The following is a 52,374-nucleotide window of genomic DNA, read 5'->3' as shown; positions in this document are numbered from 1 at the left end:
CCACCGCCCCCGCTACCGCGACCGCCACCGACCCCGCCGCTCCGACCGCGACCGCGACCGCCGCGACCGCCGGCGGGGGAGCGGGCGGTGAGGCGGCGGGCGGTGAGGCGGCCGAGGAGCTGGCCCGGCTGCTGGGCGCGGCCCGGCGGCCGGTGTTCATCGCGGGGCGCGGTGCCAGGCACGCGCGCGGCGAACTGGAGGAACTGGCCGGCCGGGCAGGCGCGCTGCTCGCGACCTCCGCGGTGGCCAAGGGCCTGTTCCGCGGCAGCCCCTGGGACCTCGACGTGAGCGGCGGTTTCGCCACCCCGCTCGCCGCCGAGCTGATCAGGGGCGCCGACCTCGTCGTCGGATGGGGATGCGCGCTCAACATGTGGACCACCGGCCACGGCGCACTCATCTCGCCGGAAGCGAAGGTGGTGAAGGTCGATCTCGACCCGGATGTCTTCACGGCGTACGCGCACACCGACCTCGGCGTGGCCGGGGACGTGGCCGCCGTGGCGAGGTCGGTGACCGCCCGCGTCGGTGAGGCCGCCGGTTACCGCTCGGCCGAGATCGGGCAGCGCATCCGGGCCGAGGGGCGGTGGCGGGACGTCCCGTACGACGACGAGAGCGGGGGCGGGCGGATCGACCCGAGGACGCTCACCATCGGGCTGGACGACCTGCTGCCGCACGAGCGGATCGTCGCCCCCGATTCCGGAAATTTCATGGGATATCCCTCGATGCTGATGGACGTCCCTGACGAGTTCGGATTCTGCTTCACGCAGGCGTTCCAGTCGATCGGGCTGGGCCTCGCGACCGCGATCGGCGCCGCCGTGGCGCGGCCCGACCGGCTGCCGGTGGCGGCGCTCGGCGACGGCGGCGCGCTCATGGGCCTCGCCGACCTCGAGACCGTCGTCCGGCTCGGCCTGCCCATGGTGATCGTGGTCTACGACGACGAGGCGTACGGCGCCGAGGTCCACCACTTCGGCCCTCACGGCCACCCGCTCGGCACCGTCACCTTCCCGCCTGTCGACTTCGCCGCCATCGCCAGAGGGCACGGGCTCGACGCCGTCACGGTCACCGAGCCGGCCGGCCTGGCGGGTGTGGCCGCCTGGCTCGACGGTCCACGGGAACGGCCGCTGCTGGTGCACGCCAAGGTCACCCGCGAGCACGCCTCCTGGTGGCTCGAAGGCGCCTTCAGGTCCCACTGACCCCCACCCCGCGCGTCGGGGTGCGGGTCAGAGCTTGCGGAACGTACGGGACTCCTCGGCCGAGGCGAGCACGTCGGCCAGGGGCGCGTCCGCGCCGGCCGCCACCGCCGCCGCGATCGTGCCCTCCACGAACGGCACGTCCGCCACCACGACCCGCCCGTCCTCCTCCAGCAGGCGGGCGGTCAGCACCGAGCTGCCCAGGTCGGGGATGAGCACCACGCCGTCGCCCTGGTCGACGGCGCGTACGGCCTCCTCGACGAGGTCCACGCTCGTGCCGAGACCGCCGTCCTCCCTGCCGCCGGCGGCCGCCAGGGGCACCTGCGCGCCCGCGATCCCCTTGGCCAGCGCCACGGCCTCCGCCGCCAGCCCGGCACTGTGCGAGACCAGCACCAGCCCCACCATCACGCCCCCTTCTCGGCGCCGCCCGCCCACGACCACCGGGACGCGGCGCCTTCCGGGCCGCCGGTCCTGGCCGGGCCCGTGGAGCCGGTCATGGCGCGACAGCGGCCAGGGCCGCCATGAACAGCGCCGACGACGCCGCCCCAGGATCCTCGTGACCGATGCTCCGCTCACCCAGGTAGCTGGCACGGCCCTTGCGCGCCTGCATCGGGATCGTGGCCTCGGCCCCTTCCGCGGCCGCCCGAGCCGCCTGCTCGAACGCCTCCCGCACTCCCGCCCCGTCGCGTACGGCGAGTGCCAGGGCACGCGAGGCCGGCGCCAGCGCGTCCACCATGGTCTTGTCGCCCGGCGCGGCCTTGCCCAGCCGCTCGACCGCCACGACGCCCTCCTCGAACGCCGCCGAGAACCCGGCCAGCGTCACCGGCGACTCCAGCACCTTGCCCATCTGCCGGAACACCGACCCGTACAGCGGCCCGGAAGCGCCGCCGACGCGGCGGATCAGCGCCGTGCCCGCCGAGGTCAGCACCTGCACCGGCGACTCGGGCGGCCATTCGGTGAGCGCCTTGCGTACTTCGCTGAGCCCGCGGTCGAGGTTGGTGCCGTGGTCGGCGTCGCCGATCGCCGCGTCGAGCCGGGTGAGGCGCTCGCGGTCGCGGTGCACGAGCCGGGCGGCCTCCTCGAACCAGGCCACGAACATGTCGGTGTCCATCGGTTCCGCGCGGTGCCCTGCCCTGCCCCGGCCGGCGGGGGAGCCCGCGCTCCCTCCCTTCAACGGGTCACCATCGCAGGCCGGGCGTATCGACGGGGGCGTCCCACAGGCGGGTCAGCGTGTCGTCGAGGCGGCAGACGGTGACGGAGAAGCCCTGCATGTCGAGGCTCGTCACGTAGTTGCCGACCAGCGACCGCGACACCCGCGCCCCCTTGCCCTCGACGTACGCCGCCACCTCCGCGAACACGACGTACAGCTCCATGAGGGGCGTGCCCCCCATGCCGTTCACCATGACGAGCAGATCACCCCGCAGCGGCAGGTCGCCGTGGACCGCGTCCATGGCGGTGGCAGCCAGCTCGCGCGCCGGCGCCATCGGCACCCTGGCCCTGCCGGGCTCGCCGTGGATGCCGATGCCGAGCTCGACGTCCGTCTCCGGCAGGTCGAACGTCGGCTTGCCCGCGTGCGGCGTCGTGCACGAGGTCAGCGCGATGCCGAACGACCTGCTGCGCTCGTCCACCTCGCGCGCCACGGCGGCCACGTCGGCCAGCGGCGCGCCCTCCTCGGCCAGCGCCCCGGCGATCTTCTCGACGAACAGGGTCGCGCCGGTGCCCCGGCGGCCCGCGGTGTAGAGGGAGTCCTGTACGGCCACGTCGTCGTCGACCAGCACGCTCGCCACCTCGACGTCCTCGGCCAGCTCGGCGGCCATCTCGAAGTTGAGCACGTCGCCGGTGTAGTTCTTGACGATGTGCAGCACGCCGGCGCCGCCGTCCACGGCCTTGGTCGCCTCGATGATCTGGTCGGGCACCGGCGAGGTGAAGATCTCGCCCGGGCAGGCCGCGTCGAGCATGCCGTACCCGACGAACCCGGCGTGCAGCGGCTCGTGTCCCGAGCCGCCGCCCGACACCAGGCCGACCTTGCCCTGGCGGGGGCCGTCGGCCCGGTAGACGACCTGGTCGCGGATCCGCAGTGTGGGATGGGCGGCGGCCATGCCCTTCAGCGCGTCCTCAACGACGGAGTCTGCCGCGTTCAACAGCTTCTTCATGGTGTGTACATCTGCCCGTTTTCACGACCTCGCAAGCCTCGGCCCGCCGTCGGCCGGGTCCGGGCCCCGACTACCGTGATGCCCGCCCGAACAGCTACCTTCTGCTCATGGCTGAGATCGTGTACCCGCCGGTGATCGCCGCCGCGCGGACCCTCTTTCGCGTGCTCGACATCCGGTTCCACATGGAAGGCACCGAGCACGTGCCGCGGACGGGTGGAGCGGTGCTGGTGAGCAACCACATCAGCTACCTCGACTTCATCTTCGCCGGGTTCGCCGCGCTGCCGTCGAAGCGGCTGGTGCGCTTCATGGCCAAGCAGGACGTCTTCGACCACCGGATCTCCGGCCCGCTGATGCGGGGCATGCACCACATCCCGGTCGACCGGGGGGCGGGCGCGGGCTCGTACGCGACGGCGCTGCGGACGCTCAAGGCCGGCGAGGTCGTGGGCGTCTTCGCGGAGGCCACTATCAGCCGGTCGTTCACCGTCAAAGAGATCAAGAACGGCGCGATCCGGATGGCCCAGGCGACCAACGTCCCGGTGATCCCTGTGGCGCTGTGGGGCAGCCAGCGGTTGTGGACCAAGGGCCGGCCGAAGAAGCTCCTGCAGCGGCACGTGCCGCTCACCATCCTGGTGGGCGAGCCGATGCACCCCAAGCGCGGCGAGAACGTCAACGACCACGTGACCGACCTGCACACGCGGTTGTCGGAGCTGGTCGACCGGGCGCAGCGCACCTATCCGGACGTGCCGCAGGGCGTGTGGTGGCAGCCGGCCCATCTCGGCGGCACCGCGCCGACCCCCGAGGAGGCGGCGGCCATGGACGCGGCCGAGGCGCAGGCCCGCGCCAAGCAGGACTGACCGCCGACGCGCATGACCCCCGCCCGATGCTCGGTGCGGGGGTGTCAGATGGCCGCCTGGTAGGCGCTCGCGCGCATCCCCGCCAATAAACCCGCCGTCTGCTCCGGGGTGTAGCGCCGCACGGGATCGTGGTGGAGCAGCCCCTCGATCAGCGGGCGCATCACGCCCGCCCGGCGCGGCGGCGGATAGGGCCCGCTGCGGGCCATACCGAGCACGGTCGCGGCGTCCTGTCCCGGGTAGGGAGGCTGGCCCTCGACGGCGCTGTAGAGGGTCGCGCCGAAGGACCACATGTCGGCCTCCTTGCTGGCCGGCCCTCCGTGCAGCCGCTCGGGCGCCATGAACGCGGGCGTGCCGCGCAGCCTCCGCGACGTCGTCATGCGGATGTCGCCCTCGGCGGTCGCTATGCCGAAATCGGTCAGCACCACCCGGTCACCGGTCAGCATCACGTTGGCCGGCTTGACGTCGCGGTGCAGCACGCCGGCCTGGTGGGCGGTGCGCAACGCGGCGAGCAGGTGCTGGCCGATGGCCGCCACCGACTGGGCGGGCAGCGTGCCCACCTGGGAGAGCAACTGGTGCAACGACAACCCGTCGAGATATTCCATCACGATCCAGAGCTTGCCGCCCTCCTCGATCAGGTCGTGCACCGTGACGATGTTGGGGTGCGTCAGCCCGGCAGCCATCCTGGCCTCACGCAGCACCCGGCGACGCACCATCTCGGCCTCGCCGGCCAAGGTCAGCTCCTTAAGCGCCACCGTACGGTGGAGGAGCTGATCGAACGCGCGCCAGACGACGCCCATACCCCCACGACCGGCCTCCTCGTTCAGGAGGTACCGTCCGCCGATCTCCCGCATACCATCCCCTCAAGCTCGGGGATAATCATGTCACCTCAGCACAGGACTTAGGGTGCCTAACGTGATCTGGATATGTCGGAATGTGCGGCTGCGCTGGTCACAGGCCCAGAAATTCGATCCGACACAGCGCGCCACACCACCCCGACCGCCGCCGGACATACGCAGGCGGCGCCCACCAGGACCGCCCCCACGCCCGCGAGCTCGGCCACGACGCCGCCCAGCGCCGCCCCGGCGGGCATCCCGCCCATGCCGACGAGCCGGTATGCCGAATTGACCCGTCCGAGCAGCTCCGCCGGGATCAGCCTTTGCCGGGTCGAGATCACCAGGACGTTGCCCGCCGCGCCCACCAGGCCCCACAGGACGGTGGTCGGGTAGAGCGCCCAGGGGGAGGGGACGAGCACGGGCACGAGCAGCATCAGGCTGCTGATCAGCCATGCGCCCACGAGCGTCCTGACCTCCCCGAACAGCCCCGCCGCGCGCCCCGACAGCAGCCCTCCGAAGGTCGCGCCCACGGCGAACGCCGTCGTCATCAGGCCGTATTCGCCCGGTTCCAGCCCCATCATCGAGCCGTCGCCGACCGCCCACAGGACGAACACCCCGAAGTAGCCGGCGTTGGCGAGGTTGAGCAGCTCCGCCGAGATCGTCAGGCTCCGCAGGATCCTGTGGGCCCACAGATAGCGCAGCGCCTCGCCGATGTCCTGCCGTAACGGCTGCTTTGCCTGCGTGGGGAGCGCCAGGTAGACGCCCCGCATGCCGAGCAGGAGCAGGCCCGCGGCGGCGTAGAGCAGGGCGGGGGCGCCGAAGAGAGCGGCGGGCACCACCGTGACGAGCCCGGCGCGTCACCGGACACGCCGGCCGAGCCGCCGTCCCCCCATGACGGGACGACGGCGCCCGCGCGCCGGTCAGGCGAGGAGCCCGAGCGCGCGCTCGGCCACCCCCTCCGGCGCCGTCTTCGGCGACCCGCTCGTGAAGGGAGGCTGCGGGTCATACTCGATCGCCAGCTGCACGCTCTGCGCGGTCAGCTCGTCCGTGGCCTGCGCCAGCAGCGACAGCGCCATGTCGATGCCCGCGGAAACCCCGGCCGCGGTCACGATCTTGCCTTCCGTGACCACCCGCTCGGTGACCGGCTGGGCGCCGGACTGCTTGAGCAAGTCGAGCAGGGCCCAGTGGGTGGTCGCCTTCACCCCCTCCAGCAGCCCTGCCGCGCCCAGGAGGAGCGAGCCGCTGCACACCGAGGTCGTCCACGTGGTGTGCTCGTGCGCCTGCCGGATCCAGCCGGTCAGCGCGGTGTCGCCCATGACGTCAAGCGTGCCGAGGCCGCCGGGCACGACGATCACGTCGGGCCGGGGCATGCCGGCGTAGGAGGCCGTGGCGGCCAGCGTGAGCGTCCCCTGGTCGTCGGTGACGGGGCCGGCCTCCTCGGCGACGAACGTGACCGTCCACCCCGGCGCGAAGGCCAGCACGGTGTAGGGGCCCACGGCGTCCAGCGCGGTGTAGCGGGGGTAGAGCGGGATGGCCACCTGCATGGTCAACTCTCCTTAGACTGGAATCGGCGACGGTGGTCGCCGGGTGAGATCCGCCAGTGGCGGCGAAAGACGCGGTAGAGCGTCTCCGGCGTCCCGAGCCCCGACTCCCTGGCGACCGTGGCCAGCGGGTGACCGGTGACCTCCAGCAGCCGCCTGGCGGCGTCGGCCCGGCTGCGTTCGACGTACCGGCCGGGCGAAAGGCCCGTCTGCTCGGTGAAGACCCGTGAGAAGTGGCGCTCGCTCATGCCGGCGCGCGCGGCGAGTGCGGCCACGCTGAGGTCGGCCGCGGGGTTGGCGTCGATGTAGGCCTGCAGCTCCCTGATCGGCTCGCTGCGCGGCGTCATGGCCCGCATCGGCGTGCTGAACTGGCTCTGCCCGCCCGGCCGGTGAAGGTAGACCACGAGCCCGCGGGCGACATTGCGGGCGAGTTCGTGGCCGTGGTCCCTGGCCAGCAGCGCCAGCGCGAGGTCCACCCCCGACAGGACGCCCGCGGAGGTCCAGACGTGGCCGTCCTCGATGTAGAGCGGGTCGGGGTCCACCGCGACGCGCCCGTAATCGGCCGCGAGCGCGTCCGCGACGAGCCAGTGCGTGGTGGCCCGCCGGTGGTCCAGCAGCCCGGCCTCGGCCAGGACGAACGCGCCGTTGCAGACGGAGGCGACCCGCCGCGCGGAGCCCGCCAGCCGGGCGACCTCCGCGACCAGCTCGCTCTGCGCGATCTGCTCCCGTACGGACCATCCGCCCGCCACCAGCAGCGTGTCGACCGGCCCCTCGACCTCGCCGAGCGGCGTGGCCATGACGGTGACCCCGTTGCCCGCCGGTACGGCGCCCCCGCCCACGGCCGCCACCTCGACGTGGTAGCCGCCGTGCGTGACCAGGGCCGCGGTGCCGAACACGTCGGCCGGCCCGGCCATGTCGAGCAACTGGAAGCCGGGGAAGACGACCACCAGGACACGTCGCTGCATGCCTTCATGCTGGTGGCGCGCGGTAATGGCGTCAACGACACATCTCTTGCAAATCACGCCATCCGGTAGGCCGAACGCCCCCGGCACACGCGGTGTCCGGGGGGCGTTCGGGAGGCGGTCAGCCCATGTGCGGGTAACGGTGGTCGGTCGGCGGGACGAAGGTCTCCTTGATCACACGGGTGTTCACCCAGCGGATCAGGTTGAAGATCGAGCCCGCCTTGTCGTTGGTGCCCGAGGCGCGGGCGCCGCCGAACGGCTGCTGGCCGACGATGGAGCCGGTCGGCTTGTCGTTGATGTAGAAGTTGCCCGCCGCGAAGCGCAGCCGGTCGGTGGCCGCCTTGATGACGTAGCGGTCCTGCGCGATGACCGCCCCGGTCAGCGCGTACGGGGCGATGCCCTCCATCTGGTCGAGCACCGTGTCGAAGTCGCCGTCGTCGTAGACGTGCACGCCGAGGATCGGCCCGAAGTACTCCTTGACGAACATCTCGTCGGCCGGGTCGGCGCACTCCATGACGGTCGGCTTCACGAAGTAGCCGACCGAGTCGTCGTACGAGCCGGTGAGCACGTCGATGGTCGAGGACGACCGCGCCCGGTCGATGGCCTCCTTGTGCTTGGCGAAGGCCCGCTCGTCGATGACCGCACCCATGAACGTCGACAGGTCGCCCGCCACGTCGCCCACGGTCAGCGACTCGGCCACGGAGACGAAGTCGTCGCGCATCCGGTTCCAGACCGAGCGCGGCACGTACGCCCGCGAGGCGGCCGAGCACTTCTGCCCCTGATACTCGAAGGCGCCCCTGATCAGCGCCGTCGACAGCACCTCGGGGTCGGCCGACGGGTGGGCGAGCACGAAGTCCTTGCCGCCGGTCTCGCCGACGATGCGCGGATAGCCGCGGTAGGAGGCGATGTTGGCCCCGACCGTGCGCCACAGGTGCTGGAACGTCCCGGTCGAGCCGGTGAAGTGGATGCCGGCCAGCGCCGGGTGCGCGAGCGCCACCTCGGAGACGGCCTGCCCGTTGCCGGTGACCAGGTTGATCACGCCCGGCGGGAGCCCGGCGGCCTCCAGCACCCGCATGGTGAAGTGCGCGGCGAGCTGCTGCGTGGGCGACGGCTTCCAGACGACGACGTTGCCCATCAGCGCGGCCGAGGTCGGCAGGTTCCCGGCGATGGCGGTGAAGTTGAACGGGGTGATCGCCAGCACGAACCCTTCGAGCGGGCGGTATTCCATCCGGTTCCACACGCCGGGCGACGAGTTCGGCTGCTGGGCGTAGAGCTGACGCGCGTAGTGCACGTTGAACCGCAGGAAGTCGATCAGCTCGCAGGCGGCGTCGATCTCGGCCTGCTGCACCGACTTCGACTGGCCCAGGACGGTCGCCCCGTTGATGGTGGCCCGCCACGGCCCCGCCAGCAGGTCGGCGGCCTTCAGGAAGATCGCGGCGCGCTCGTCGAACGGCAGCGCCTGCCAGGCGGGCGCCGCCCGCAGCGCGCTGTCGACGGCGTCCCGCACGTCCTGGACCGTAGCGTCGTTGGTACGGCCCAGGACGTGGGCGTGGTTGTGCGGCTGCACCACGTCGATGGGGGCACCGCCGCCGAGGCGCTGCTCGCCTCCGATGGTCATGGTCAGGTCGGTCTGCGACCCGGCCAGTTCCTTGATGCGGTCCTCCAGCGTGGTCCGCTCGGCGCTGCCGGGCGCGTAGCCGTACACCCGCTCGTTGGCGGGTTCCGGCACGTTGCTGATGGCATCCATTTACTTACCCCCAAGGGCACGAAGGAAGAAGGCGACGTTGGCCGGGCGTTCCGCCAGACGGCGCATGAAGTAGCCGTACCAGTCGTCGCCGTAGGGGACGTAGACGCGGACCGTGTGGCCGGCCCCCGCCAGGGCCTCCTGCAGGTCGGTCCTGATTCCGTAGAGCATCTGGAACTCGTGGTCGCCGATCGTCCGCCCGAACCGGTCGGCAAGCAGCTCCGTGATCGCGATCATGCGATCGTCGTGCGTCGCCACCATGGGGTAACCCTTCCCCGCCATGAGGACGCGCAGGCATCGTACGTACGCTTTGTCCACGGCGGTCCGCCCCTGGTGGGCGACGGACGCGGGCTCACGGTAGGCGCCCTTGACCAGGCGTACCCGAAAGCCCTCCGAGGACAGGTCGCGGCAGTCCTGTTCGCTGCGGAACAGGTAGGCCTGGATCGCCACGCCCGTCGAAGGATGGTCCTCGCGCAGCTTGCGCAGGACAGCCAGGGTCGAGTCGACGGTGGTGTGGTCCTCCATGTCGAGCGTCACGGCGGAGCCGGCGACCGCGGCGGCGGCGCAGATCGCGCGGGCGTGCTCCAGCGCCATGGCCTCGTCGATCCGCTGGCCGAGCGCCGACAACTTCACCGACACCTCGCCCCTGGCGCCGAGCTCCAGTGGCCTGATCGCGCGCAGCAGCGCGAGGTAGGCGTCCGTGGTGGCGGCCGCCGCCCGCGCGTCGCGCGTCTCCTCGCCGAGATGGTCGACGGTCACGGCGAGCCCGGTGTCGCGCAGGCGTTCGACCGTGTCCCGGGCCTCCTCGACGCTCTCTCCGGCGACGAACCTGTCGACCACCTTCCTGGTGAGCGGGAAGCCCGACACGGCGCGGCGCACGACCCGGCTCCCGGAGGCGGCGAGCAGTAGTTGACCCAGCATGTGTCCAGTCTAAAAACCCAGCTCAAAGGGGGCCATCGACGCGCGTAACGCCGGATGTGGCAGGCTGTCATACACATGCACAACTCGGCCGACCTGCAAGAGATCGTCGACGAGATCGCCGCCCGGCTGGGGGCGTCCGCGACGCTGGAGGACCGCTCGTTCCGGCTGCTGGCCTACGGCGCGCAGCACGGCGCCATCGACACGGTCCGCCAGGAGTCGATCCTGCGCAGGCGCGCGACGGGCGAAGTACGCGACTACTTCGAGCGCTACGGCATCGCCAGGGCCGAGGGCCCGGTCCGGATCCCCGCCGACGCCGAGCTGCACGTCCTGGCCAGGGTCTGCTGGCCGCTGCGCCACCAGGACATCACCTACGGCTACCTGTGGCTGCTCGACTCGGGCGAACTGGACGACACGACCCTGCACGCCGTCGCGCCGCTCGTCGCCAGGGCGGCCGCCGCCCTCGCCCAGGAGGCCAGGAGCCGGCAGGACCTCGGGCGCGGGCTGCGCGGCCTGCTCTCGCCCGACCCCGAGGAGCGCGCCGCGGCCGCCATCGAGGTTCCCGGCCCGGTCGCGGCCGTCGCCGTACGCGAGTCGCACGAACGCGTGGCCGCCCTCTGGACGCTGCCGCGCGGCGTGCTCGCCCGAGCCGGCTCACCGGTCGCCCTGCTCGCCCCCGCGCACCTCGCGGCCGAGGTCGCCCAGACCCTCCAGAGCGCGTACGGCACCGCGGCCGGCATCGGCGGCACGCGGGGCGACCCCGCCGACGCCTGGCTGAGCTGGCGCGAGGCCCGCCACGCCCTGCGCATCGCCGAGCACTTCCCCCGCCACGCGCCGCTCGCCCGGTGGGAGGACCTCGGGGTGCACCGCCTGCTGGCCCGCCTAGGCCCGTCCGACCTGCGCGAGCTGGCGGCCGAGACCGCGGCGCTCGAAGGCGAGCTGGCCCACACGGTCGAGGTCTATCTCGACCGCGGCGGCCACGCCCAGAAGAGCGCCGCCGAGCTCGGCATCCACCGTCAGACGCTCTACTACCGGCTGGGCAAGGCCGAGCGCCTCATCCACAAGGACCTGTCGGACGGCGACGACCGCCTGGCCGTGCACCTCGGTCTCAAGGCCGCCAGGCTGCGCGGTCAGGACGCCCGGTAGACCTTCACCCAGTCGACGTACATCGACACGGTGCGCGGCGTGGAGGAGTCGCGGCAGCGGGGCTCGCACACCACGTCGTTCTGCAGGGCCAGGCCCATGCGGCGGCCGCTGGGCACGTGCGGGCCGCGGTAGTCCCAGTACTTCTCGCCGTCCAGCCAGACCGTCAGCCGGCCGGGCAGCCAGTCGACCGCCACCGTGTGCCACTTGGTGAAGTCGGCCTTGAGCGTCTTGCGCGCCCGGCTGCGCCCGTCGTGCACGAAGATGCCGCCGCCCTGCCGCTTCGGGTCGACGATCTCGGCGAAGTCGACCTCGGCGTAGCCGTTCCCCTCGCTCTGCCGCGTCGGCCACAGCAGCGCCACCGGCGTGTACCCGGCGCCCGCCTCGGCCTTGAACCTGACCTCCCACCGGCCGTACTCCTGTGCGTGCCGGGTGGCCACGCCGCCCGACAGGTCCTTGCCGCCGTACATGCCGCCTTTGAGGCGCAGCACGCCGTCCGAGACGGACGCGGCCCGGCCGGTGCGGGGGTTCCGCTCGGCCTGGGGGGAGTGGTAGATCATCCACTTCTTGGTGTTGATCGACGAGCCGTTGAAGTTCTCCACGAGGACCGGGTCGCCCCAGCGCGTCGTCTGTGCCTGCGCGGTCTGGGGGAGGGCGGCGACGCATGCCAGCGCCGCGGCCGCCAAGATCGGACTGCGTATGGACATGCGCTCCATCGAAGCAAAGATCTCACTCCGATAACACCCCTTCCGTCACATCAGTCAGTTTCGTCACATGACTGCGCGAGTCGGGACGCTCCGAACATGGTGCCGGCAGGCGGCTCACGCCGCCTGCCGGAGCATCGGATGGGGCCGGGGGAACGTCAGGCGCAGGCCGCCTCGTAGACGCGTACCAGCTCCTGGCTGACCCGCTCCCAGGAGTAGCGCGAGCGCGCCCGGTCGGCGCCCGCGTAGCCGAGCGCGGTCCGCAACGTCGGGTCCCACAGCAGCTCGCGCGCCAGGCGCGCGGTACGCGCCGGCTGGTCCGGCGGCACCAGCAGGCCGGTGACGCCGTCCACGATGGAGTCCAGGTGGGCGCCGACGGCCGAGGCGATCACCGGTACGCCGCAGGCCATCGCCTCCAGGGCGACGATCCCCGTGACGGCTTCGCGCGGCACCGACACCACGGCGTCCGCGCTGCGCATCAGCTTCGGTACGGAGGTCCGCTTCACCTGGCCGAGCAGGGTCACCCGGTCGCCCACGCCGAGCTGCTCGGCCAGGGTCCGCAGGCTCCGCGCGTCCTGGTCGTCGTCCAGCTCGTCGGGGTCGGGGCCGCCGGCGATGACCAGTTCGACGTCGCCGAGACCCTGCAGCGCCCGCACGATGGTGTGCGCGCCGCGCTCGATCGACAGAGGGCCGACGTGCAGGAGGCGCTTGCGCGAGCCCTTCGTGGCGGTCGCGCCGCGGCGCTGGAAACGTTCGGTGTCGACGCCGTAGGGGACGATGGCGATGTTGTGGCGTGGCACCCCGAGGCGGATCAGCGCCGACTCCTCGTCGCCCGAGCCCGCGATGACCGCGTTGGCCCGGCGGCCCAGCGCCCGCTCCAGCTTCTGGTGCGCGGTGTCGACCGTGTGGAACGTCTGTGTGACCGGCACGTCGAGCCCCTTGGCGCCCGCCACGGCGGCCAGGCCGCTGGTCCACGAATGGGCGTGGATGATGTCGGGCCTGTCCTGGCGCCAGCGCTTCATCAGATGCGCGCCGACGTCGTTGAGGTAGGGAACCACGTCGTTGGCGGAAAGACCACGGGCCGGGCCCACGTCGATGTGCTCCAGCGTGACCCCCGGGGCCACCCGCGTCCTGGGCTTGCCCTCGGCGTCGTCACGTCGGGAATAGATCGTGACGTGATGTTCGCGCCCCAGCTCACGTGCGACCGACAGGATGCGGTGGCGCTGGTTTCCGTTGGACGAAGCGACGATCGCGATATTCATGGCACACCCCAGCGTGAAAAAGCTTCAAAGGTGTGCCTGCGTCTTAGGCACGTCGTTCTGAATCTGACCATACCCAGGTTTCGCGAGAACGCAAACCCCTACAGATCAGACACCTCGGAGCGCGAACACCACGATTTCGTCCCACACCTGGCCCTCGGAGAACGCGTGCCGGTCCGCCTCCACCGCCTTGACCACGGTGGACGGCGACTGGCCCGCGCAGCGGCCGAGCACGTCGGCCAGCCGCTCGTCGCCGTACGGCTCACCCCGGGCGTTCCTGGAGGAGACCAGGCCCTCCGAATAGAGCACCAGCGTCTCCCCGACAGGCACCGTCAACGTCTCGACCTGCGTCTCCGCCTCGCCCGCGATGCCCAGCGGCACACCGCCGCCCGCGACGAAGCGTACGGTGCCGTCGTTGCGCACCCGCGCCGCCGGATGGTGCCCCGCCGACGACAACCGGATCGTACGGCCCTGCACGAACCCCGCCACGGCCATCACGAACATGCCGGACCCCTGGGCGACCAGGGCCTCGTTGACCTTCCGCATCACCAGATCGGGGTCGGACTCCCACACGCTCAGCACCCGCAGGCCGCCCCGCACCATGGCGGTGACCGACGCGGCCTCCTCGCCCTTGCCGGCCGCGCCGCCCAGCGCGAACCCCCACCCGCCGGAGACCGGGAACACGTCGTAGAACTCCGCGCCCACCGACGACCCCGGGTGGTAGACGGCCGCCGCCTCATAGCCGGGGATGTCGGGCAGGTTGCGCGGCGCGACGCTGGCCGACAGCGCGTCGGCCGCACGCGAACGGCTCTGGAAGCTGCTCTGCGCGCGTACGGCCAGGCCCAGCTGCAGCCCCACCTCCTGCATGACGGCCAGGTCGGCCAGCGCGAACGGCTGCCTGCCGTTCGTACGCACCAGCGTCAGCACGCCGTCGCCGCTGCCGATCGGCACGCTCAGCAGCGAGCTCGCTCCCATCGCCGTCAGCACCGGGCCGTCGGCGCAGAAGCCGAGCAGCGTCTCGTCCTCCACCATCTCGTGCACCACGCCCGAGCCCCGGTCGAGAACCTGCAGCACCACCTGGCCGGTCGCCGGATCGGCCGCCTCCACCTGGCGGGCCAGCTCACCGAGCGGCTGGTCCTTCGGCGCCATCACGGCCGAACGGCGCGGCACCCCGTCGCGCACCACGTCCGCGATCACCCAGTCGGCCCACTCGGCCGCCAGCAGCCGCGTCGCCCGCGGCAGCGCGACCGGACGCCGCAGCGCCTCCTCGTCGAGCAGCAACGTGGCCATCTTGACCAGCAGATCCTGCCGCCTGGCCGCCGCCAGCAGCAGCGCGCCGTCGGACTGCTCGGGCCTGCGCGCACCCGGCTCCGGCACCTGCACCTCGATCGGCAGCGCGATCGCCGCCACCATCTGCTGCGGCTCGCCCGGCATGGTCAGCCTGATCATCGCCAGCTGCACGGTGTGGGTGCGCCCCTGGTGCGCCAGCCGCGTCTCGAACGCCGACGGCTGCCCGGTCTGCAGCGCCGACGTCAGGTGCGACCGGAACGCCGCCCGGCGCGACACGTCCACCAGCAGCGGGAACGACCGGCCCACCAGATAGCCGTCGGGGCTGCCGAGCATCCGCGAGGTCTCCGGGTTGATCCGCCGCACCACGCCGCCACCGTCGAGCACGATGACGGGCACGGGGAAGGCCCGGAAGACCTGGCGCAGCAGCTTCAGCTCGCGCTGCGCCCCGCCGTCCCTCTTCGCGCCCGCCCGCTTCGGGGACTTGCGCAACTGCTCCCTGGCCTCGGCCAGCAGCTCGGCCGCGGTGTCGAGCTCCGCGAGCGCGGCGTCCAGCGTGGGCGCGAGATCCGAGGGATAGGCGGCCCTCGCCGCACGCAGCGATGAGACGCGCCCTGCCAGGGCGTCCAGCGCGTGTTCGAAGTCCGGCGTGGTCATGGTCTGACGCTACGCCACTCGGGATAATGCTAGCCATAAGGGGTAGAGGCTTGTTGCTATGGAATCCACCGCGATGCTCACCCCCGGACTCGCCCGTGACCTGGCGGCATTGGGCCGCCTAGGGGAGGACACCTCCACGGAGAGCGTGCTGCGCGGCCTGACGACCGCGCTCACCGCAGGAGTGCCCGGCTGCTCCGGAGCCTCCGCCGAGCACTGGCGCGACAACCGCGTCCTCGTCTCCGGCTCCCACAGCGAGCTCATCATGCTCGTCGAGGGCGAGCACGAACTGGGAGAGGGGCCGTCCACCGAAGCCAGGCAGAACGGCGGGCGGGCCACCGTCACCGACGTGCTCACCGAGACCCGCTGGCCCCGCTACGACGCCCTGGCCGCCCGCTGGGGCGTGCGCTCCGTGCTGGCCGTGCCCATCGACGTGGCGCCCGCCGTGCTGGTCGTCGGCCTCTACTCGGTGCGCCCCGGCGCCTTCTCGCCCCGGGGCGCCCACTCGCTCTCCGACATGCTCACCAAGCAGCTCGGGGTGGCCATGGCCAACCTGTCGGACTTCGACGAGGTGCGTACGGACGCCGCCCAGCTGCAGGAGGCCCTCGCCGGCCGGTCGGTGATCGACCAGGCCAAGGGCATCATCATGCAGACCAGCGGATGCACGGCGGAGGCCGCCTTCGAGGAGCTGCGCAGGATCTCCCAGCACCACCAGGTCAAGGTGGCCGACCTCGCGAGACTCCTGGTCGAGGAGCACCAGCGCAAGTCGAAAGGCTGAGTTTTACCCGATGGCGGCCAGGGCGTCGTCGAGCGAGTCGTAGATCGGCAGGCGCTGGGCGAGCCCGGTGATCCACATCACCCTCGACTTGGAGTATTCCACCCCGATCAGCGCGAACTTCGCGCCGGAGGTCAGACTCGTCTGCCAGTGGTGCACGATCAGGCCGAGGGCACGCGAGTCCATGAACGTCACTCCGGCCAGGTCGAGGATCAGGTCGGCGCCCGCCAACGACAGGTAGTCGGCGAACTGCTCACGCGTCGTGGCGTCCAGCACACCGTCGACCCGCACCACGGTGACCGAGTCGACGATCGACGACGTCAGGCTCAGGGCCGCCACAGGCCCGTCGCCGTTTTCCGGCATTGTCACGGAGCAACCCTACTGTCACCACACCAGGGAGGAATACTTCCGGTGGCTCGGGGGACACTTCTGGCGAGGTCCAGCAGAGGGCTTCCGTCTCGAGAGTTGAGCGAGGCGTGCCTCTGCCTGGGCTTTTCTGGCTCGGGGAAGGCCCGCCTGCGAGCCAGAGGAGCAGCCATGGCTGTGCAGGAGTACATCCTCGAGGAGATGAGCGCGGAAGAGCTCCTGGCCGAGATGGTCAAGGAGAGCACCTCCGGCAGCCACCGCGAGCGGCTGCGCGAACGCATCGTCGAAATGCACCGTCCGCTCGCCATGGAGATCGCCAGGCGATACCGCTACCGGGGCGAACCGCTGGAGGACCTTCTCCAAGCCGCATATGTTGGCCTGATGAAAGCCGTCAACGGATTCGACCCCAGCCTCGGACACGCGTTCAGGGGCTACGCGGTCGTGACGATGACCGGTGAGGTCAAACGACACTTCCGCGACCGCACCTGGGCCATCCGGGTGCCCCGCCTCTACCAGGAACGACGCTCCGAGCTCAACAGGCTCGTCGCCGACCTCAGCCAGGACCTCGGCAGATCGCCCACCGTGGCGGAGCTGGCAGCGAAGATGAACATCACCGAAGAGGACGTCCTGCTCACGCTCGACGCCTCCGCCGCCTACAGCACCCTGTCGCTCGACGCCCCGCTCGGCACCGACGACGACGCGGCCTCGCTCGGCGACGTCATCCCCGAGGACGACGACACGCTGAGCACCATGGTCGACAGGGAGGCCGTCAAACCGCTCATCGACGCCCTGCCCTCCCGGGAGAAGCACATCCTGCTGCTGCGTTTCTTCGGCAACATGACGCAGGCCGAGATCGCCGCCGAGTTCGGGATCTCCCAGATGCACGTGTCGCGCATCCTGCGCAAAGTCCTCGATCAGCTACGCGCCGAACTCGTCGGCTGAACAGGCGGTCGCCGGGTGAACGAGGACGTGGAGCCCCAGCCGGGCCACACGGGCCCGCCTCCCGGCGTGCCCGTGAAACGACTACATTTCCAGCTGCCGGACCTGCCGAGGGTCCGGCAGTACGCCGAGGACGAGGCCCGCGAGGCGGGCATGGCCGAGGACGCCGTCGCCGACTTCGTCATCGCGATCAACGAGGTCGCCACCAACGCCGTCACCCACGGCGGCGACCATGCCGTCCTGCGCATGTGGCCGGCAGGCGGCGACCTGGTCGTCGAGATCCACGACAACGGCACCTGGAAACCCGGTCCACTGCCGGGGGCGGTGGGCGGCATGGGGCTCTGGGTGGCCCGCCTGCTCGCCTCGGAGCTGACCGTGCACACCGGCGGCCCCGGCAGCACCGTCGTCATGCGCTTCCCCGGCAAGGCCTGATCCGTCGAAGCGCCCCGCGTACCGGGACGGCACGCGGAGAACGGCGACGCGCGCCGCCGCACTTTCCCGGCGGCGCGCGGACAGCGCGTGGTCAACGCCTGGCGCGGGCACGCCAGCCGCCGTAGCTGCGTACACTCGCCGTGCCGATGCCCGCCTGGTGCAGAGCCAGCAGGGTCAGCCCCAGCAGGACGAACGTCATACCGGAGACCCCGCCGGGGATGTCCACCCCGAGCAGGTCGAGCAGTAAGCCCAGCCCGAAGACGATCGCCGCGACTATCGCGAGCATGTCAGATCACCTCATCCCCTGGCTGTGGCCCTGGACATGGCCCTGGACATGGCCCTGGACATGGCCCTGGACGTCGCCCTGGAAGTGGCCCGGGTCGTGCGTCTCGGGACGGCCCTGACCGGGGGCGCCGGACAGGGCGAGCAGGTGCTCCAGGACGTTGCGGTAGTCGCGCAGCGCGAGCCGCAGCAGCTCGGTGTCCTGCGCGCCGGCGTCCTTCCAGCCGTCCCGCAGGGTGTCCGTGCGGCTCGTGAGGCTGCTGGTGAACGCCTCCACCACCTCGCCGAGCAGACCGTCGGCGCGCCGTACGGCCTCGCCGGGGTCGTCGACGAACGCCGCCTGCAGGTCGCGCCAGCGAGCCTGCACCTGAGCGGGGTCCTGGTCGAACAGGACGACGCCCTGGGGGGCCGCGTGGGCGGGAACCTCGTCGGGCACGGCCTGGGCGTGCAGCGGGTCGGGCGCCGGCTCGGGCGGCAGGTCGCCGCCGGTCGTCGCGTACGGGTCCCGGTAAGCGGCGTCCTCATCCGGCTCGGGCGTCGTGACGGCGCCGGGGACAGCGGTGCCGTACTCCTCGTCGGTGCGCCGGCCGATGCCCGCAGCGTCGTCACCGGCGACGGGTCCGGGAGGGACGTGCTCGCCGGGCCGGGCCTGCGCGGCCTCCCGCTCGGCGTCACGGTCGTCGCCACGGACACCGTCAGCGCGTTGCGACGGAACCTTCAGCTCATCGCGGCTGTTCTTCATCACTCTCACCGTCCTCGCGTGGTCTCGTGCAGCAGCTCCTCGAACAGGGCCCGGTAGTGAACCATGGCCTGCCGGAGCTCCTCGGTGGAGGCCGCCTTCTTCGCCGCCCGCCCGCTGATCTCGTGAGCCGACCTGTAGTGGTCGAGCGTCGTGGCATGCCCCACCGACAGGTCGGACAGCCGCTGCTCGAAGTTCTCGGTCGGATAACCTCGCTCCGCCATGACCGCGGTGACCAGCTGGTCCGCCTCGGTCACCGCGAAGCCGGGCGCGTCCACGAAACGCTCCTGCACCTCGGTCCAGCGGTTGGCGTACGTCTCCCGCGACTCCTCCGGCAGGGGACGGATGTCGAGCTCGGAATGGCGCTGCTCGCGCCCGAGCAGCTCCTGCTCGGCGTCACGGCGGTTGTCGTGTTCCGCGACTGTGCGCTCGTACTCGGGGCCGAAACGATCACGGAGGTGGTTACGGCGCTTCTGCCGCTGCACGACGTAGGCAAGTGCGGCGAGCGCCACCACCACGATGATGGCGACGGCCACCCAGGTGAAGGTGGTCATGATGTTCGCCTCCGGTCTCTTTGTCGAGACCAGCGACTGCCCTGGACAGGCGTGGCGAAACTTTTGCCCTCAGCTGGTCTCCAGCGCCTTGCGCGCCGCGGCCAGCACTGTTGCGACATGTGAGCCCGCTGGGGGAGCCGGGACCTCGCTGAACCCCTCACCAGGGTCGTACCGCACGTCCAGCCCCTCCTCCACCAGCCGCTGAGCCCACCGCAGCGCCGTGTTCAGCCGGTCGGACGCCGGCGGCTTCCCCTGCGCGGCGGCCGACAGATTACGCAGATTGGTGGCGGGTCCCGACTGGGCGTGCGCACGGGCCAGCTTCCACGGGAGGGCGGCGCTGTGGTCGAGCATCGGCTTGGCCAGCCCGGCGGCCCGCTTGGCCTGCAACACCCCGGAAACGCTGACCCCGAAGTGAGCGGCCAGCTCCTGCACGCTCCTCCCTTCGGTGACCAGCCTGGCCAGCTCGTCCCGATCGATGGTCGGCTTGCGCCCCACCCGGCCTCCCTCGCTCCCGCTCTCCGTGTACGCGTGCACCTTCGATGTGCGCTAAGGTTATGACGTCCCGCCCCGCAGGGGGCGGCCGACACAACCGGGACGTAGCGCAGCTTGGTAGCGCACTTGACTGGGGGTCAAGGGGTCGCAGGTTCAAATCCTGTCGTCCCGACCAGATCGACGCTGGTCGAGCAGGGTGTCATCCACCAGGATGGCACCCTTTCGCATTGCGGATGTGCTTGCGGTAGACGACTTCGGTGACCGCCGTCCCGCTGTGGCCGAGCAGGCGGGCAGGACTGTCAGGAGGCAAAGGCGTCTCCGAGACCGTCAGCGCACACCCACGGGCATTCGTCACGCTGACCGCGCCCTCCTTCGACCCGTCCACTCGCACCGCAACGGCCACCGCTACGCGGTGCGTCGACGGCGTACGAGGTGGCAGGCAGGGGACAGACAGGACCGCAACGTGGTCACCGTGGCGGGAGAAGAGGCATGGCAGGCGGCATGCCTTCCTCTGCTCCAGGTTCGACCAGGCGGACGCAGGCTGGGCAGGCCCGCGCGGCAGTGGGCAGGAAAGGCAGGCACCACCCCAACGTCGGCAACGGGCGCACCGTCTCCCCGCACAGGCTTACCTTGTGCTTGGCCTGCACCGCATGCTGTACAACTGCTTCTTGCTGACCGGACAGGCCGAGGCGGTGGCCCTCAGATCGTGTGATGGGTCGTACCTCGTCATCGTGGATCAGCAGGTCATCCCAGTGGATTGGCCAGCGCTTCACCCCTCCGGGCATCTCGTGCGCATCTCCGTCCAGCGCGAGCAAGGCCAGAGTGCCGTTACGCAGCACCGCTTTCACGGTTCCGTGGCGTCTGAGGAGGATGGAAGCCCACGCTCGTGTTGATGCCGGGCTGTGGAGCATCCCCGTGATCTCGGCGCGACAGCCGACCCTGGTGGAGGGGCTGCTCACAGTGCCTGCTCTCCTGCTTCCTGCTCCTTCAGCTGCTCGGCGAGCTGGGCGATGTCGTCCGCGTCGATCGTCTGGGACAGGCCGTGATCCAGCTCGCGCTGAGATAGACGACGACCGTTCCGGGTGGCCCAGATGCGGCCGGCAGAACTACGCCAAATGCACCAACCGGGAAATGCCGCTTGGAGGTCTTCGAGAATTACGGGGGTTGACATGGGATCAGCCTGCTTACCTGCGCGTGACAATCCCACCGCGTTACCAAGACGTCCAGGACGTTATGGCGTTACGCTCCAGACGTCCCTGACGTCCTCCAGCGCGAGGTGTACCGTGGCCAACGTCCTCCTACGCAGAGCCATGCTGAACGCCCAGGTTACGAACCAGAACTTGGCCGACCGATGTGGTGTGGACGTCAAGACGGTGGAACGCTGGCTGCAAGACGAAACGCGCGTTCCGCACATGCGACACCAATGGGCCGCCGCAGAGGCACTAGGAGTTGAGATCGCAGTGCTATGGCCAGAAGCAATCCGCAATACGGTGAAAACCGGGCCAGACAAGGAAGTCTTGACCGTTTATCCCTATCGCTCTGCATGTCCGAAATCGATCTGGCGCAATCTCATCAATTCGGCGCGCAACGAAATCGTATTCGCCGGTTACACGAACTACTTCCTGTGGCTGGAACACCCCAACCTCGCGAAGGTGCTCAAACGGAAGGCCCAGCAGGGCTGCAAGATCCGATTCCTCGTCGGCGATCCGGAGAGCGAGGTCACCCGGCGACGTGAGGAGGTGGAGAACGTTCCGCTGACCGTCTCCACACGCATCCGTATCACGTTGTCGGAGGCTGAGCAGCTACGAGACGTTCCCGGAGTCGAAGCCCGGTTCGGTGACGAGCACATCGCCATGAGCGTGTTCCGGTTCGACTCGGAAATGCTCGTCACGCCCCACTTGGCCAAGCTGGTCGGGCACGACTCGCCTATGCTGCACTTGCGGCGGTATCAGGATGACGGCCTGTTCGACCGGTTCGCCTACCATGCCTCTGAGCTGTGGAGCAACGGCCGAGATGTGTGGCAGCAGGCCCAGTCCACGGGCCAGATTCTGGGTGACTGACTGAGCGACAACCGGCCCGGACGACCATGGATCTGAGGGGTTCGTACGGGACGGTCATACCAGCTGGGGGCGGGTATCGATCGTGATCCTTCCCCCATCTGTGATGTGCTTAAGGGTCAAGGAGTCGCAGGGGCAAATATTGCCGTCCCGCCGTCAGGGCAAAGCCCGTTATCTGCAGTCATCGGCGACATGCTCGCGGGTCCACAGATCACCGTTCGTCTGCTTCGACGCGCGCACGGCACGCTCGGCCGGGATTCGGATTCGGGGGCACCGGGGCTGAGCACCAGGGAGACCGAGATCGCGTGCCTGGTCGCGCAGGGTCGGACCAACGCCAACATCGCCACCAAGGTGAAGGTCCGCAATGGGGTGGCAATCACGGCCTGGGCCTGGGAGCACGGATCGCGCAGCCGTCGGGGTACAACTGAGCAGGCACCTATACCAGCAAGCGCTCACTCTGGATTTACGGACCTTTTCGCGGTTTCGGGGGCGCGGGACGGGTCTACTGTCCGTTGGTGCGAGACTACGACCTGCTGCGGGTCGCGGCGAGGAAGGCCTGCACTGCCGCGTCGGCGTGTGCTTCGAGCTCGGTTGTCGTGTAGGGCTGGTCCTCGCCCATGAACATGGCTTTGTTCAGGGGGATCCAGAGGAGCATGCCGACGAAGTGGTCGGCGGCGCGTTCTGGTTCCCGCGCATCCATCAGCCCGTGTTCCCCGAGTCGGGTGAAGCTGTCCGTGAGGCTCGCGAGCACGCGCTCGAAGCCTCGTTGGTACCAGGCGCGGCCCAGCTCGGGGAACTGACCGGCGCTGGCGATGATCAACCGGCGGAGTCGCAGGAGCTGAGGGTCCATGAGGGTGAGGAGAAGGCGGCGGGCCAGGGTCGTGAGGTCGCGCTCGACGTGGTCGGTACGGGACAGGGTCTCGGCGATCAGCTGCACCATGCCGTCGACCTGATCGGTGGTGCCGAGCACGATCTCGGTGAAGAGGGAACGCTTGTCGGCGAAGTGCTTGTATACCGTCTGCTTGCCGACAGCGGCGCGGGCAGCGACCTCGTCCATACTGGCCCCCGCGTATCCTCTGTCGAGGAATATCTCGGTTGCCGCCTGCAGGATCGCGCGGTGCTTGTCAGCAGATTGAGTGCCCTCGCGAAGGTCCACATCCTCCTCCGATCCCCCGTCTTCACTTCTGACTATGCCGGTCGAGCGGGCTCACCGCTTACCGGACGAGACGAGCTGCCGACACGCCGACCCACAGCCAGGCGATGATGACTCCGACGAACATGGCGAGTGGTCCGCCGACGACGCCGGAGTTCGCGGCGGCGAAGCCGATCGCGAGCAGCACTCCGCTCGTGCGCCCGGTGATGGCCCAGCCACGCCGGCTCATCCCGGAGAACCGGCTCGCCAGCACGAAGCACGCGGCGATGAGCGCGATGAACGCGATGCCGGCGCACGCGAGGTGAAGCATTCCCGTCACGCTGAACGCGGCCTCCGAGCCGGTGCCGGGAGGAAAACCGTTGCCGGGGTCAGCCGGCAGTAAGGCGGCGACCACGAAGCCCACCCCCATGACCGCGATGAGAACCGGCGCCCACCGTCCGCCGCGCCCCCCGCGCAGGACACGTCGCAGACCGATCGCACAAGCGAGCATCAGTAGCCCGGTGACGGCGAAGTTCGCGACCTGAACCCAGCCGCCTTCGCCGAGCGAGAGCTGGCTGACCGCGTGACGCAGCGGATTGAATCCCTCACGCAGCACCGCCTGGGCCAGTGCAACGATCGCGAAGAGGGGCCCCGCCACCGTTCCGGCGAGGAGGAACAGCCGGGTGGTGCCGCTCGGGGTCGTGGGCTGCACGGCACTCGCTTGAGCCACCGGTCGATTCATGGATCTTTCCTTTCGGTAAAACTAGACGGTACAGTATTGAGGCGAAATCATCCCGTCAAGCACGCTGCTGTTGTCAGCGAACCGATCGAGAAGAGATCACCATGCCGACGTTCCGTACCACTCTCTGGCCCGGCGGCGGTAACAACGTCGGCATCGTCGTGCCCGAAGAGGTCGTCCTCTCGTTTGAGCGAGGGAAGCGTGTGCCCGTGACCGTGACGATCGACGGCGGATACACCTACCGCAACACGATCACCTCCATGGGCGGCCAGTACCTGATCTCGTTCAACTCCGAGACCAGAGCGGCTACCGGGCGCGGTGCGGGCGACGAAGTCGAGGTGACCCTGGAACTCGACGACGCGCCGCGCACGGTCGAGGTTCCCGATGTGCTCGCGCACGTGTTCGCGACCGACACGGTAGCCGCCGAAGCGTGGAGGCGGCTTTCCTACAGCAAGCAGAAGGCGCACGCGCAGTCGATCAACGGTGCCAAGACCGAGGAGACCCGCGCCCGCCGACTCGGCAAAGTACTCGCCGAACTCCGCGGCACAAGCTGACCGACGTCAGCCCATGCACGCTGACCGAGACGGCACAAAGTGACACTCCCGGCCTGTACGCCCTGACCGCGAGGCTGCTGCCTCGTGGTGCTCTGGTGTGTCCAGTCGGTGGTGTATCTCGACCTTGTTCGATCAGCGGGTGGTCGGGGTCAGGCGGCCTTCGAAGGTGATGGCGAAGGCGTTCAGAGCGGCTTTCCAGCGGGTGACCCAGCGTTGGCGGCTAGCGAGGTGACCATGTCATCGACGCCGGACAGGCGGCGTTGCCGCTTTCCATGATCTTCGGTCTCCTTGGCCTTGGTCTCCTTGGGCTGCTTGCGCGCCACGCCGGCGTCCTTCAGGTCGATCTCCGTCGATGCCTGGATCACAGTACTCATCAGGTGCGTTCTCCTTGATCAGGAGTTACACCAGTGACCGTACAGACCCTCAGCGCGGGTGGTAGTCGAGCGTTCCGAAGGGCCATCGCGTGGACAGCCAGGTTGTCACGGCTTGGTACAACGGCACGTCCAGGTCGGCTCGGTCGGCCCGGACCCAGGAGGACACGTCGGCGTCGTGGTCCTCGCTGCGGGAGGGATAGATGTAGACGCATCCGATCACCTCGCCGCTGGCCGGATCCAGGACGGTGTAGGTGAATCCGCGGCGCTGGGCGAAGTCGTTCGCGTGGCGTTCGAGGTCGGCGAGGTTCGCCTCAAGAGTCATGCCGTCCACGGGAGGCCATTGCCTGTCCGGGAAGCCCGGGGTCGCGCGGATGTGGTCGATGCTGCTGGTCCAGGCGGCGTGGTCGGCGGCGTTGTGCCGGGGTCCCAGGGGTTCCAGGCGGAACTGCGGGGTGGCCAGGCGCAGGGGCACGACGAAGTCGTCGGGGACGAAGGCATGGTCGCTCATATGGCCGAGGCTATGAGGCAGCGCTCGCCGGTCGTATCAGGAATATCCGGTACTCCGCCTCTGACGGGCCACGAGGCGGTGATGCCGTTGCGCGGCCTGGCCCGTCCTCGGCTCTCCGGGCGCCGGCGTCACGGGTCTCGGGTCACAGGTGCCGCTACAACCAGTCCCAGGTCACGTCAGCGCCCGGCCCGCCGGAGGACCCTGGTGAGGCGGCCGGCTGCGCAGGGGAATCCCTATGCTGACCGGCTCAACTCCCGGTGACGATCGCGCTCCTCCCGCACCGGCGCCATCCGCTCGTGGAACCCGCCCTCCGCGGATCGGACGATGATGCCCGTCTCCACGCCGTGCTCGGCCACGTCCCGCTCCGACTGCTGGAGCGCGAGACAGATCCACCGGGTGACGGTGAAGGCGACGACGGGCCCGATGACCACGGCGTAGCGGAAGAAGATCGTCACGGCGTCGAGAGTGAGCTGGAACTGGTGGGCGAGCTGATCGTTGGCCGCGGCCGCCCACAGCAGGCCGTAGAACGTGATCCCGGCGGCGGCGATGGCCGTCTTCACGGGCGTGTCGCGCGACCGGTCGAGCAGGTTCCGCGCGGGTGTCTCACGGGCTGTGCGGCGCGCGCTCGCGGGCCGGCCCAGCGCGTCGCGGCGGCCGCGTCGCGCCAGGAGCAAGCGCTCTGCCAGCGGGTACGTGGCCAGCGCGGTGAAGAAGACCCCGGGCACCACCACCGTGGGGACGAGCACCGCGAGGCTGAGCGTGTACGCCCCGAGATTGAGCTCCCACGCGGGCATGATCCGGAGGGCGCCGTCAAGGAACCCCATGTACCAGTCGGGCACCGAGCCCGCCGAGATCTGCGTCGGCTTGGCCGGACCGTACAGCCAGATCGGGGCGATCTGGAACCCGAACCCGAGGATGATCAGCATGCCGAACGTCGCGGCCGCCATCAGCGGGCGAGCGCTTCGCCGCGCGGGCAGCGAGGCGACGAACCGCGAGTGGCCGTGCCGCCGCACCAGCAGTTCACGGGCGATCAGCAGTACGGCCATGACGGCCGCGAGCAGCAGGTGCCCGACGTACATGACCGGGATGACCGTGTCGCCGGGAAAGCTCGAGCCGAACAGCAGCGACATCACCCAGGTGCCCACTACCGGGATGGACTGCACGACCGACATGACCAGCCACATGCTTCCACTGGACAGCATGTCGTCGGGCAGGATGTTGCCGCTCTCGCCTGCGAACATGCCCAGCGCCAGCAGCGCCACCCAGATCAGCCACTGCTGGGTACGCGGGCGGCGGAACGCGCCGGTGAGGAACATGCGCAGCAACTGCAACACGACGGCCGCCACGAACACGAGTGCCGCCCAGTGGTGCATCTGGCGGATGAGCAGCCCGCCGCGCACCTCCAGGCTCAGGTGCATGGTCGAGTCGAACGCCTCGCTGACGAGGAGCCCGCGCAGCGGGCCGTAGGAACCGTCATAGGGCACCTGGGACATGCCGGGGTCGTAGAACAGCATGAGCACCGCCCCGGTCACCAGCAGAACGACGAACGACCAGACGGCGATCTCCGCGAACATGAACGACCAGTGGGAGAACTGGAACGAGCGGCGTACGGTCTGCAACGAACGCATCTTGGGCCCCCTGACCTTGTCTACACACAAGACGTGGCCGGGCCGGCAGGTGTGACGTCGGCGAGGGCCCGTGTGACCGTGAGTTCCGTCACTGCGGAGGGCCCGTACAGGGGACGTCCCCGGTCCATCGGGTTCCGCGCCGTTGCGGGCGGGTGACGTCGCGGGGTGGGGCGACGGCCTGTCTCCGGCCGTCGCCCCACCTTACGGATCTACAGCACCTTCTTGGCGCCCGGCAGGGCGCGCACCACGTACGCGGTCGCCCAGCACAGCGGCAGCCCGATGGCGGTGAGCAGTGCGGCTTTCGCGATCGCGGGCGCCTCCACGCCGCTCAGGGCGTAGCCCAGGGCGACCAGGACGGGCGGGTGGATGACGTAGACGGTGAAGGCGTGCGCCGACAGGAACCGGCGCAGGCGTCCCTGGCGGCCGAAACGTTGCCGGAACAGCACCAGCAGACCGAGGATGATGCCGACGGCGAGCGCGGACTCCGAGGCGGCCATCAGCAGGGACGACAGGCTTCCGTGGCCGAGGCTCGTCTCTCCGAAGACGCCCACGACGAAGACGACCGCGAGCGTGGCGACGGCCGCGGTGGCGAAGCCGGCCCGGCCGGCCGCTCTGGGCAGGTTCTGCAGCCAGCCGCGCCGGGCCGCGACCAGCCCGACGACGAACAGCGCCGCGTACTGCGGCAGGTAACCGGCCGACGGCAGTCCCAGCACCGTGACGCCCATCGGCACGACCATGCGCCACACGTACGTCACCAGGGCCAGCCCGACGACGAACCCGGCGATCGCGGCGACGCCGGGCGCCCGGCCGGCGGCCGTGGCGTTTTCAGGCGTGCGCCCGCGCCGGCCGGTCCAGAGCCGCCAGAGGACGTAGAGCGCGCTGAACACGAGCAGCACCTCGACGAACCACAGCGGGCCCGGTGTGTACGCCGACACGTAGTACTTCCAGTAGGGCAGGTCGTCTCCCTGCCGGGCGGCTTCCTCGACGGCGGTGGTGTACCTGCCGGTGGTCACCAGGGGACGGATCAGCAGCAGCCACAGCAGCAGCGGCACTCCCAGGCGCACCAGCCGCTCCCGCAGGAACGGCCCGGCCCCCTTGCGGTCGTAGGAGCGTGGCACGAAAAGGCCTGAGATGAGGAAGAAGGCCCCCATGAAGAACGTCTGGTTGAACAGGAGCAGCAGGTCCACCAGCGTTCCTGAGGAGTCCGGCCTCGGTTCGATGTAGTACCACGCCGGGATGTTGCTGTACGCGATCACGGAATGGTGGACCACCACGAGCGCCATCAGGGCGGTGCGCAGGTTGTCGACATGGAACAGCCGCGGGGCGGTGGCGGGCGGCGCGGCCTGCTGGTCGACGGGCTGGGTCATCGGTTCGCCGTCCCCCCGGATTGCACGGTCCGAGCGGTGTGCTCGAGCGGACCGGCTTCCTTCGTGGATAATCCGATCCACGAAGTGAAGAGGAACGTCGGTGCCAACTGGTAGATCCCTAAGTGCTGCATGAGGTGTCCCCCCGAGCGATGTGTGTTACTTGTTGTATAGCAGATAGAGTTACGACGTGCAGCTGACCCTTGACCTTGACAGCGAGGTCCCGATCTACCAGCAGATCCGGGACCGGATCGTGGAGGGGATCGCCAGAGGGCAGGCGTGCGAGGGTGATCCGCTGCCTTCCACGCGGCAGCTGGCCGCCGATTTCGGTATCAACTTCCACACCGTGAACAAGGCCTACGACCTGCTGCGACAGCAGGGCGTCATCCGTATCAACCGCAAGAGCGGCGCGGTCGTACGGCGTGACACCACCACCGGGCCGCCCGAGGCGGGCTTCGTCGACGACTGGGAGGAACGCGTGCGTGTGCTGCTGGCGGAGGCCACCGTCCAGGGCATGGACCGGCAGGAGGTGCTGCGCCGGTGTGAGGCACTACTGACGACGTTCGGGGAGAGCACGTGATCGTGACCCTCGGCACCGGCCTGATCGCCGTCGTGCTGACCACGGGCCTGGTGCTGCTCCTTCCCGCGATGGGCAGGCCCACCCTGCCGTTCGGGGTGCGCGTGAGCGTCGAGCGGGTGGACGATCCGGCTGTCATCGCCGCGCGTCGCTCGTTCGCACGCCTGACCGTTGCGGCGGGCGCGCTCGTCGCGGTGGTCACGATCGCGCTGCTGCTGCTCACTCGGTCCGGCGCCACGATCGGCGTCACCACGTCGGTGCTGGCGGTCCTCGACGTGCTGCTGTTCCACCGCGCCCATCGCATGATCCGCACCGCCAAGCTCACCGGAGGATGGGCCGCCGAGCGACGTCAGGGCGTCGCCGTGGACACCACCTTCCGTACCGACCCGGTCCGGGTGCCGTGGCCGTGGGCCCTTCCCGCCCTGGCCGTCGTCCTGCTCACCGCGGGCGTCGGCTGGGCGCGTTACGGCACGCTGCCGGCCACGCTGCCGCCGCTGTTGGGATACACCGCCGAACCCGCGCGGCGTGAGCCCACGACCGTGCTGAGCGCGTTCCAGCCGGTGATCTTCCAGCTCGCCGTCATCCTGATCGCCGTCGCCCTGGTCCTGGTCGTGCTGCGTGCCCGCCCCGAGCTGGACGCCGCCAGGCCGAGGGGATCGGCCCGCCGCTACCGCGTCTACCTGCGCGGCACGGCGGTGATGGCGCTGCTGACCGCGGCCTGCCTCACCCTGAGCCTGCTGCTGGCGGCCCTGCGCCTGTGGGAGATCGTCACCCCTTCGACCCTCTGGCAGGTCGTCGTCTATGCCCCGCTCGGCCTGCCGGTGGTCGGCTGGCTGATGTGGGAGGTCAAGGTGGGCCAGGCCGGGCACCGGCTGCCCGCTCTGCCGGGAGAGGAGCAGGAGGACTCCGGGCTCGGGCAGCGCGACGACGATCAGCACTGGCACCTGGCCGGCTCGATCTACGTCAACCGCCGCGACCCCGCCCTGCTCGTGCACGACCGTCTCCTGTCCTGGTCATGGACCCTCAATTTCGGCCACCCGGTCGCGTGGATCCTGCTCGGAGCCCTCGCCGTCGGCCTGATCGTGTTGGCGGGGCTGCTGCTGGCGGGTGTCGTGTGATCTGCCCGGTCAGGGGAGGACACCCGCTGGGGTACGCGCGGCGTGATGCAGGCGGGCGGCGTCCTGGCTGGGGGGCATGCCGAACTGGCGGCGGTATTCCCGGCTGAACTGTGACGGGTTGTCATAGCCGACCCGGCGGCAGACGCCCGTGACGTCGTTCGGGTGGACGGCGAGCAGCAGCCGGGCCTCCTGCAGCCGGATCTGCTTCTGGAACTGGATGGGGCTCATCGCGGTCACCGCGTGGAAGTTGCGGTAGAAGGCCGAGACGCTCATGCCGGACAGCCTCGCCACGTCCTCGACCCGGAAGCGTTGCGCGTAGTGCTCGCGGATCCAGCGCACGGCACGGGAGATGTGGCTGAGACCGCTGTCGGCGAGGCCGAGCTGGCGGACCGTCGCACCCTGCTCGCCGGTGATCACGCGCCACAGGATCTCGCGCTTGATCAGCGGGGCCAGCACGGCCCGGTCGCGAGGCTCGTCGAGCAGGCGCAGCAGCCGGACCACCGCGTCGAGCAACTCGGCCGGAGTGTCGCTGACGGCGATCCCCGGCGACGCGCCGCCACCGGTGGGGGGAAGGTCGCCAGGCCCGGCCGCCAGCAGCAACTCGGCGACGGCGGACGGTTCCAGGGTGAGCCCGAAGCCCAGCGCCGGCTGCTCGGGGTTCGCCTGAAGGAACTGGCCGGTGATCGGCAGGTCGACCGACGCGACCAGGTACTGTCCGGCGCCGTACTCGAAGATCCGGTCGCCCAGCGCGAGGCGCTTGGCGCCCTGGGCGATGACCGCCAGCACCGTGCCGGACATCGAGAGCGCCGGCGGGTCAGAACGGTCGATCTGCGAGACGAGGACACCGTCGATGGCGGTGGTCCAGTCGGGCCGGGCATGCCGGGCCAGCTGATCGCGGAGTTCTTCGAGCCGCATGTGGCCATTGCAACACGACTCCGGGGCATGGTTCCCGTACGCGAGAGGATCATGCAAGTACGGGCGAGGATCGTTCTAACGTTCCCGCAGGTCAAACCGGTTGACTGGAATCACCTCATTCCACCACCGCCACGGCCCGGGCACCGATCGGCTCGCCCGAGACCCCGCCCCCGCCGCAGGGCGCGGCGGTGTTCAGGCACGGACACGTACGCAGGAGGACCACACCATGAAGGTCGCCGTCATCACGGGCGCCAGCTCCGGCATCGGACAGAGCACCGCCATCGAGATCGCCAAGCGCGGAACCGGGGTCATCCTGACCTACGGCACCAACGCGCGAGCAGGGCTGGATACGGCCGCCGCCATCGAGAAGGAGGGCGGCAGGGCCGTCGCGCTGCCGCTGGACCTCGGCGATGTCGGCACCTTCGCGGCTTTCCGTGACACGGTGGCCGGCGTGCTGCGCGACACCTGGCAGCGTGACACCTTCGACCACCTGGTGAACAACGCCGGTCACGCCGAAATGTCGTTGATCGAGGACACGACCGAGGAGACGTTCGACAGGCTCATGCGGGTCCTGCTCAAGGGGCCGTACTTCCTCACGCAGCGACTGCTGCCCCTGATGGCGGACGGCGGGGCCATCGTCAACACGAGCAGCAGCTCGTCGGGTACGGCGGGCTTGGAGCCCGGCTACTCGGCCTACGCGTCGATGAAGGGCGGGCTTGACGTGCTGACCCGGTACATGGCCAAGGAGTTCGCCACGAGAGGCATCCGCGTCAACGCCGTCTCGCCCGGTCCGACCCGCACCCGGCTCGGCGGCGACGCCTTCACCCGGTTCCCCGAGGTCGTCTCGGCCCTCGCCGCGAAAACCGCGTTCGGCCGGGCCGGCGAACCCGACGACATCGGCGCGATGATCGCCACACTGGTCTCCGACGAGAGCCGCTGGGTCACCGCCCAGAACATCCAGATCTCGGGCGGCTTCAACCTCTAGACGCCTCGGGCCGAGCGGTCCCTCGACCGCGCCTGGATCCACCGCGGCAGGGACCCGAGGCGCTGGGACGTCGCGGCGTGCGGGACCGGGCTGCGGTCCCGCACGCCGCGTTCGTCTCATGCGGGATCTAGGACGTGAAGGTGGTGGTGGGGTCGGTGGTCGCGGTGGGGGTGCACAGGACCGCGTCGAACGTCTGGGCGACGGGCGTGTCCATGGTGGCGCTCTGCGACCGGATGCTGTCCAGGGCCCTCACCTCCGGGTCGGGGGAGCGCAGATCGGTCAGGGTGACGCCGGCGGCGAGTCCGGCGTCCACCAGGGCCCTCTCCAAGCTCCCCGGAGGCGGGGCGTCGAGGCGGACGGGTTCGATGGTGAATCCGACCGGGGAGTCCTCGGCGGGCCAGACCATGTCGGGCACCTCGCCGGCGGTGTGGGTCAGGCCCACGGCGCGGTAGTGCCGGCCGAGGCCGCGGGCGAGGTGGTGCCCCATCGGCAGGGCGGTGGGGTAGCCGTCATAGGTGACCAGGGTCTTCTGGATGTGGTTGTTGTGCGCGACCACGATGACGCGGTCGTCGGGGCCGAGGCGTTCGAGGTGCCACGTCACGCACAAGGCCATGTAGTGGTCGCGGATCGAGGTGTCGTCGGGCAGGCCCGACCCGGAGAGCAGGGTGTTCATGGCCCGCAGCATGTAGTCGGTGTGGCAGGCCGCTTCCAGGTGGCGTCGTGCGACGTCGTAGTCGTGTTGGTCGCTGCGGGCCACGTAAAGCGGTTCGAGCGCGCGCATCCGCAACGACAGCCGGGCCAGTCCGGCCGTCAGGGACTCCTGGTCGGCCGGGTCGAGGCTCGCCCACCGCGGGGCCGACGCGGCGGCCGAAGCGCCGGTGATCGCGCCGGCCGTACGCAGGAGACCGGCCACCATGTCGGTGATCCCCTCGTCGACCATCCGCAGGTAGCCGGCGACCGGGTCGAGATCGGGCAGCAGGGTCAGGCTGTTGGGCAGGTCGATCCCGACGATCTGGACGGGATGGGACCTGTCGCGGTTGTAGCGGCGCAGCCGGCGCAGCAGTTCCCCGAACAGGTTGACGGTGTGCCGGCCGGCCACCTGCGACAGGTCGTCCTCGTCTCCTTCGCCGGCGAGCCAGGGATTGACGGCCGCGGCGTCACCGGAGCCCATCTCGAGCGCCACGACGGTGAATCCGCAGTGTTCCAGCAGGTAGCGGAGCAGCCGCGCGCGGGCGAGCGTGAACTCGTGTACGAAGTGCGCGCCCTCGCCGATGGCCACGACCCGGGCGTCTTCCACGATGGCGCGCAGCGGGTGGAGATCGTCCAGGAGCGGCTCGTCGGGGTCGACCGTGTTCAGCACGGTGATGTGCCCGGCCAAGGGATGGGCCGAGTGCCCTGAAGAGGTGGGGAACGTCATGGTGATGGTGCTCGTTTCTCTGTCGAGTGATGGTTGACCTCGGTCAAGAGCGCGCGACAGATCGCCGGAACGCCGCCTCAGCCGGCGTGCGTCCGGTCACCGCCGGAGCAGCGCAGGCTCCAGTGCTGCCGCCGCTTGCGGATGCGGTCAGAGAAACAAGCTGCCAGTGGGCATGCCGTGACCCTATCAAGGTGGCCAGGCAGTCCGGCAGAACGAAGGCGGGCATGCCGCCGTCGGTGAGCGTCCAGTGCAACCCCGCCGGACGTGCCCGAGGCCCATTCCGCGGCCTCGCGATCACCCCTGGTCCGGCGCATGGTTTAGGGGTGTCCGCGCTGTGCAAGCGCGAATAGCCTTGGCTTCATCGAGCTCGCACGCGGAATATGCAACGCCAATCCCACGAATGGAATTTCGTCGACACCGTGCTCCGAGAGGGATCATCATGCTGAGCTCCGTTGAGATTGTTGTTGGTCTTTTCCCAGGCCAGGGGGCATATATCCCGGGTGCTTTAGCTCGGGTGCGCGCGAATGCTCCCGAGGCCGCTCAGGTGATCGAAGCCATTGACGCGGTGGCCCACCGTATTATCGGAGAAGGTCTGAGCCAGGCCTTATCCGACAATACCGCCGACCAATTGCTTGACGCGGCGCCGGACGTGTTGCAACTCGCTGTTTTCGCCACGTCGGTCGCGGCCTTTCGTACGCTGTCCGATCAGGGGGCGAGGTTCAGCGTGCTCGTCGGGCACAGCCTCGGCGAGATCGCGGCCCTGGTCGCCGGTGGCGCGCTGGACGTCGCCGAGGGCGCGGAGATCCTCTGCCACCGGATCACCGTGCTGCGGGAGCATGACACCAGCGGCGGCGGGCTGCTGGCGCTGGCCTGCGCGCCCGACCGGGCCCAGCGCATCCTCGATCTGCTCCCGACCTCCGGCACAGTCGTTGCGGTGGACAACGGGCCGGGACAGACGGTGGTCACGGGGACGGCCGACGCGCTGCGCCGCACGGCGACGATCGCCGCCGCGATCGGGCTGCCGTCGATCGCACTGCACTCGCCGCATCCGTTCCACAGTCCGCTGCTCGCCCAGGCGCGGCAGGAACTGGCCCGCCGGCTCAGCGGATACAGCAGGAGGCCCCTGCGCGTTCCGGTTCTCTCACCTGTACTCGGCCGCTACTACCGTGACTCCGACGACCTCGGCGAGTTGCTCGCCTCGCACCTCGTCACACCGGTGCGGTTCGGGCCCACTGTGGAGCGGCTGCACCGCTCGGGCGCCGGCGTCTGGGTGGAAGTGGGCGCGGGGCGCGCGCTGACCTCCCTGGTCCGCTCGATCGAGCCGGCCGCCTCCGTGCACACGCCGCTGCTGCCGGACCTGGACACGCTCCGCGAGACCGGACAGTACCTGGCCCCCGCCGCCGAGCCACGGACGGCCCGGCACACCGACGCGACCGCCGCGAACCCGCCCCCGCCTGCGGCGGTCACGGCCGCGACCGCCGCGAACCCGCCCGCGCTCGCGGCCGTGACACCGGAGACGGGCACGTCTGCCGCCGCGACACCGCCGCGGGAGACGAGCACGCCCTTCGTGTCCGTTCCGACCCAGCGGCTGTCCGTGCCGCCCGCGCCGACGCCGCCGGTGGAGACGCCCGCGGGGCCACCGGCGAGGGAAGCGGTCGCCGCCCGGGTACGTGATCTCTACGCCACCACGCTGGAGTACCCCGAGGAGGTCTTCGAGGACGGCGCCGAGCTGGAGGCCGACCTCGGCGTCGACTCGGTCAAGCGGGTGGAGCTGATGGGAAGGCTCGGCGTGCTGTTCCAGCTGGGCCCGCCGCCTGACGACCTGCGGATGGCCGACTACCGGACGTTCGGCCAAGTGGTGGACTTCGTCATCGACTCGCTTGCCAGGGCGGGCACGACATGACGGACTTCCACGGCCGCGTCGCTCTGGTCACCGGCGGCGCGGGCAGCGTGGGCGCGCGCATCGTACGCTCGCTCGCCGAGGCCGGCGCCAAGGTGGTCGTCAACTGCTTCCACTCGTACGACGAGGCCAGGACCCTCGCGGCCGACCTGGGCGACGGCGTCGAGGTGATCAGGGCGTCCGTGGCCAAGCCGGACCAGGTCCGGCGGATGTTCGACCAGGTCGACGCCACCCACGGACGGCTGGATCTGCTGGTGAACAACGCCGCCGGCGGGACGTTCGCCGCCTGGGACGAGCTGACGGAGGAGCACCTGGACCAGGCGTTCGACGTCAACGTCAAGGGCGCGCTCCGGTGCGCGAAGGCGGCCCGCCCGCTGCTGGCCCGATCCCGCGCGGGCTGCATCGTCAACGTCTCCTCGCTCGGCGCGTTGTACGCCCCGGCCAACTACCTGCCGATCGGGCTGTCCAAGGCTGCCCTTGAGGCGCTGACCCGCTATTTGGCGGCGGAGTTCGCCCCGGACGGCATCCGCGTGAACACCGCCTCCGTCGCGCTCATGGACAATCCGGTCGGCCGTATGTTCCCGGGATTCGAGTCGGTGAGCGCCAACCTGGTGGCGGCCACCCCGCTGGGGCGGCTGGCCACTCCGGAGGATCTGGCCGACCTGGTCCTGCTACTGGCCTCTTCCGGCGCGGGATGGATCACCGGGCAGACCGTGGTGGCGGACGGTGGCATGTCATTGCAGCGCCGCGCCACGTCCCCGGACCCGGACCCGGACCCGGAGCCGGAGCCGGAGCCGGGACCAGAACCGGAACCGGTGCCGGAACCGGAACCAGGGCTCGAACCGGAGGCGTACTCCGCTCAGGACGCGGATCCGATCGCGGTGGTCGGCATGGGGCTGGCCGTGCCGGGGGCCAGTGACCCGGACGCGTTCTGGTCGCTGCTCATGGAGGGTGCGGAACTGTTCGTCGACGTCCCGGCCGATCGCTGGTCGATGGCGGGCTTCCACGACGACGACCCGAGCGCCGCCGACAAGAGCTACCAGCGTCGCTCGGGCTTCATCACCGGCTTCACGCCGCACTCCGAGCTGGCCGCCGAGCAGCCGGACGACGGGCTCGACTTCACCACGCTGTGGCTGAGGCACAGCGTGCACCAGGCGCTGGAGGGTGTGGCCAGGCGGGACGGCGACACGTACACCGCCTGTTTCGGCTTCACCCCCGACGGCAGCCAGCACCTGCAGGAAGCGCTCATCCGCGAGGAACTGGAGGAGGTTCCCGACTCCGTGCTGTGGCACGGTGACGCCAGCCGATCGCAGCCGTTCCCGCACCGTATCGGCGCCAGCGCCATCGAGGGCCTGCTGCCGGCGGGGACCCGGCTGCTCATGGTGGACACGGCGTGCTCGTCCTCGTTGTACGCGATCGACCTGGGACTGCGTGACCTGCTGTCCTGCCGCGCCGACGTCGCCGTGTGCGGCGGAGCGTTCGCGCTGGTCCCCAGCGGGTCGGTGCTGTTCTCCAAGCTGTACGGGCTGTCCAGGAGCGGAGAGGTGCGCGCGCTCGACAGGACCGCCGACGGCGTGCTGTTCTCCGACGGAGCGGGCGCCGTGGTGCTGAAGCGGCTGTCCAGGGCCCTTGCCGACGGGGACACCGTGTACGGCCTGATCGCCGGGGTCGGCCTGTCCGCGGACGGCAAGGGCAAGGCCATCTACGCGCCGTCCAGCGCGGGCCAGGAGCTGGCCGTCGCCCGCGCACTGGCCAAGTCGCACGTCGAAGTCGGAGACGTCGACTGGGTGATCGCGCACGCCACCGGAACCCCTGCGGGCGACGAGGCCGAGTTCCTGAGCCTGCGCGCTGCCTACACCGGGACGCATCCGGTGCAGGTGACCTCGAACAAGTCCCTGATCGGCCACACGGGCTGGGCGGCCGGGGTGGTGTCGGTCATCCACGCCCTTCTGGGGCTGCGGCACGAGGTCATCCCCGCCCAGCACCGCTTCTCGGCGGCCCCGGACAGCTTCGGCCTGGAGTCGTGCAACCTGGAGATCCCCGCGCGACCTGTGCCCTGGCCGGTGCGGCCCGACCGGCCGCGCACCGTGGCCGTGTCCGGCTTCGGCTTCGGCGGCACCAACGCGCACATGCTGATCCAGGAGTTCCGGCCGGACTGTCGCGGCAAGGCCGGCTACGGGGTCGTTACCGGCGAGCCCATGGTGATCGTCGACTGGTCGGCGCACGTGCCAGGCGCCGAGGACAACGCGCAGGTCGCGGAGTGGGCGCAGGGCAGGAACATCCTGCCGAACTCGTTCGGCGACCGCTACCCGAGCCCGCCGTTCGCCCGGCTGCGCCTGCCGGCCTCCACGATCCGGGCAACCGACCGCACCCAGCTCATGATCATCGAGTGCATGCACCGGATGGACCTCCGGGTGCGCGAATTCTGCCGGCGGCACAGCCGTACCACCGGGGTGGTGGTGGGCCACACCGGGCCCACCAGGAACGCGGTCCTCTACGCCATCCGCGCCCACCTGGACGAGCTCGACCGCCAAGCCGTCCCCAACGCGCGGGAACTGCGTGAACGCGTGACCGGGCTGATCGCCGCTCCTGACGAGGACTCCTTCCCCGGCGAGATGCCCAACGTCATCCCGGCGCGGCTGTGCAGCTACTTCGACCTGCGTGGGCTCAACATCGCCGTGGACGGCGGCGGAGCGTCGCTCGCCGACGCCTTTGAGGTCGCCGAGTGCTACCTGGACTCCGGCGACGTGGACGTGGTCCTGGTCGCCGGGAGCAACGGCAACAGTCTTACGTCCTGGGGCCGCCTGCTGGGCAGCGGGGAGATCGGCGAGGGGACGTTCCTGTTCGCGATCACCCGGAAGTCGCTGGCGTTGGCCGAAGGTCTCCCGGTACTCGCCGAGGTGTCCGTGGAGTCCGCCGTGGAGAAGATGCTGGAGGCGGTCGCATGACCCGCGCGAACTTCCTGGGCGCGCAGGGCGGGCGCGAGCTGATCGCCTTCCTGAGCGGCGACCAGAGCCGGACGACGATCGAGCTCAGGGCCGACCGGCTGTCGAGCCCTCGGATGATCCGGCTCAGCAGGCAGCGGAAAGCGGCTCCTCTGCTGGACCGCCACGTGATCGAGCTGGCGCCCGCCCCGCGCAGGCCCGTCCGCTCCGCCCCGCCCGCGATCCCGGAGGACGCGGTGGTGCTCACCAACTCCGCCGCATTCCGCGCCGCGCTGGCCCACCAGGACGGTCAGGCACCCCGGCACGTACGGGTGCTGGTGGACGCCACCGACCCCAGCCTGCGTGAGGACCGCTGGTCCGATCGGGTGCGGGAGCTGCTCGAGTTGCACGAGCGCACGTTCATGACGGCCAAGGAGTGCGCGCCGCGCCTGGCGGGCGGCTCGTTCGTCGTGAGCGTGGTGGGCGGCGTCACCGCGGCGGGGGCGCCGCTGCCCCTCACCGGGTTGTTCACGGGCCTGGTCAAGAGCCTGGCGCTGGAGCTGCCGGACACCTGCGTGCTCGCCACCGTGCACGAGGCGGCGCCTTTGGAGGAGGTGCTGGCCACAGTGAGCGCCGAGCTGGGCGCCGCCCAGCTCCTCCCGGTGACCTATCACGCCGGCGGTCGCCGGCTCACCCCGCGAGCGGTGCCCGCCGAGGCGACGCCGGACGGGATGCCGGCGCTGAGCGAGGACTCCTTGGTGGTGGCCGCGGGCGGGGCGCGCGGCATCGGCGCACCGATCCTCACAGCGCTGGCCGTGCGACACCGCCCGCGCATCGTGATCCTGGGCAGCTCCGAGCCGCCCGGCGACTCCGAGGAGCTGCCCGACCGCAGCACGTTCATCAGGGCCCGGCTCAACGGGCCGAACCGGGTCGGCGTGGCCGAGGCGAACGCCAGGTACGACCGGCTGCTCGAGCAGCGACAGGTCCGCGACACCCTCACCGAGCTGGAACGGCTGTCCGGGCCCGGGCGGGTCCGCTACCTGCGCTGCGACCTCCGAGACCCGGCCGCGGTGCGGCGGGCCGTCGACGCTGTGAGCGGCCCCATCGACCTCCTGCTCAACATCGCCGGCACCAACCGGGCCTCCGATGTCACCGCGAAGTCGGTCGCCGACTTCCGCACGGTGCGTGACCTCAAGGTGCACACGTACCTGAACCTCAAGGAGGCGCTGCGCGGGCGGGAACCGCGCCGCTGGTGCAACTTCGGCTCGTTCATCGGGCTGACCGGCCAGCGCGGCGAGACCGACTACGCCGCGGCCAACGACTTCCTCAACATGGCCGCGATGAGCGCCGAGAACGAGTTCACCATCGGCTGGACCCTCTGGCGTGACGTCGGGCTCGGTGCCACCCCGCTGATGCGGGCCTTCCTCGACGAGATCGACGCGTACACCCCGATGCCGACCGAGGAAGGCGTCGACCACTTCCTCACCGAGCTGACCGCCGTGCGGGACGCGCCGGCCACGGTGTTCCTGGGCGACAAGGAACGCGAGCTCGTCAGGGGCATCCGTCCGGATTTCCTGGACTTCTGCATGGGCGAGGCGCGAGCGCTGCCGTACATCGACACGGTGCTGCGCCGCGACACCACGGAGCTTGTCGCCGAGCGTACGTTCACCCTCGACAGGGACGGTTATCTGGAGTTTCACCAAGTGAACGGCTATCCGACCCTGCCTGGCACCTTCGTGCCCGAGCTGGCCGCGCAAGCCGCGGTGTCGCTGGTGCCGAACCGGGTCCCGGTTGTCTTCGAAGACCTGCGGCTGGAGTCGTTCCTGCGGATCTACCGGAAGGACCGGCCCGAGGTCAAACGGCTCACCGCCACGCTGTTGCGCACCGACGAGCGCGAGTCGGTGGTCGCCGTCCGCGTGCAGGGCGACGTAGTGGCACCGAACGGCGTCACCGTCGCCCGCGACAGGCTGCACTTCTCGGTCACCGTACGGCTGCGCGACGCTCCCGTACCCGGCCCGAGGTGGACGCACTGGGACGAGCACGGCAGCAAGCCCCTCCGCGACCCCTACCACGTGCCAGGGTCGGACGTGCTCCTGCGCGAGGTGTTCCGGTCGACCACCGACACCCGGACGCACCCGCTGGGACGGCGAGGGCGGCTCGCGCTCGACGTGCCCGCATTGCGACGCTGGTTCCCTGGCCTGCTCGTCCCCTCCGTCTCGCTGGACGGCCTGGTGCGCGTGGCCGTTCTGCACACCGTCGCGGACCGCTGGACGCCCGTCGCGATTCCGCGCACGGTCCGGCGTATCGACCTGTACGGCGGCCACACCGACCTGACGCTCGCCGCGCTGGCCGCACCGGTCGAGCTCTACGTCACCCCCGTCGACCTCGACCTGGAGGATCCCGAACCCGAGAACCGGGCGATCGCGGTGGCCGCCGACGGCGAGGTGCTGCTCCAGGTCAAGGACATCTCGGGCGCCATCGTCGGCTATGTGGACCAGGAGACCGGCGAATACGTCGACAGGGAACGATTCCACCGTGAGGAGCGCTCATGACACGCCAGGGAACCTGCCCTGTCGCCCACGGCCCTGCCGGGCTGCCGGTGATCGGTGACGCCATCCCCTACTTCAGGGACCCGCTGACCTACACCCTGCGCATGCAGGAACGCGACTCGGTCGTGTCGGTCAAGCTGCCCCTCCCGTTCGTGCAGGTCACCGAGCCAGAGGCGATCGAGCGGGTGTTGCGTACCAACCCGGACAACTATGTGCGGGGCAAGCTCTACCGCGGATTCTCCGGCGTCATGGGCTCCGGTCTGCTGACGCTCGACACCGACCAGTGGCGCAGGCCACGCAGGGCGGTCCAGCCCGCGTTCAGCCCAGAACGCGTCCGCGGCAACGCGCGCGAAGCCGTCGGCGCCGTCGAGGAGGTCATCCGCCGCTGGACGGCGCACGCGGACTCCGGCGTCGTCGTTGACGTGGCGCCCGACCTGATGGACGTCGCCTCCAGGGTCCTGGGCATGGCGCTGATCAGCCGGGACCTGTCGGGCACCGACTACGCACGAGCCTCCGCGATCGCCAACAAGGTCATCTACAACCGCACGATCATGGCGTTGCCCACCATGATCCCTGCGTTCGTGCCCACCCGGTACCACCGCGAACGGAGGTGGGCGAACCGGGTGCTCGACGACATCGTCCACGGGGTGATCCGCTCACGCCGCGCCGGCGGCGAATGCGGCGACGACGCCGCAGGTCAACTGCTCGGCGCCGGCCTGTCCGAGGCCGAGGTGTCGGACAACCTCCGCACCCTGCTGCTGGCCGGCTCCGACACCACCGGCCAGGCGCTCGCCTGGACCATGTACGAGCTGGCCAGGCACCCCCAGGCCCGCCGCGCCGTCGAGCGCGAGGTGGACGAGGTTCTCTTGGGCCAGGCGCCCGCCCCCGATCAGTTGGGCGAACTGGTGCAGACCACGGCCGCGATCAACGAGGCGCTGCGGCTGCACCCGCCGGTCTGGCAGTTCCCCCGCGACGCCGTCGAGCCGGACTCCCTGGCCGGTCGCGAGGTTCCGGCGGGGACGACAGTCCTGCTCAGCGTGTACGGCACGCACCGCTCACCCGAGCACTGGTCCGACCCTGACACCTACGATCCCCGGCGTTTCCTCGACGACACCCAGAACAAGCGGCACAAGCACGCCTTCCTTCCGTTCGGCGGCGGGCGGCGCATGTGCATCGGCAAAGGGCTGGCGATGGCCACGCTGGTGACCGCGGTGGCCATGTTGTCGCAGCGCTACCGGCTGCGGCTTTCCGGCACGCACACCGTCCGCAGCGGACACTACGTCACCCTGTTCCCCAGCGGCGGGATCTCCGCGGTCGTGCAGGAGCGGACGTGACGACCCCCGCGCCGGTCCGCCCGCACCTGGTGTCCTTCGACACCGACTCCTTCGTCCGGCCCGTTCATCGCATGGTCTGGGAGCCTGTGCCGCACCCGCTTCCGTCTTCCACCCCCGTGGCGCGGCGGCTGCTGGTGATCGGCTCCGACGCGGAGCTGGCCGCAGAGGTGGCGAGCGCGCTCGGCGCGGACCTCTGTGTTCCCGGCCGCGAACCCGAGCGGGACGACTGGGACGGGATCGTCGACCTGAACGTCGTGGGCGTCCCCTACCGGTTCGACGGCGGGGAATGGCGGGACGCGCTGGCCAGGACGACCAGGATGGTGCAGCGCAGATACGGTGCCTGGGGAGCCGACCCGCGCGCCGACCGGTCCTGCTACGTCGCCGTCACCGCCATGGGCGGGCTGATGGGCTACCACGATGGGCCGATCGGCTCCCCGCTGGGCGGGATCTGGGCCGGATTCGCCAAGTGCCTGCCCCGTGAGCTGCCCAACCTCGCGGTGAAAGTCCTGGACGTGGACGCCGTCGGGCAAGCCCGCCTGGCGGAGCTGCTGACGGCCGAGCTGGCGGCCTGGGACCTGTTCGAGATCGGCTACCGGCAGGGGGTCCGCCATGCCTTGGCCGCGCGGCCCAGCCCGGAACCGCCGCCCCGCGTCGAGCTGGGGTCCGATGACGTGGTGCTGATCTCGGGAGGCGCCCGTGGCGTCGGCTTCGCGCTGGCCCGCGGGGTCGCGGAGGAGTTCGGCTGCCGGATCGTGGTGACCGGCCGCGGCGAACTTCCGGCCGACGCCCGCTGGCTGACCATGGACGACGCCGGCTACTCCGAGTACTGCCGGGCCAGAGTGCGCTCCGCCCGCACTGCCAGGGAACTGCGGGACGTACGCGCCGCGCTCAAACGCGAGACCGAGCTGCGGCAGGTCGGCGCGAACCTGGCGGCGGCCCGGCGGGACGGCCTGCGCATCACGTACGAGCCGTGCGACTGCGTGCGGCCGGAGCAGGTCGACGCGTTGTTCGCCCGCATCCCCGAGCCCAGCGTGATCATCCACAACGCGGGCATCGACCTGCCGACCAGGTTGGACAACAAGAGCCCGGAAGAGGTGGTGCGAACGGTCGACGTGAAGGTGACGGGCTTCGCCAACCTCACCCGCGCGGTGCTCCGCGCGCGGCGGGACACGGTCAAGGTCTTCTGCAACGTCGGCTCGCTGGCCGGACGGATGGGCGGCATGATCGGGCAGATCGACTACGCAGCGGGCAACGAAGCCCTGACCAGGCTCGGGTTCTGGGCGCGCAACACCCACGGGCTGCCTGTGCAGACGTTGTGCTGGCCGACCTGGGAGCGGCTCGGGGTGATCGCCAACTATGACGCGGCGGTCCGCTACGTGTCCACTGTCGACCCGGCTGAGGGAGTCAGGCGGTGGATCCGCGAACTGCGCTCAGGCGGCACCGGGGAGGTCATGTTCATCGGCCAGATCGGCAGCGCGCTGGTGCCCACCCAGCTCCGTGGCTTCAGGCTCTTCACCGGGCATCCGGACCTGCCCAGGTTGCACGGGCTCGCGCACTTCCTGGGTGCGGTCGAGCTGTTCGAGCCGTCTCGCGAGCTGCGCAGCAGCGTGGTGCACACACCGGGCGCTCATCCGTGCCTGGCCGAGTTCACCGTCGACGGACGTGCCGCGTTGCCGATCTCGGTGTTGATCGAGCAGGCGTGCTCGGTCGCCGACTGGGTCGTGCCGCCGGACCGCCCGCCCCAGCACCTGGCCGAGGCGCGGGACGTGAAGGTCCGGCTGCCCGCGCTGATCCTGGCCCCGAGCGGTAGCCGGTTCACCACCCGGGCGCTGGGCGAGACCACGGAGCAAGGCTGGAGCGTCCAGGTCACGATCAAGGCCGAGACCGGGGAGACGGCCGCGTCGCTGCGGCTGCTGTACAGGTCGTCGTCGCCGGTGCCTCCGCAGCCTGTGCCGCCATCGGTCGCGCGCGGCGTGCCCCCTTCCGGCGGCCGGCTGGACTGGTCAGGGCTGGTCCTCGGCGCAGGAGACGCGCTGCCCACGGTGACCGCAGCCGATCTGTGGACGTCGCCGTTCCCGCCGGAGCACGGAATCGCTCCCGCCGCGCTCGACGTCATGGTGCGCCAGGCGGGGCCGGTGACAGGCGACGTCGTCGAGATCGCCCGCATCGTGCCGTATCCAGGGGCACAGCAGGTCGACGAGCTTCGTCCGGTCGCCGGCGGCTGGGCCGGGCTGAGATCAGGCCGTCAGGTCCTGTCCGTCGAGGGGGTGGCGGTCGTGCCCGCCGCCTCGTCCTCCGCCGGGAAGCGGGCCACGAGTCCGGAGGCACCGTTCAGTCCTTGACGGGCGCGATCGCGGCCCTCGTCGGCGCTGGTCTGCCCGACGACCCGTTCGTCAGCCTCGAGTCCGTGCACGACCCCGCACGGCCGGTCAAGGACGTCGGCGCCGGGGCCGGGGATACGGACGTCAGGGTGCCGGTCAGCTCGTCATGGGGCGTTCGGTCTGGCGGCGGCCCATGAAGAAGTACACGCCGCGGTCGGTCTGCAGGGCGGTGTGGAACTTCGCGGCCTTGGACTTGGCCGACGAGTTGGCGGTGACGATCGTGATGACCAGGTGCTTGACGTACGCGCCGGTGTAGATCTTGCCGTACGAGTAGCTGCGGTGAGCGCTGCTCCTGCGCCAGGCCACGTTCTTGTCGGCGGTGTTCTTCAGCGCCTTCGCCGCGTTCTTGGTGTCGCTGCTGGAGGGGAACGCCAGGATGATCTGCACCGCCTTGAGATTCCCGCCGTAGGCGGTGTAGGCGAGCTGGATGGCGTTCGCGCAGTTGTTGTCGGCCATCACGCCTTCGGCGTCCACCGGGTCGCACGAGTCGTACGTCCAGCCGCCCACCTTGCGGGCGGCGTACTTCTCGCCCTTCAGTGAGAAGTTCCAGTCGCCGAACTCCGATTCCTCCAGCGGCGCGTCCGCATTGCTGCTCGGCGTGCTCGACGGCTCCGGAGTGTCGCTCGGCGTCGCCGACGGCGGCGAGGACGACGGCGGGGACGACGGCGGGGACGACGGAGGAGCGGAGGTGGGCGGCGCGGACGGTGACGTGGTCGGCTGGGCGATGGGGGGCGGTGCCGGATCGGGGGCGCTGAGATAGGCGTAGGCGCCGTACCCGCCGCCGCCGATGAGGAGCACCGACAGGACGGCGATCACGCCGATGAGCACGGCGTTGTTGTTCCCCCTGCTCGGCGGCGGTGAGCCGTAGGGCGGGGCTCCCATCTGGTTGCCGTAGCCGTACTGCGGGCCCGGGTTCTGGCCGTACTGTCCCTGGTTCTGCCCGTAAGGCTGTCCGTACGGACCCGCGCCCTGGTCGTACGGCTGACCCTGCCCGTACGGGTTCGCGCCCTGGCCGGGTGGGGGGCCGTGGCCGGGCGGCGGGGCGCCTTGACCGGGTGGCGGCCCGTGCCCCTGCCGGCCGGGACCGTACTGGCCGTGCCCCTGCTGGCCGGGACCTTGCGGCCCGGGACCCTGGTGGCCGGGGCCGGGCTGGCCCTGCTGGCCGGGGTGGCCGGGTTGCTGATGGCCAGGGAAGCCGTATCCGGGCGGCGGGGTGCCCTGGCCTGATGGCGGCCCGTACCCCTGCTGCCCCTCTTGCCCCCAGGGCCCATGGGGATGGGGTTGCTGGGGTTGCGGAGGGTGTGCCATCAGTCCATTGTGGGGCACATCCGGCCCTGCATGCTGCAATCACACCATTTTGTCGTCAATGGTGGGGATGAAAGTCCCCAGACCGCGTGCACTTCGCCGGGGAGCACTGCTCGTTGTGGCACGCGTGGATCGAAGGCGTCCTGGAGCCGGGGTTGAGCGCCGCCCGCGCCGGCCACAGGGCTGAGGTGGGTCGCCCCGGACGAGCCGAGCGTCGCGGTCAGGGGCGTGCCCGCTCGGCGTAGCGCCGTAGGTGGGCCGCCGCCGCGGTCAGGTCAGCGGCGGCGGTGGTGCAGGCCGCGAGGTGGGCGTCGATCGCCTCACGCAGCCACCGGGGCGCGAGGCCGTCGGCCTCCAGCCTCGCCCCGATCGTCCGCAGGCGTTCGGCGCAGTCGGCGAGCACGCGGGCGTCGGACTGCAGGACCTGGGCGTGGGCGGCGATCGCCGTGGCATCGGTCGGCATGGCTCCTCCGTACGGTCAGGGGGCGGGCAGGGGTGGTACGGCACGGTCACGGGGCGGGCAGGGGTACGGCGGCGTACTGAAGCATCTGGCGCGTGCCCGCCGACAGGCACAGCAGCGGGCGGGCACCGTGGAGACCCAGCTCGTGCAGCCGGTGGGCCAGCGGGTGAGCCGACCCGGGCCCCACGGCCAGCCGCAGGCGGGGGAGGGGGTGCAGGCGGCCGCGCCCGCGGCTGCGTACGCAGGAGCGCAGCATCTCGCCCGCCGCCCCCGGCGCGTAGCCGACCAGGTCGGGGGCTGGCGCGGGCAGCCCGGGGCCGAGCCGGCCGTGCAGGGTGAGCAGCCGGTCGCCGGGAGCGCCGGCGGCGACGCGTACGCCCCCGGCGGCGAGCCCGAACTCCATCGGCGTCAGCCACGGCTCGCCGCCCCACACCCGCGCACCCACGGCGTGGACGGCGGCGGCGTCGACCACCGAGCCCGCCATGAAGGCGCCGGAACACCGCCGGTCGGCCCTCCGCAGCAGGTCCGCACCACGGAACGGGCCCAGGCGGGCTGACGGGGGACGCCACGGGTCCGGTACAGCGATCCCGACGTGCAGTTCGCGGTAGCCGCCCGCGCTGCTGCGCCGGTTCCAGGCGGCGTGCACGGTGACGAGCGCGCGGCCCGCGACCCCGGCGGCCGGGCGGAGACCACTCCCGTGCAGCAGGCGGACGGCCGCGGCGGCGTCCACGGCGAAGTACGCCGTCAGAGCGCTACCGTCCAGGCACCTGATCGGCAGTTCCACCGGCCCGGCGGAGCCCTCCACGGCGTGGGCCGGCACGGACAGGAAGGGAAAGCCGTCGGGGCGCGGCGCGTCGTCGAACAGCCGGTACGCCTGCGAGCGCACCACCGGCCCCCGGTAGGCCGCCAGCCGCGCCTCCATCTCCTCACGGGCTTCGGGCAGGTCGTCGGCGAGGTTCGCGAGGTAGCGCTCGATGCCGTGGCAGAGCGGGAACAGGTGCGTGGCGTCGGAGTAGTCCACCACGTACCAGCCGGGGTGCGGGTCGACGCAGGCTCCGGCGCCCTGCCCGTCGAGCGTGGGGACGATGTCGTGCTGGTTGGTGACGCTGGCCACCCAGGTGCGGGGGTCGGCGGGCCGTTTGAAGTCGACGGGCGCGCCGACGGCGACGGCGTGGGTGACGGTGAGGCGGGCGCAGAACCCGGCGTTCTGGGCCAGGTTCATGATGGCCGCGCCGCCCGCGCTGTGCCCGACGAGAGCCACCTCGGCGCCCGGCGGCAGGCCGTAGTCGCGCACGGCCGCGGCCAGCCCGCGGCTGTAGGGGTTGCTGTCCAGCACGGCACTGCTGAAGGCGCCGAGCAGGTCCTGCGGTGAGTCGTGGTCGGGCCGCCCGGCCCGCATGCCGGGCGCCTGGACGACGTGCCGCACGACCCCGTCCGGGCCTTCGACGCTCTGGATGAGCACCCGGCCCGTCGTGCCGATCACGCTGATGTTGCGCAGAAAACCGAGCAGGGACGCCTCGGAGCCGAGCCGGGCGGTCTCGGCCGCGTTCAGGTCGGTGCGCCGCGCCGCGCCCGCCCCCGTGTCCAGTACGGCGACGGCCCGGTTGCTGATGCCGGTGATCGGGTCGGCGGTGGCGCGGCCCTCGCCGGTCGCGATCAGCCAGGCGGTGCGGTCGTTCAGCGGGTTCTCGTCGAGCAGCGCCCGCAGCGCGAGGACCTCGCCGAGGATCGGGGCGATCAGGCTGAGCGCGCGTACCGCGCCACGGTCCTTGAGCAGGTCGCGCAGCGCGTGGAGGGACTCCAGGTCGCGGTCGGCGGCGGCCGCCTCGACGAGCCGCCCGACGAGCGGATCGCGGGCCAGCTCGGGATGTTCGGTGGTGACGGCCGCGATCCGCAGCCGCAACGACGTGGCCAGCACGCGGACGGCCAGGCTCTCCTGACCGGCCAGAGAGCCCAGCCGCGCCGCCAGGGTGCCCAGCCGGCCTCCGTCCGGCGCGAACCCGAGCCCTCCGGCGTCGGTGAGGGCGCGCAGCAGGGCGCGATGGGCCGGCAGCGCCGCCGCGGGGGCGTGGGGCAGGGCCGTGAGCAGGGCGCCGTCGGTCAGCGCGGCCGTGGCGTGAACCCCGGCCTGCCTGATGGCGACGGCGATGCCGACGAACTCGCGCGCCGCCTCCCGCAACGACGCCCCAGCGCCTCCCGCGCTGCCGCCCGCGCTGCCGCCCGCGCTGCCGCCCGCGCTGCCTCCCGACCTGCCGACCGCCCGGCCGCCCGGTGTTGCCGCGCCTCCGTCCGCCGTATTGCCCGGCGGGCCGTTCTTCGGCCCGGTCACCGTTCGGGCCGCCGGGTCATGCTGATGAAACGGGGGCGCGGATCCTCGGGGATGTTGCGGTGCAGCACGTCGGACAACGTTCTCGTGGCCGCGATGATCCGTAGTCCCTCGGGGGAGAAGGTCGCGGCGTTGAACACCCGCGGCGCCAGAAGGGGGTTGGTCAGCGCCTGGGAGAACGCGTCGATCGCGATGATCTTCGTGAGCAGCGGCGGGAGGATGGCGTCGGGGGAGCCGGGCTCCTCGGCGAACAGGCCGACGTAGAGGTCCAGGTCGTCGACACCGCGGTAGAGGTCGCGCAGCGCGCCGCTGACCCGCTCGTCACCGGAGACCTGCTCGAACCGGCGCACGCGGGGGAAGCGGCAGTGCCGCCGGTAGCTGTTGTACGGGGCCAGGCCGAGCGCCCGCGAGTCGGCGATGCTCGCCACGTCGACCTCCCTCAGGTGGGGGTCGGTGTTGAACAGCCCGATGCGCCCGGCGCGCTGACGGGAGGCGTCCTCGAAGAGCCGCCCGAGCCCGGGCCCGGGGATGAGCGCGCCGCCGGCCAGGGTCTGCGCCATCGGCAGCTCATGACCTCCCACCTCCAGCCGGGACGGGATCAGGCTGTGCCAGCGGTAGACCAGGTTGAACTCCACCGACGCCCAGTTCTCGCGGTGCCAGGGCGCGCGGGCCAGCATCGCCGTCAGCCGGGGATCCAGCGTGAACCGGAAGTGGTAGGGGGTGATGTGGTTGATGTACTCCTCGACCACCAGCTTGATCAGCAGCACGATGAGGATGTTGCGGGCCGTCTGGAACAGGCGCTCGTCGTCCCAGCGCGGATGGCGTACGGCGAGCAGCCGCGCCACCCTGTTGTGCTCGCGCAGGAACAACACCGTGAGCATGGTGAACCCGATCTGGATGTTGCCCCGGTCGCTCCCGGTCGCGAACAGGGTGTCGCGCTGCCCGTCGGTGAGCTCGTCGAAGCGGATCACGCTCAGCGGCGCGAACTCCGGCTTGATCTTGCCGTTCTCGCACAGGAAGGGCGGGAACTCCCCGCCGTTGATGGTCTGGCTCTTGAGCAGCCCTCCGTCGAACGTACGCAGCGCCGCCGAGGCCGTCTCGTCGAGGCCGTAGAGCTGGTTCAGGTCGATGTGGTGGTTGGAGGTGTTCTTGCGCGGATCGCGCGGGACGTTGGTGTCGCCGCGCAGGAAACCGTCGGTGAACCACTGGGCGAAGTAGGCGAACAACACCGTGGAACGCGGACAGGGGATCATCGTCTCGCCGCGGGCGAACAGGTCGGCGGCCTGCTCGGGGGACGGCCGGTTCGCCTCGGGCACGGGGAGCGGGGGCAGGTGCCTGCCGCTGTAGGTGCGGTCGGTCAGCGAGAGCCACGAGGTGTAGCCGGCCATCGTGCTGAGCGGCTCGGGCCGGGGCGGCATCTCGCGGACCGCGCTGTCGATCAGCGCCGCGTTGAGGCGCCGCCGCAGCGACGGCACGGACTGCACGGCGTCCCAGAACGGTTTGCCGCCGGTCAGCGCCAGGAACCTGAGCCGGTTGACGACCCCGTCGGTGGCGGCGCTGCGCGCCCTGCTGGTCGTGCTGCTGGTCGTCATCGTCACCCTTCCTGGCCCGCGGGGCCGAACGCGAGAACGTAGCGGTCGGGGAAGATCCCGGCCGATCTGGTGAGGACGCCCTCCGGCGGCGGGACCGGGCGTACGCCGGGGCGCAGCAGCAGCCGGCGTACGACCTCGCAGACCACCACGGCGGCGAGGTGCACGCCCAGGCAGGAGTGGTGGCCGTGGCCGAAGAACAGCCGATGGTGGCGCGGCCGGTCGATGCGGAACTCGCCGGGCTCGGGCACCACGTCCGCGTCGAACATGGCCGAGGCCGGCGCGGCCAGCACGAACGTGCCGGCGGGGATGAGCGTGCTGCGCGGGGTGCCGGCGGCCAGGACGTGGTCACGCTCGCAGACGCGGGGCAGCAGCTTGAAGAACGGGTTGAACCGCAGCGCCTCCCACACGTACGGGTCGAAACGGGTGGGATCGGCCGCGGCCTCGACGGCCCGCGCCAGCACCTGCGGGCGCACAAGCAACTGCTCGACCGCCTCGGCCATGGCTCCCGGCCCGCTCTCCACGAAGCCGAGCGGCAGGCCGGCCATGTTGACGACGATGCGCTCGTCGTCCAGCTCGAGCCCGGGAGGCAGGCTCGTGCGGGCGAGCCGGGTGAAGACGTCGTCGGGCAGGTCGTGCCCGGCACGCAGCGCCGCCCGGAGCTCGGGGAGCCGGTCGCGCAGGTAGGCCGTCAGCTCCGCGCCCGCGCGCACCGACTCCTCCTGGACCGCGGGGTCGCCTGCGTAGTTGGCGAAGCAGTCGGTGACGATCGCCCGCGTCCACCGCGACAGGGTGCCGGGGTCGGGGCCGGGCAGGCCGAAGTAGTCGGCGCACACGCCGAGGGCGACGTGGCGGAACAGCGCGTGAACGGCTTCGATCCGGCCGTCCGGCAGCGCGGCGTCGAGGGCCTCGTCGGCCAGCCGCCCCGCGAGCGCGCGCACGCGTACGGCGTCGCCCGGGTCGAGCATGACCCGCATCAGGCCCTTCTCCCGCCAGTTCGTCGGGGTCGCGTCCCTGCTCAGCATGTAGGGGCCGTTGAGCGCGGCGTCCAGGCGCGGCCCGAAGGCGCGTACGGAGAAGACCGACTCGTGGGAGAGCACCTCGCTCACGTCGGCGAAGCGCGTCACGACCGTGAAGGCGGGCGTGACGAAGACGGGCCGCCGCTCGCGCAGCTCGGCGAACAGGGTGCGCCACTCGGTGCGCATCCACTGCTGGACGAGCCCGAACGCCGCCATCGGATCACGAGCCAGCGCCTCGTCGTATCTGTCCAGATGGCCGCTCGTCGTCGCCTGATCGGCAGCACCCATGCCGTTGGCCCACCTTCCCCTGAAGCCGGAACGAACAGAGATCATCACGTTGTGTAGCCACAATCTAGACAGGATGCGGCTGCTACCGTCCGGAGTGTTTTGACTCCACTTGGTGATGTGCTCGTCACCCGCAGGCCATAGCCGCAGGCCCGCGGCCCGGTCATCAATGGGGAGGCCTGTCGTCCTCACCGATCACGGAGGCACTGTGAACGCGTCACCCACCCCGCGGTCGGGCTCGGGCACGGCGGAGACGGTGACGCTCACCACCGGCCGCCGCGCGGCCTACCTGATCGTCCTCGTGGTGCTCCCCGTGCTGCTCCTGGCCCTCGCCGTGCCCGCCCTGTGGGGATGGGGCATCGGCCCGCGCGACCTGGCCATCGCCGTCGTGATGTACCTCGTGAGCATCTTCGGCATCGCCATCGGCTACCACCGGCTGTTCACCCATCGCGCCTTCAAGTGCCGCAGGCCGCTGCGGATCGCGCTCATGCTGGCCGGCGGCATGGCGGTCGAGGGGCCCGTCTCCCTGTGGGCGGCCGAGCACCGGCGACACCACAAGTACGCCGACCGCGAGGGCGACCCCCACTCCCCGTGGCGCTACGGCGACGACGGCTGGGCCCTGCTGAGGGGCATGGCGCACGCCCACGTGGGCTGGTTCTACACCGCGCGCCTGCGCTCCAGCCGCCGCCACTGGGTGCCGGACCTGCTGGCCGATCCGGACGTCCGGCGGTTCGACGCCGCCTACCCGGCCGTCGTGGCGCTGTCGTTCGCGCTGCCGGCCGCGGCGGGCGGGTTGTGGTCCATGTCGTGGGCGGGCGCCTGGTCGGCGTTGTTCTGGGGCGGGCTCGTCCGCTACGCCGTGGTCCACCACGTCACGTGGTCGGTCAACTCGATCGCGCACACGTTCGGCGAACGGCCGTTCCTCACCAGGGACCGCTCGTCGAACGTGTGGTGGGTGGCGCTGCTGACGCTGGGCGAGGGCTGGCACAACTGGCACCACGTCGAGCCGGCCTGCGCCCGGCACGGGGTGCTCAAGGGCCAGCTCGACCCGAGCGCGCGGCTGATCCGCTGGTTCGAACGCGCCGGCTGGGCGTACGCCGTGCGCTGGCCCGACCC

General features: G+C 70.9%; 50 protein-coding genes and 1 tRNA gene. 20 read left to right on the top strand and 31 right to left on the bottom strand.

The annotated features are described in order from the left end of the window. The coding region (locus E1295_RS21340; RefSeq protein ID WP_132632092.1) for a thiamine pyrophosphate-binding protein at positions 1-1,190 on the top strand (1,190 nt) is incomplete at its 5' end. A 27-nt stretch (positions 1,191-1,217) separates the two neighbouring features. On the opposite strand, the gene E1295_RS21335 is transcribed toward E1295_RS21340, so the two are convergent. From E1295_RS21335 to dhaK, 3 genes are all read right to left on the bottom strand, one after another. Further along, positions 1,218-1,592, bottom strand: a complete 375-nt coding sequence (locus E1295_RS21335; protein ID WP_132632096.1) for a PTS-dependent dihydroxyacetone kinase phosphotransferase subunit DhaM — start codon at positions 1,590-1,592, stop codon at positions 1,218-1,220. A gap of 88 nt (positions 1,593-1,680) precedes the next feature. After that, positions 1,681-2,298 carry a dihydroxyacetone kinase subunit DhaL gene (gene dhaL / locus E1295_RS21330; RefSeq protein WP_132632091.1) on the bottom strand — a complete coding sequence of 206 codons (618 nt, stop codon included), beginning with the start codon at positions 2,296-2,298 and terminating at the stop codon, positions 1,681-1,683. A 67-nt stretch (positions 2,299-2,365) separates the two neighbouring features. After that, entirely contained in the window at positions 2,366-3,340 is a 975-nt protein-coding gene (gene dhaK / locus E1295_RS21325; protein ID WP_132632090.1) for a dihydroxyacetone kinase subunit DhaK, read from the bottom strand. A gap of 107 nt (positions 3,341-3,447) precedes the next feature. Here dhaK and E1295_RS21320 point away from each other — a divergent pair, with 107 nt between their 5' ends. After that, positions 3,448-4,194 (top strand): lysophospholipid acyltransferase family protein, encoded by a 747-nt coding sequence (locus tag E1295_RS21320; RefSeq protein ID WP_132632089.1) that lies wholly within the window; start codon positions 3,448-3,450, stop codon positions 4,192-4,194. A gap of 44 nt (positions 4,195-4,238) precedes the next feature. Here E1295_RS21320 and E1295_RS21315 read toward each other — a convergent pair whose 3' ends face one another. The 6 genes from E1295_RS21315 to E1295_RS21290 form a co-directional block, all read right to left on the bottom strand. Next, the gene (locus tag E1295_RS21315; RefSeq protein ID WP_132338522.1) at positions 4,239-5,045 is read right to left on the bottom strand and encodes a serine/threonine-protein kinase; all 807 of its coding nucleotides are present in this window, start codon (positions 5,043-5,045) and stop codon (positions 4,239-4,241) included. 56 nt (positions 5,046-5,101) lie between these two features. Beyond that, on the bottom strand, positions 5,102-5,863 hold the full coding sequence (locus tag E1295_RS21310; protein ID WP_246080187.1) for an MFS transporter: 762 nt from the start codon (positions 5,861-5,863) through the stop codon (positions 5,102-5,104). Positions 5,864-5,947: 84 nt separating this feature from the next. Next, positions 5,948-6,571 (bottom strand): DJ-1/PfpI family protein, encoded by a 624-nt coding sequence (locus E1295_RS21305; RefSeq protein WP_132632087.1) that lies wholly within the window; start codon positions 6,569-6,571, stop codon positions 5,948-5,950. Between the two features lie 2 nt (positions 6,572-6,573). Continuing rightward, positions 6,574-7,533 (bottom strand): GlxA family transcriptional regulator, encoded by a 960-nt coding sequence (locus E1295_RS21300; protein ID WP_132632086.1) that lies wholly within the window; start codon positions 7,531-7,533, stop codon positions 6,574-6,576. 118 nt (positions 7,534-7,651) lie between these two features. After that, a complete protein-coding gene (pruA, locus tag E1295_RS21295; RefSeq protein WP_132632085.1) occupies positions 7,652-9,277 on the bottom strand; it encodes an L-glutamate gamma-semialdehyde dehydrogenase in 1,626 nt (541 codons plus the stop codon). After that, positions 9,278-10,195 carry a proline dehydrogenase family protein gene (locus tag E1295_RS21290; protein WP_132632084.1) on the bottom strand — a complete coding sequence of 306 codons (918 nt, stop codon included), beginning with the start codon at positions 10,193-10,195 and terminating at the stop codon, positions 9,278-9,280. A 75-nt stretch (positions 10,196-10,270) separates the two neighbouring features. Here E1295_RS21290 and E1295_RS21285 point away from each other — a divergent pair, with 75 nt between their 5' ends. Continuing rightward, positions 10,271-11,338, top strand: a complete 1,068-nt coding sequence (locus E1295_RS21285; RefSeq protein WP_132632083.1) for a PucR family transcriptional regulator — start codon at positions 10,271-10,273, stop codon at positions 11,336-11,338. On the opposite strand, the gene E1295_RS21280 is transcribed toward E1295_RS21285, so the two are convergent. From E1295_RS21280 to E1295_RS21270, 3 genes are all read right to left on the bottom strand, one after another. After that, positions 11,323-12,042: a glycoside hydrolase family 16 protein gene (locus E1295_RS21280; RefSeq protein WP_166427343.1), complete on the bottom strand. Its 720-nt coding sequence runs from the start codon at positions 12,040-12,042 to the stop codon at positions 11,323-11,325. The genes E1295_RS21285 and E1295_RS21280 overlap by 16 nt on opposite strands. A 155-nt stretch (positions 12,043-12,197) precedes the next feature. Next, positions 12,198-13,301: a glycosyltransferase gene (locus tag E1295_RS21275; RefSeq protein WP_132632081.1), complete on the bottom strand. Its 1,104-nt coding sequence runs from the start codon at positions 13,299-13,301 to the stop codon at positions 12,198-12,200. A 105-nt stretch (positions 13,302-13,406) separates the two neighbouring features. Beyond that, positions 13,407-15,242, bottom strand: a complete 1,836-nt coding sequence (locus tag E1295_RS21270) for a SpoIIE family protein phosphatase (protein ID WP_132632080.1) — start codon at positions 15,240-15,242, stop codon at positions 13,407-13,409. Between the two features lie 58 nt (positions 15,243-15,300). Between E1295_RS21270 and E1295_RS21265 the strand changes: the two genes are divergently transcribed. Continuing rightward, a complete protein-coding gene (locus E1295_RS21265; protein ID WP_132632079.1) occupies positions 15,301-16,017 on the top strand; it encodes an ANTAR domain-containing response regulator in 717 nt (238 codons plus the stop codon). A gap of 3 nt (positions 16,018-16,020) precedes the next feature. On the opposite strand, the gene E1295_RS21260 is transcribed toward E1295_RS21265, so the two are convergent. Then, the gene (locus tag E1295_RS21260) at positions 16,021-16,377 is read right to left on the bottom strand and encodes an STAS domain-containing protein (protein ID WP_132632095.1); all 357 of its coding nucleotides are present in this window, start codon (positions 16,375-16,377) and stop codon (positions 16,021-16,023) included. A 174-nt stretch (positions 16,378-16,551) separates the two neighbouring features. Here E1295_RS21260 and E1295_RS21255 point away from each other — a divergent pair, with 174 nt between their 5' ends. Together E1295_RS21255 and E1295_RS21250 are read left to right on the top strand one after the other, a co-directional pair. After that, positions 16,552-17,322 (top strand): SigB/SigF/SigG family RNA polymerase sigma factor, encoded by a 771-nt coding sequence (locus E1295_RS21255; protein ID WP_132632078.1) that lies wholly within the window; start codon positions 16,552-16,554, stop codon positions 17,320-17,322. Positions 17,323-17,394: 72 nt separating this feature from the next. Next, a complete protein-coding gene (locus tag E1295_RS21250) occupies positions 17,395-17,751 on the top strand; it encodes an ATP-binding protein (protein WP_246080185.1) in 357 nt (118 codons plus the stop codon). A 91-nt stretch (positions 17,752-17,842) separates the two neighbouring features. Here the strand turns inward: E1295_RS21250 and E1295_RS21245 are convergent, their stop codons facing one another. From E1295_RS21245 to E1295_RS21230, 4 genes are all read right to left on the bottom strand, one after another. Continuing rightward, the gene (locus E1295_RS21245) at positions 17,843-18,037 is read right to left on the bottom strand and encodes a hypothetical protein (protein ID WP_132632076.1); all 195 of its coding nucleotides are present in this window, start codon (positions 18,035-18,037) and stop codon (positions 17,843-17,845) included. Positions 18,038-18,043: 6 nt separating this feature from the next. Further along, positions 18,044-18,775, bottom strand: a complete 732-nt coding sequence (locus E1295_RS48870; RefSeq protein WP_166427342.1) for a hypothetical protein — start codon at positions 18,773-18,775, stop codon at positions 18,044-18,046. 5 nt (positions 18,776-18,780) lie between these two features. After that, positions 18,781-19,326, bottom strand: a complete 546-nt coding sequence (locus tag E1295_RS21235) for a hypothetical protein (RefSeq protein ID WP_132632075.1) — start codon at positions 19,324-19,326, stop codon at positions 18,781-18,783. Between the two features lie 69 nt (positions 19,327-19,395). Further along, positions 19,396-19,821 (bottom strand): helix-turn-helix domain-containing protein, encoded by a 426-nt coding sequence (locus tag E1295_RS21230; protein ID WP_132632074.1) that lies wholly within the window; start codon positions 19,819-19,821, stop codon positions 19,396-19,398. A 95-nt stretch (positions 19,822-19,916) separates the two neighbouring features. Between E1295_RS21230 and E1295_RS21225 the strand changes: the two genes are divergently transcribed. Beyond that, positions 19,917-19,993 (top strand) — tRNA-Pro (locus E1295_RS21225). A gap of 82 nt (positions 19,994-20,075) precedes the next feature. Next, positions 20,076-20,711, top strand: coding sequence for a replication initiator (locus tag E1295_RS52210; RefSeq protein WP_132632073.1), 636 nt, complete (start codon positions 20,076-20,078; stop codon positions 20,709-20,711). Positions 20,712-20,773: 62 nt separating this feature from the next. Here E1295_RS52210 and E1295_RS21215 read toward each other — a convergent pair whose 3' ends face one another. Next, positions 20,774-20,989 (bottom strand): hypothetical protein, encoded by a 216-nt coding sequence (locus E1295_RS21215; RefSeq protein WP_132632072.1) that lies wholly within the window; start codon positions 20,987-20,989, stop codon positions 20,774-20,776. Between the two features lie 112 nt (positions 20,990-21,101). Between E1295_RS21215 and E1295_RS21210 the strand changes: the two genes are divergently transcribed. Next, positions 21,102-21,878 carry a hypothetical protein gene (locus E1295_RS21210; RefSeq protein ID WP_132632071.1) on the top strand — a complete coding sequence of 259 codons (777 nt, stop codon included), beginning with the start codon at positions 21,102-21,104 and terminating at the stop codon, positions 21,876-21,878. 520 nt (positions 21,879-22,398) lie between these two features. Here the strand turns inward: E1295_RS21210 and E1295_RS21205 are convergent. Then, positions 22,399-23,031: a TetR/AcrR family transcriptional regulator gene (locus E1295_RS21205; RefSeq protein WP_132632070.1), complete on the bottom strand. Its 633-nt coding sequence runs from the start codon at positions 23,029-23,031 to the stop codon at positions 22,399-22,401. A gap of 58 nt (positions 23,032-23,089) precedes the next feature. After that, positions 23,090-23,749, bottom strand: a complete 660-nt coding sequence (locus E1295_RS21200; RefSeq protein WP_246080183.1) for a DUF998 domain-containing protein — start codon at positions 23,747-23,749, stop codon at positions 23,090-23,092. Between the two features lie 101 nt (positions 23,750-23,850). Here E1295_RS21200 and E1295_RS21195 point away from each other — a divergent pair, with 101 nt between their 5' ends. Continuing rightward, the gene (locus E1295_RS21195) at positions 23,851-24,300 is read left to right on the top strand and encodes a YdeI/OmpD-associated family protein (RefSeq protein ID WP_132632069.1); all 450 of its coding nucleotides are present in this window, start codon (positions 23,851-23,853) and stop codon (positions 24,298-24,300) included. A 182-nt stretch (positions 24,301-24,482) separates the two neighbouring features. Here E1295_RS21195 and E1295_RS21190 read toward each other — a convergent pair whose 3' ends face one another. The 4 genes from E1295_RS21190 to E1295_RS21175 all read right to left on the bottom strand — a co-directional run bounded on the left by E1295_RS21190 (position 24,483) and on the right by E1295_RS21175 (position 28,177). Beyond that, positions 24,483-24,674 carry a hypothetical protein gene (locus E1295_RS21190; RefSeq protein WP_132632068.1) on the bottom strand — a complete coding sequence of 64 codons (192 nt, stop codon included), beginning with the start codon at positions 24,672-24,674 and terminating at the stop codon, positions 24,483-24,485. A gap of 49 nt (positions 24,675-24,723) precedes the next feature. Continuing rightward, entirely contained in the window at positions 24,724-25,182 is a 459-nt protein-coding gene (locus tag E1295_RS21185) for a GNAT family N-acetyltransferase (RefSeq protein WP_132632067.1), read from the bottom strand. A 233-nt stretch (positions 25,183-25,415) separates the two neighbouring features. After that, positions 25,416-26,810: a cytochrome b gene (locus E1295_RS21180; RefSeq protein ID WP_132632066.1), complete on the bottom strand. Its 1,395-nt coding sequence runs from the start codon at positions 26,808-26,810 to the stop codon at positions 25,416-25,418. 209 nt (positions 26,811-27,019) lie between these two features. Continuing rightward, complete coding sequence (locus E1295_RS21175; protein WP_132632065.1) at positions 27,020-28,177, bottom strand: acyltransferase family protein; 1,158 nt, start codon at positions 28,175-28,177, stop codon at positions 27,020-27,022. A gap of 187 nt (positions 28,178-28,364) precedes the next feature. On the opposite strand from E1295_RS21175, the gene E1295_RS21170 reads away from it, so the two are divergent. After that, entirely contained in the window at positions 28,365-28,754 is a 390-nt protein-coding gene (locus E1295_RS21170; protein WP_132632064.1) for a GntR family transcriptional regulator, read from the top strand. Beyond that, complete coding sequence (locus E1295_RS21165; RefSeq protein WP_132632063.1) at positions 28,751-29,869, top strand: DUF1648 domain-containing protein; 1,119 nt, start codon at positions 28,751-28,753, stop codon at positions 29,867-29,869. The genes E1295_RS21170 and E1295_RS21165 overlap by 4 nt, the downstream gene beginning before the upstream one ends. Positions 29,870-29,878: 9 nt before the next feature. Here the strand turns inward: E1295_RS21165 and E1295_RS21160 are convergent, their stop codons facing one another. Continuing rightward, positions 29,879-30,784, bottom strand: a complete 906-nt coding sequence (locus E1295_RS21160; protein WP_132632062.1) for an AraC family transcriptional regulator — start codon at positions 30,782-30,784, stop codon at positions 29,879-29,881. Between the two features lie 226 nt (positions 30,785-31,010). Here E1295_RS21160 and E1295_RS21155 point away from each other — a divergent pair, with 226 nt between their 5' ends. Then, complete coding sequence (locus E1295_RS21155) at positions 31,011-31,769, top strand: SDR family NAD(P)-dependent oxidoreductase (RefSeq protein ID WP_132632061.1); 759 nt, start codon at positions 31,011-31,013, stop codon at positions 31,767-31,769. Positions 31,770-31,896: 127 nt separating this feature from the next. Here E1295_RS21155 and E1295_RS21150 read toward each other — a convergent pair whose 3' ends face one another. Next, positions 31,897-33,186, bottom strand: a complete 1,290-nt coding sequence (locus E1295_RS21150) for an erythromycin esterase family protein (RefSeq protein WP_132632060.1) — start codon at positions 33,184-33,186, stop codon at positions 31,897-31,899. A gap of 400 nt (positions 33,187-33,586) precedes the next feature. Between E1295_RS21150 and E1295_RS21145 the strand changes: the two genes are divergently transcribed. The 5 genes from E1295_RS21145 to E1295_RS21120 are packed head-to-tail and all read left to right on the top strand — an operon-like array spanning position 33,587 to position 44,235. Further along, positions 33,587-35,089 (top strand): acyltransferase domain-containing protein, encoded by a 1,503-nt coding sequence (locus tag E1295_RS21145; protein ID WP_342775902.1) that lies wholly within the window; start codon positions 33,587-33,589, stop codon positions 35,087-35,089. Continuing rightward, positions 35,086-38,034: an SDR family oxidoreductase gene (locus E1295_RS21135; RefSeq protein ID WP_166427339.1), complete on the top strand. Its 2,949-nt coding sequence runs from the start codon at positions 35,086-35,088 to the stop codon at positions 38,032-38,034. Before E1295_RS21145 ends, E1295_RS21135 begins: the two co-directional genes overlap by 4 nt. Next, positions 38,031-40,562, top strand: a complete 2,532-nt coding sequence (locus tag E1295_RS21130; protein ID WP_132632057.1) for an SDR family NAD(P)-dependent oxidoreductase — start codon at positions 38,031-38,033, stop codon at positions 40,560-40,562. Before E1295_RS21135 ends, E1295_RS21130 begins: the two co-directional genes overlap by 4 nt. Further along, entirely contained in the window at positions 40,559-41,893 is a 1,335-nt protein-coding gene (locus E1295_RS21125; RefSeq protein ID WP_132632056.1) for a cytochrome P450, read from the top strand. The genes E1295_RS21130 and E1295_RS21125 overlap by 4 nt, the downstream gene beginning before the upstream one ends. Beyond that, positions 41,890-44,235 carry an SDR family NAD(P)-dependent oxidoreductase gene (locus E1295_RS21120; RefSeq protein WP_132632055.1) on the top strand — a complete coding sequence of 782 codons (2,346 nt, stop codon included), beginning with the start codon at positions 41,890-41,892 and terminating at the stop codon, positions 44,233-44,235. Before E1295_RS21125 ends, E1295_RS21120 begins: the two co-directional genes overlap by 4 nt. A gap of 135 nt (positions 44,236-44,370) precedes the next feature. Here E1295_RS21120 and E1295_RS48860 read toward each other — a convergent pair whose 3' ends face one another. Next, positions 44,371-45,156, bottom strand: coding sequence for a hypothetical protein (locus E1295_RS48860; protein WP_166427338.1), 786 nt, complete (start codon positions 45,154-45,156; stop codon positions 44,371-44,373). A 183-nt stretch (positions 45,157-45,339) separates the two neighbouring features. Between E1295_RS48860 and E1295_RS48855 the strand changes: the two genes are divergently transcribed. Further along, positions 45,340-45,501 (top strand): hypothetical protein, encoded by a 162-nt coding sequence (locus E1295_RS48855; protein WP_166427337.1) that lies wholly within the window; start codon positions 45,340-45,342, stop codon positions 45,499-45,501. Positions 45,502-45,799: 298 nt separating this feature from the next. Here E1295_RS48855 and E1295_RS21100 read toward each other — a convergent pair whose 3' ends face one another. From E1295_RS21100 to E1295_RS21085, 4 genes are read right to left on the bottom strand one after another with little or no spacing between them, the layout of a single operon-like run. Next, positions 45,800-46,042: a hypothetical protein gene (locus E1295_RS21100; RefSeq protein WP_132632053.1), complete on the bottom strand. Its 243-nt coding sequence runs from the start codon at positions 46,040-46,042 to the stop codon at positions 45,800-45,802. 46 nt (positions 46,043-46,088) lie between these two features. Further along, on the bottom strand, positions 46,089-48,368 hold the full coding sequence (locus E1295_RS21095) for a hypothetical protein (protein ID WP_246080181.1): 2,280 nt from the start codon (positions 48,366-48,368) through the stop codon (positions 46,089-46,091). Beyond that, positions 48,365-49,957, bottom strand: coding sequence for a peroxidase family protein (locus E1295_RS21090; RefSeq protein ID WP_132632052.1), 1,593 nt, complete (start codon positions 49,955-49,957; stop codon positions 48,365-48,367). Before E1295_RS21090 ends, E1295_RS21095 begins: the two co-directional genes overlap by 4 nt. A 2-nt stretch (positions 49,958-49,959) precedes the next feature. After that, positions 49,960-51,261, bottom strand: coding sequence for a cytochrome P450 (locus E1295_RS21085; protein WP_132632051.1), 1,302 nt, complete (start codon positions 51,259-51,261; stop codon positions 49,960-49,962). Between the two features lie 205 nt (positions 51,262-51,466). Here E1295_RS21085 and E1295_RS21080 point away from each other — a divergent pair. Continuing rightward, a partial coding sequence (locus E1295_RS21080; RefSeq protein WP_246080180.1) for an acyl-CoA desaturase occupies positions 51,467-52,374 on the top strand: 908 nt, incomplete at its 3' end.

It is taken from the genome of Nonomuraea mesophila (genome assembly GCF_004352805.1).
Classification (GTDB): Bacteria; Actinomycetota; Actinomycetes; order Streptosporangiales; family Streptosporangiaceae; genus Nonomuraea; species Nonomuraea longispora.
This window is presented reverse-complemented; position numbering and strand designations above follow the sequence as displayed.

Bases quoted from the DNA above. Each gene is read 5' to 3' on its own strand.
- E1295_RS21215 (WP_132632072.1), bottom strand. From the start codon at position 20,989: ATGTCAACCCCCGTAATTCTCGAAGACCTCCAAGCGGCATTTCCCGGT.
- E1295_RS21275 (WP_132632081.1), bottom strand. From the start codon at position 13,301: ATGAATATCGCGATCGTCGCTTCGTCCAACGGAAACCAGCGCCACCGC.
- E1295_RS21090 (WP_132632052.1), bottom strand. From the start codon at position 49,957: ATGACGACCAGCAGCACGACCAGCAGGGCGCGCAGCGCCGCCACCGAC.
- dhaL (WP_132632091.1), bottom strand. From the start codon at position 2,298: ATGGACACCGACATGTTCGTGGCCTGGTTCGAGGAGGCCGCCCGGCTC.
- E1295_RS21265 (WP_132632079.1), top strand. From the start codon at position 15,301: ATGGAATCCACCGCGATGCTCACCCCCGGACTCGCCCGTGACCTGGCG.
- E1295_RS21335 (WP_132632096.1), bottom strand. From the start codon at position 1,592: ATGGTGGGGCTGGTGCTGGTCTCGCACAGTGCCGGGCTGGCGGCGGAG.
- E1295_RS21190 (WP_132632068.1), bottom strand. From the start codon at position 24,674: ATGAGTACTGTGATCCAGGCATCGACGGAGATCGACCTGAAGGACGCC.
- E1295_RS21200 (WP_246080183.1), bottom strand. From the start codon at position 23,749: ATGAATCGACCGGTGGCTCAAGCGAGTGCCGTGCAGCCCACGACCCCG.
- E1295_RS21145 (WP_342775902.1), top strand. From the start codon at position 33,587: ATGGAATTTCGTCGACACCGTGCTCCGAGAGGGATCATCATGCTGAGC.
- E1295_RS21300 (WP_132632086.1), bottom strand. From the start codon at position 7,533: ATGCAGCGACGTGTCCTGGTGGTCGTCTTCCCCGGCTTCCAGTTGCTC.
- E1295_RS21155 (WP_132632061.1), top strand. From the start codon at position 31,011: ATGAAGGTCGCCGTCATCACGGGCGCCAGCTCCGGCATCGGACAGAGC.
- E1295_RS21175 (WP_132632065.1), bottom strand. From the start codon at position 28,177: ATGACCCAGCCCGTCGACCAGCAGGCCGCGCCGCCCGCCACCGCCCCG.
- E1295_RS21150 (WP_132632060.1), bottom strand. From the start codon at position 33,186: ATGACGTTCCCCACCTCTTCAGGGCACTCGGCCCATCCCTTGGCCGGG.
- E1295_RS21305 (WP_132632087.1), bottom strand. From the start codon at position 6,571: ATGCAGGTGGCCATCCCGCTCTACCCCCGCTACACCGCGCTGGACGCC.
- E1295_RS21320 (WP_132632089.1), top strand. From the start codon at position 3,448: ATGGCTGAGATCGTGTACCCGCCGGTGATCGCCGCCGCGCGGACCCTC.
- E1295_RS21195 (WP_132632069.1), top strand. From the start codon at position 23,851: ATGCCGACGTTCCGTACCACTCTCTGGCCCGGCGGCGGTAACAACGTC.
- E1295_RS21280 (WP_166427343.1), bottom strand. From the start codon at position 12,042: ATGTCCATACGCAGTCCGATCTTGGCGGCCGCGGCGCTGGCATGCGTC.
- E1295_RS21245 (WP_132632076.1), bottom strand. From the start codon at position 18,037: ATGCTCGCGATAGTCGCGGCGATCGTCTTCGGGCTGGGCTTACTGCTC.
- E1295_RS21290 (WP_132632084.1), bottom strand. From the start codon at position 10,195: ATGCTGGGTCAACTACTGCTCGCCGCCTCCGGGAGCCGGGTCGTGCGC.
- E1295_RS21130 (WP_132632057.1), top strand. From the start codon at position 38,031: ATGACCCGCGCGAACTTCCTGGGCGCGCAGGGCGGGCGCGAGCTGATC.
- E1295_RS21125 (WP_132632056.1), top strand. From the start codon at position 40,559: ATGACACGCCAGGGAACCTGCCCTGTCGCCCACGGCCCTGCCGGGCTG.
- E1295_RS21100 (WP_132632053.1), bottom strand. From the start codon at position 46,042: ATGCCGACCGATGCCACGGCGATCGCCGCCCACGCCCAGGTCCTGCAG.
- E1295_RS21270 (WP_132632080.1), bottom strand. From the start codon at position 15,242: ATGACCACGCCGGACTTCGAACACGCGCTGGACGCCCTGGCAGGGCGC.
- E1295_RS48870 (WP_166427342.1), bottom strand. From the start codon at position 18,775: ATGAAGAACAGCCGCGATGAGCTGAAGGTTCCGTCGCAACGCGCTGAC.
- E1295_RS21180 (WP_132632066.1), bottom strand. From the start codon at position 26,810: ATGCGTTCGTTGCAGACCGTACGCCGCTCGTTCCAGTTCTCCCACTGG.
- pruA (WP_132632085.1), bottom strand. From the start codon at position 9,277: ATGGATGCCATCAGCAACGTGCCGGAACCCGCCAACGAGCGGGTGTAC.
- dhaK (WP_132632090.1), bottom strand. From the start codon at position 3,340: ATGAAGAAGCTGTTGAACGCGGCAGACTCCGTCGTTGAGGACGCGCTG.
- E1295_RS21255 (WP_132632078.1), top strand. From the start codon at position 16,552: ATGGCTGTGCAGGAGTACATCCTCGAGGAGATGAGCGCGGAAGAGCTC.
- E1295_RS21160 (WP_132632062.1), bottom strand. From the start codon at position 30,784: ATGCGGCTCGAAGAACTCCGCGATCAGCTGGCCCGGCATGCCCGGCCC.
- E1295_RS21185 (WP_132632067.1), bottom strand. From the start codon at position 25,182: ATGAGCGACCATGCCTTCGTCCCCGACGACTTCGTCGTGCCCCTGCGC.
- E1295_RS21235 (WP_132632075.1), bottom strand. From the start codon at position 19,326: ATGACCACCTTCACCTGGGTGGCCGTCGCCATCATCGTGGTGGTGGCG.
- E1295_RS21260 (WP_132632095.1), bottom strand. From the start codon at position 16,377: ATGCCGGAAAACGGCGACGGGCCTGTGGCGGCCCTGAGCCTGACGTCG.
- E1295_RS21135 (WP_166427339.1), top strand. From the start codon at position 35,086: ATGACGGACTTCCACGGCCGCGTCGCTCTGGTCACCGGCGGCGCGGGC.
- E1295_RS21285 (WP_132632083.1), top strand. From the start codon at position 10,271: ATGCACAACTCGGCCGACCTGCAAGAGATCGTCGACGAGATCGCCGCC.
- E1295_RS21085 (WP_132632051.1), bottom strand. From the start codon at position 51,261: ATGGGTGCTGCCGATCAGGCGACGACGAGCGGCCATCTGGACAGATAC.
- E1295_RS21315 (WP_132338522.1), bottom strand. From the start codon at position 5,045: ATGCGGGAGATCGGCGGACGGTACCTCCTGAACGAGGAGGCCGGTCGT.
- E1295_RS48860 (WP_166427338.1), bottom strand. From the start codon at position 45,156: ATGGGAGCCCCGCCCTACGGCTCACCGCCGCCGAGCAGGGGGAACAAC.